The 56033-nt window shown below is 59.9% G+C and carries 54 protein-coding genes (2 of these 54 cut by a window edge); 29 read left to right on the top strand and 25 right to left on the bottom strand.

Annotated elements, in window-relative coordinates; genetic code table 11:
• Both glyS and glyQ read right to left on the bottom strand, forming a co-directional pair.
• Nucleotides 1–243, bottom strand: the start of a protein-coding gene (gene glyS / locus ACIOWA_RS06535; RefSeq protein ID WP_401158854.1) for a glycine--tRNA ligase subunit beta. The gene continues 1812 nt to the left of window position 1, outside the view; 243 of the gene's 2055 nt are visible here — the first part of the coding sequence; its start codon is at nucleotides 241–243; its stop codon lies beyond the left edge, outside the window.
• Nucleotides 240–1193 (bottom strand): glycine--tRNA ligase subunit alpha, encoded by a 954-nt coding sequence (gene glyQ / locus ACIOWA_RS06530; RefSeq protein WP_034152298.1) that lies wholly within the window; start codon nucleotides 1191–1193, stop codon nucleotides 240–242. The genes glyS and glyQ overlap by 4 nt, the downstream gene beginning before the upstream one ends.
• A gap of 81 nt (nucleotides 1194–1274) precedes the next feature.
• Between glyQ and tag the strand changes: the two genes are divergently transcribed.
• From tag to ACIOWA_RS06515, 3 genes are all read left to right on the top strand, one after another.
• Entirely contained in the window at nucleotides 1275–1832 is a 558-nt protein-coding gene (gene tag, locus ACIOWA_RS06525) for a DNA-3-methyladenine glycosylase I (protein WP_339432321.1), read from the top strand.
• 40 nt (nucleotides 1833–1872) lie between these two features.
• On the top strand, nucleotides 1873–2760 hold the full coding sequence (locus tag ACIOWA_RS06520) for a lysophospholipid acyltransferase (protein WP_339432322.1): 888 nt from the start codon (nucleotides 1873–1875) through the stop codon (nucleotides 2758–2760).
• Nucleotides 2761–2844: 84 nt separating this feature from the next.
• Entirely contained in the window at nucleotides 2845–3084 is a 240-nt protein-coding gene (locus ACIOWA_RS06515; protein WP_339432323.1) for a PilZ domain-containing protein, read from the top strand.
• A 1-nt stretch (nucleotide 3085) separates the two neighbouring features.
• On the opposite strand, the gene ACIOWA_RS06510 is transcribed toward ACIOWA_RS06515, so the two are convergent.
• The 5 genes from ACIOWA_RS06510 to def all read right to left on the bottom strand — a co-directional run bounded on the left by ACIOWA_RS06510 (nucleotide 3086) and on the right by def (nucleotide 7770).
• The gene (locus ACIOWA_RS06510) at nucleotides 3086–3400 is read right to left on the bottom strand and encodes a tetratricopeptide repeat protein (protein ID WP_339432325.1); all 315 of its coding nucleotides are present in this window, start codon (nucleotides 3398–3400) and stop codon (nucleotides 3086–3088) included.
• A gap of 140 nt (nucleotides 3401–3540) precedes the next feature.
• Nucleotides 3541–4917, bottom strand: coding sequence for a Trk system potassium transporter TrkA (gene trkA / locus ACIOWA_RS06505; protein ID WP_221732233.1), 1377 nt, complete (start codon nucleotides 4915–4917; stop codon nucleotides 3541–3543).
• A 22-nt stretch (nucleotides 4918–4939) separates the two neighbouring features.
• Nucleotides 4940–6250, bottom strand: a complete 1311-nt coding sequence (gene rsmB / locus ACIOWA_RS06500) for a 16S rRNA (cytosine(967)-C(5))-methyltransferase RsmB (protein WP_401158851.1) — start codon at nucleotides 6248–6250, stop codon at nucleotides 4940–4942.
• Nucleotides 6247–7206: a methionyl-tRNA formyltransferase gene (gene fmt, locus ACIOWA_RS06495; protein ID WP_339432327.1), complete on the bottom strand. Its 960-nt coding sequence runs from the start codon at nucleotides 7204–7206 to the stop codon at nucleotides 6247–6249. Before fmt ends, rsmB begins: the two co-directional genes overlap by 4 nt.
• A 57-nt stretch (nucleotides 7207–7263) precedes the next feature.
• On the bottom strand, nucleotides 7264–7770 hold the full coding sequence (def, locus tag ACIOWA_RS06490; RefSeq protein WP_339432328.1) for a peptide deformylase: 507 nt from the start codon (nucleotides 7768–7770) through the stop codon (nucleotides 7264–7266).
• 159 nt (nucleotides 7771–7929) lie between these two features.
• On the opposite strand from def, the gene ACIOWA_RS06485 reads away from it, so the two are divergent.
• The 8 genes from ACIOWA_RS06485 to ACIOWA_RS06450 all read left to right on the top strand — a co-directional run bounded on the left by ACIOWA_RS06485 (nucleotide 7930) and on the right by ACIOWA_RS06450 (nucleotide 16082).
• Nucleotides 7930–8955, top strand: coding sequence for a LysM domain-containing protein (locus ACIOWA_RS06485; RefSeq protein ID WP_339432329.1), 1026 nt, complete (start codon nucleotides 7930–7932; stop codon nucleotides 8953–8955).
• Nucleotides 8956–9035: 80 nt separating this feature from the next.
• Entirely contained in the window at nucleotides 9036–10136 is a 1101-nt protein-coding gene (gene dprA / locus ACIOWA_RS06480; RefSeq protein WP_401158849.1) for a DNA-processing protein DprA, read from the top strand.
• A 54-nt stretch (nucleotides 10137–10190) separates the two neighbouring features.
• Nucleotides 10191–10748: an L-threonylcarbamoyladenylate synthase gene (locus ACIOWA_RS06475; protein WP_339432331.1), complete on the top strand. Its 558-nt coding sequence runs from the start codon at nucleotides 10191–10193 to the stop codon at nucleotides 10746–10748.
• A 272-nt stretch (nucleotides 10749–11020) separates the two neighbouring features.
• Entirely contained in the window at nucleotides 11021–11689 is a 669-nt protein-coding gene (locus ACIOWA_RS06470; RefSeq protein WP_401158846.1) for a hypothetical protein, read from the top strand.
• Entirely contained in the window at nucleotides 11667–12401 is a 735-nt protein-coding gene (locus ACIOWA_RS06465; protein ID WP_401158844.1) for an iron-containing redox enzyme family protein, read from the top strand. Before ACIOWA_RS06470 ends, ACIOWA_RS06465 begins: the two co-directional genes overlap by 23 nt.
• A gap of 42 nt (nucleotides 12402–12443) precedes the next feature.
• Nucleotides 12444–13535 carry a DUF3419 family protein gene (locus ACIOWA_RS06460; protein WP_339432334.1) on the top strand — a complete coding sequence of 364 codons (1092 nt, stop codon included), beginning with the start codon at nucleotides 12444–12446 and terminating at the stop codon, nucleotides 13533–13535.
• Nucleotides 13532–14800, top strand: coding sequence for an aminotransferase class I/II-fold pyridoxal phosphate-dependent enzyme (locus ACIOWA_RS06455; protein WP_339432335.1), 1269 nt, complete (start codon nucleotides 13532–13534; stop codon nucleotides 14798–14800). The genes ACIOWA_RS06460 and ACIOWA_RS06455 overlap by 4 nt, the downstream gene beginning before the upstream one ends.
• The gene (locus ACIOWA_RS06450; RefSeq protein WP_401158861.1) at nucleotides 14790–16082 is read left to right on the top strand and encodes a phenylacetate--CoA ligase family protein; all 1293 of its coding nucleotides are present in this window, start codon (nucleotides 14790–14792) and stop codon (nucleotides 16080–16082) included. The genes ACIOWA_RS06455 and ACIOWA_RS06450 overlap by 11 nt, the downstream gene beginning before the upstream one ends.
• 23 nt (nucleotides 16083–16105) lie before the next feature.
• Here ACIOWA_RS06450 and ACIOWA_RS06445 read toward each other — a convergent pair whose 3' ends face one another.
• On the bottom strand, nucleotides 16106–17083 hold the full coding sequence (locus ACIOWA_RS06445) for an NADPH:quinone reductase (protein ID WP_401158841.1): 978 nt from the start codon (nucleotides 17081–17083) through the stop codon (nucleotides 16106–16108).
• Nucleotides 17084–17245: 162 nt separating this feature from the next.
• Between ACIOWA_RS06445 and hemF the strand changes: the two genes are divergently transcribed.
• Together hemF and aroE are read left to right on the top strand one after the other, a co-directional pair.
• On the top strand, nucleotides 17246–18160 hold the full coding sequence (gene hemF, locus ACIOWA_RS06440; RefSeq protein ID WP_401158839.1) for an oxygen-dependent coproporphyrinogen oxidase: 915 nt from the start codon (nucleotides 17246–17248) through the stop codon (nucleotides 18158–18160).
• A 9-nt stretch (nucleotides 18161–18169) separates the two neighbouring features.
• Nucleotides 18170–18991: a shikimate dehydrogenase gene (gene aroE / locus ACIOWA_RS06435; protein ID WP_339432339.1), complete on the top strand. Its 822-nt coding sequence runs from the start codon at nucleotides 18170–18172 to the stop codon at nucleotides 18989–18991.
• Nucleotides 18992–19082: 91 nt separating this feature from the next.
• On the opposite strand, the gene ACIOWA_RS06430 is transcribed toward aroE, so the two are convergent.
• The 3 genes from ACIOWA_RS06430 to betC all read right to left on the bottom strand — a co-directional run bounded on the left by ACIOWA_RS06430 (nucleotide 19083) and on the right by betC (nucleotide 23252).
• On the bottom strand, nucleotides 19083–20651 hold the full coding sequence (locus ACIOWA_RS06430) for a SulP family inorganic anion transporter (RefSeq protein ID WP_401158837.1): 1569 nt from the start codon (nucleotides 20649–20651) through the stop codon (nucleotides 19083–19085).
• A gap of 149 nt (nucleotides 20652–20800) precedes the next feature.
• Nucleotides 20801–21721 carry a choline ABC transporter substrate-binding protein gene (gene choX / locus ACIOWA_RS06425; protein ID WP_401158835.1) on the bottom strand — a complete coding sequence of 307 codons (921 nt, stop codon included), beginning with the start codon at nucleotides 21719–21721 and terminating at the stop codon, nucleotides 20801–20803.
• A gap of 16 nt (nucleotides 21722–21737) precedes the next feature.
• Complete coding sequence (betC, locus tag ACIOWA_RS06420) at nucleotides 21738–23252, bottom strand: choline-sulfatase (protein WP_401158833.1); 1515 nt, start codon at nucleotides 23250–23252, stop codon at nucleotides 21738–21740.
• Between the two features lie 114 nt (nucleotides 23253–23366).
• Here betC and ACIOWA_RS06415 point away from each other — a divergent pair, with 114 nt between their 5' ends.
• Nucleotides 23367–24317, top strand: coding sequence for a choline sulfate utilization transcriptional regulator (locus tag ACIOWA_RS06415; protein WP_339432343.1), 951 nt, complete (start codon nucleotides 23367–23369; stop codon nucleotides 24315–24317).
• 3 nt (nucleotides 24318–24320) lie between these two features.
• Here the strand turns inward: ACIOWA_RS06415 and ACIOWA_RS06410 are convergent, their stop codons facing one another.
• Entirely contained in the window at nucleotides 24321–24983 is a 663-nt protein-coding gene (locus ACIOWA_RS06410) for an NAD(P)H-binding protein (RefSeq protein ID WP_339465402.1), read from the bottom strand.
• A gap of 83 nt (nucleotides 24984–25066) precedes the next feature.
• Between ACIOWA_RS06410 and ACIOWA_RS06405 the strand changes: the two genes are divergently transcribed.
• From ACIOWA_RS06405 to ACIOWA_RS06360, 10 genes are all read left to right on the top strand, one after another.
• Nucleotides 25067–25393 carry a DOPA 4,5-dioxygenase family protein gene (locus ACIOWA_RS06405; RefSeq protein ID WP_339432345.1) on the top strand — a complete coding sequence of 109 codons (327 nt, stop codon included), beginning with the start codon at nucleotides 25067–25069 and terminating at the stop codon, nucleotides 25391–25393.
• A 295-nt stretch (nucleotides 25394–25688) separates the two neighbouring features.
• The gene (locus ACIOWA_RS06400) at nucleotides 25689–26996 is read left to right on the top strand and encodes a CitMHS family transporter (RefSeq protein WP_339465404.1); all 1308 of its coding nucleotides are present in this window, start codon (nucleotides 25689–25691) and stop codon (nucleotides 26994–26996) included.
• 85 nt (nucleotides 26997–27081) lie between these two features.
• Nucleotides 27082–27846, top strand: coding sequence for a TerC family protein (locus ACIOWA_RS06395; protein ID WP_221732250.1), 765 nt, complete (start codon nucleotides 27082–27084; stop codon nucleotides 27844–27846).
• Between the two features lie 327 nt (nucleotides 27847–28173).
• A complete protein-coding gene (locus ACIOWA_RS06390) occupies nucleotides 28174–29832 on the top strand; it encodes a Na/Pi cotransporter family protein (RefSeq protein ID WP_401158830.1) in 1659 nt (552 codons plus the stop codon).
• A 124-nt stretch (nucleotides 29833–29956) separates the two neighbouring features.
• Nucleotides 29957–31345 carry an insulinase family protein gene (locus tag ACIOWA_RS06385; RefSeq protein ID WP_339432349.1) on the top strand — a complete coding sequence of 463 codons (1389 nt, stop codon included), beginning with the start codon at nucleotides 29957–29959 and terminating at the stop codon, nucleotides 31343–31345.
• Nucleotides 31346–31537: 192 nt separating this feature from the next.
• Nucleotides 31538–32566, top strand: a complete 1029-nt coding sequence (locus tag ACIOWA_RS06380) for a DUF5924 family protein (RefSeq protein ID WP_401158827.1) — start codon at nucleotides 31538–31540, stop codon at nucleotides 32564–32566.
• Nucleotides 32567–32620: 54 nt separating this feature from the next.
• Complete coding sequence (locus tag ACIOWA_RS06375; RefSeq protein ID WP_339465405.1) at nucleotides 32621–33769, top strand: ABC transporter permease; 1149 nt, start codon at nucleotides 32621–32623, stop codon at nucleotides 33767–33769.
• Nucleotides 33766–34569, top strand: coding sequence for an ABC transporter ATP-binding protein (locus ACIOWA_RS06370; RefSeq protein ID WP_401158824.1), 804 nt, complete (start codon nucleotides 33766–33768; stop codon nucleotides 34567–34569). The genes ACIOWA_RS06375 and ACIOWA_RS06370 overlap by 4 nt, the downstream gene beginning before the upstream one ends.
• Nucleotide 34570: 1 nt before the next feature.
• Nucleotides 34571–35509 carry an MlaD family protein gene (locus tag ACIOWA_RS06365; RefSeq protein WP_339432353.1) on the top strand — a complete coding sequence of 313 codons (939 nt, stop codon included), beginning with the start codon at nucleotides 34571–34573 and terminating at the stop codon, nucleotides 35507–35509.
• Entirely contained in the window at nucleotides 35506–36147 is a 642-nt protein-coding gene (locus ACIOWA_RS06360) for an ABC-type transport auxiliary lipoprotein family protein (protein ID WP_401158822.1), read from the top strand. The genes ACIOWA_RS06365 and ACIOWA_RS06360 overlap by 4 nt, the downstream gene beginning before the upstream one ends.
• 109 nt (nucleotides 36148–36256) lie before the next feature.
• Here the strand turns inward: ACIOWA_RS06360 and ACIOWA_RS06355 are convergent, their stop codons facing one another.
• The 5 genes from ACIOWA_RS06355 to ACIOWA_RS06335 form a co-directional block, all read right to left on the bottom strand.
• Nucleotides 36257–37486 (bottom strand): nucleoside recognition domain-containing protein, encoded by a 1230-nt coding sequence (locus tag ACIOWA_RS06355; RefSeq protein ID WP_221732258.1) that lies wholly within the window; start codon nucleotides 37484–37486, stop codon nucleotides 36257–36259.
• Nucleotides 37487–37670: 184 nt separating this feature from the next.
• Nucleotides 37671–39002 (bottom strand): glutamate/aspartate:proton symporter GltP, encoded by a 1332-nt coding sequence (gene gltP / locus ACIOWA_RS06350; RefSeq protein WP_339432356.1) that lies wholly within the window; start codon nucleotides 39000–39002, stop codon nucleotides 37671–37673.
• A 708-nt stretch (nucleotides 39003–39710) separates the two neighbouring features.
• Nucleotides 39711–40181: an inhibitor of vertebrate lysozyme family protein gene (locus ACIOWA_RS06345; RefSeq protein ID WP_339465411.1), complete on the bottom strand. Its 471-nt coding sequence runs from the start codon at nucleotides 40179–40181 to the stop codon at nucleotides 39711–39713.
• Nucleotides 40182–40183: 2 nt separating this feature from the next.
• Nucleotides 40184–40348, bottom strand: coding sequence for a DUF1328 domain-containing protein (locus ACIOWA_RS06340; RefSeq protein ID WP_003177151.1), 165 nt, complete (start codon nucleotides 40346–40348; stop codon nucleotides 40184–40186).
• A 73-nt stretch (nucleotides 40349–40421) separates the two neighbouring features.
• A complete protein-coding gene (locus ACIOWA_RS06335) occupies nucleotides 40422–40706 on the bottom strand; it encodes a hypothetical protein (RefSeq protein ID WP_339432358.1) in 285 nt (94 codons plus the stop codon).
• Nucleotides 40707–41133: 427 nt separating this feature from the next.
• Between ACIOWA_RS06335 and algB the strand changes: the two genes are divergently transcribed.
• Together algB and ACIOWA_RS06325 are read left to right on the top strand one after the other, a co-directional pair.
• A complete protein-coding gene (algB, locus tag ACIOWA_RS06330) occupies nucleotides 41134–42480 on the top strand; it encodes a sigma-54-dependent response regulator transcription factor AlgB (RefSeq protein ID WP_401158819.1) in 1347 nt (448 codons plus the stop codon).
• Nucleotides 42481–42490: 10 nt separating this feature from the next.
• The gene (locus ACIOWA_RS06325; RefSeq protein ID WP_339432360.1) at nucleotides 42491–44281 is read left to right on the top strand and encodes a KinB sensor domain-containing domain; all 1791 of its coding nucleotides are present in this window, start codon (nucleotides 42491–42493) and stop codon (nucleotides 44279–44281) included.
• Here ACIOWA_RS06325 and ACIOWA_RS06320 read toward each other — a convergent pair.
• From ACIOWA_RS06320 to ACIOWA_RS06290, 7 genes are all read right to left on the bottom strand, one after another.
• On the bottom strand, nucleotides 44278–45891 hold the full coding sequence (locus ACIOWA_RS06320; RefSeq protein ID WP_339432424.1) for an EAL domain-containing protein: 1614 nt from the start codon (nucleotides 45889–45891) through the stop codon (nucleotides 44278–44280). The genes ACIOWA_RS06325 and ACIOWA_RS06320 overlap by 4 nt on opposite strands.
• A gap of 76 nt (nucleotides 45892–45967) precedes the next feature.
• Complete coding sequence (locus tag ACIOWA_RS06315; protein ID WP_339494978.1) at nucleotides 45968–46750, bottom strand: N-acetylmuramoyl-L-alanine amidase; 783 nt, start codon at nucleotides 46748–46750, stop codon at nucleotides 45968–45970.
• A 101-nt stretch (nucleotides 46751–46851) separates the two neighbouring features.
• Nucleotides 46852–48921: a diguanylate cyclase gene (locus ACIOWA_RS06310; protein WP_401158815.1), complete on the bottom strand. Its 2070-nt coding sequence runs from the start codon at nucleotides 48919–48921 to the stop codon at nucleotides 46852–46854.
• Nucleotides 48918–49796 (bottom strand): endonuclease/exonuclease/phosphatase family protein, encoded by an 879-nt coding sequence (locus ACIOWA_RS06305; protein WP_339432363.1) that lies wholly within the window; start codon nucleotides 49794–49796, stop codon nucleotides 48918–48920. The genes ACIOWA_RS06310 and ACIOWA_RS06305 overlap by 4 nt, the downstream gene beginning before the upstream one ends.
• Before the next feature lie 14 nt (nucleotides 49797–49810).
• A complete protein-coding gene (locus ACIOWA_RS06300; protein WP_401158811.1) occupies nucleotides 49811–50452 on the bottom strand; it encodes a thiol:disulfide interchange protein DsbA/DsbL in 642 nt (213 codons plus the stop codon).
• Nucleotides 50453–50652: 200 nt separating this feature from the next.
• On the bottom strand, nucleotides 50653–51258 hold the full coding sequence (locus ACIOWA_RS06295; protein ID WP_339432365.1) for a c-type cytochrome: 606 nt from the start codon (nucleotides 51256–51258) through the stop codon (nucleotides 50653–50655).
• A 32-nt stretch (nucleotides 51259–51290) separates the two neighbouring features.
• Entirely contained in the window at nucleotides 51291–51596 is a 306-nt protein-coding gene (locus ACIOWA_RS06290; RefSeq protein WP_221732268.1) for a cytochrome c5 family protein, read from the bottom strand.
• 179 nt (nucleotides 51597–51775) lie between these two features.
• Between ACIOWA_RS06290 and yihA the strand changes: the two genes are divergently transcribed.
• Nucleotides 51776–52420, top strand: a complete 645-nt coding sequence (gene yihA, locus ACIOWA_RS06285) for a ribosome biogenesis GTP-binding protein YihA/YsxC (RefSeq protein ID WP_123455004.1) — start codon at nucleotides 51776–51778, stop codon at nucleotides 52418–52420.
• A gap of 333 nt (nucleotides 52421–52753) precedes the next feature.
• Here yihA and polA read toward each other — a convergent pair whose 3' ends face one another.
• Nucleotides 52754–55558: a DNA polymerase I gene (gene polA / locus ACIOWA_RS06280; RefSeq protein ID WP_401158809.1), complete on the bottom strand. Its 2805-nt coding sequence runs from the start codon at nucleotides 55556–55558 to the stop codon at nucleotides 52754–52756.
• Nucleotides 55559–55632: 74 nt separating this feature from the next.
• Between polA and ACIOWA_RS06275 the strand changes: the two genes are divergently transcribed.
• Nucleotides 55633–55929 (top strand): DUF2782 domain-containing protein, encoded by a 297-nt coding sequence (locus ACIOWA_RS06275; RefSeq protein ID WP_093429504.1) that lies wholly within the window; start codon nucleotides 55633–55635, stop codon nucleotides 55927–55929.
• A 61-nt stretch (nucleotides 55930–55990) separates the two neighbouring features.
• Nucleotides 55991–56033 carry the start of a homoserine kinase gene (locus ACIOWA_RS06270; protein ID WP_401158806.1) on the top strand. The gene runs 911 nt beyond the window's last position, so the window shows 43 of its 954 coding nt (coding positions 1–43); its start codon is at nucleotides 55991–55993; the stop codon falls past the right edge of the window.

Below are 56033 nucleotides of genomic sequence, written 5' to 3'. Positions count from 1 at the left end.
GAACGCCGCCTGACGTGGCGGGCCGTCCAGGTTGATACTGCGATCCGGCTGCTGGGTGGCCAGCGCGGTGATCAATACAGCCAGACGACGCGGCGCGGCGTAGACGGTTTTCGTCTCGTAGCTCAGGCCGGCGGCTTGCAGGCCCTTGTCGATACCGGCGAGGAACGCGTCGGCCAAAGTGTTCAGGGCTTTGGGTGGCAGTTCTTCGGTGCCCAGTTCAACCAGAAAATCTTGCGCACTCATTGTGCAGCCTCCAGCTTGGCCAGTACTTCGTCACGCAGGTCCGGGGTCGCCATCGGGAAGCCTAGCTTGGCGCGAGCCAGCAGGTAGGCTTGCGCAACGGAACGCGCCAGGGTGCGCACGCGCAGAATGTATTGCTGACGCGCGGTCACCGAGATCGCCCGGCGCGCGTCCAGCAGGTTGAAGGTGTGCGAGGCCTTCAACACCATTTCGTAGCTCGGCAACGGCAGCGGCTGGTCGAGTTCGATCAGGCGCTTGGCTTCGCCTTCATAGAAGTCGAACAATTCGAACAGTTTGTCGACGTTGGCGTGTTCGAAGTTGTAAGTGGATTGCTCCACTTCGTTCTGGTGGAACACGTCGCCGTAGGTCACTTTGCCCATCGGGCCGTCAGCCCAGACCAGGTCGTAGACCGAGTCCACGCCTTGCAGGTACATGGCCAGACGTTCCAGACCGTAGGTGATCTCGCCGGTCACCGGGTAGCACTCGATGCCGCCCGCTTGCTGGAAGTAGGTGAACTGAGTGACTTCCATCCCGTTGAGCCAGACTTCCCAGCCCAGACCCCAGGCGCCGAGGGTCGGCGATTCCCAGTTGTCTTCGACGAAGCGAATGTCGTGGACCAGTGGGTCCAGGCCGACATGCTTGAGGGAGCCCAGGTACAGCTCCTGGAAGTTGTCCGGGTTCGGTTTCAGGACTACCTGAAACTGATAGTAGTGCTGCAGACGGTTCGGGTTTTCGCCGTAGCGGCCGTCAGTTGGACGGCGACTTGGCTGCACGTAGGCGGCGTTCCAGGTTTCCGGGCCGATGGCGCGCAGGAAGGTCGCGGTGTGGAAAGTGCCGGCGCCTACTTCCATATCGTAGGGCTGAAGTACCACACAACCTTGCTCGGCCCAGTATTGCTGGAGCGCGAGGATCAAGTCTTGGAAGGTACGCACGGCTGGCGTAGGCTGGCTCACGAAATTCACCTGTTTCTTGGGCTGCGATTTAAAGAGCGGGAGTATACCCGATTCGTTGCTGCGCACGCCCCCTGGAGCCTTATGCCACGCTGCTTTTGGTGTACCGAAGATCCGCTGTACATGGCTTATCACGATCAGGAGTGGGGCACGCCGCTACGCGATGCGCAGGGTTTGTTCGAGTTGCTTTTGCTCGAAGGGTTCCAGGCCGGGCTTTCCTGGATCACCGTACTGCGCAAACGCGAGCGTTATCGCCAGGTGTTGTTCGGCTTCGACGTCCAGCGCGTCGCGCAGATGACTGACGCCGAAATCGACGAATTGATGCGCGATCCGGGGATCATCCGCAACCGCCTCAAACTCAATGCTGCCCGGCGCAATGCCCAGGCGTGGCTGGCGCTGGAGAACCCGGTGGAGTTTCTCTGGTCGTTCGTTGGCGACCAATCAATCGTCAATCACTTCAAGGATCGCAGCGAAGTCCCGGCCATCACCCCCGAAGCGCTGGAGATGAGCAAAGCCCTGAAAAAGGCCGGGTTCACGTTCGTCGGCCCGACCATTTGCTACGCGCTGATGCAGGCCTCGGGCATGGTCATGGATCACACGCAGGACTGCGACCGCTACGCGCAACTCGTCAACGGCGGTTAGAATGGCCGCCTCGCGCACAGCACAAGATCAGGAGTGACCTGTGGAAAAGTTTAAAGGCGCCTTGCTGGTAGGCGCTCTGCGGCTGTTTGCCCTGCTGCCATGGCGGGCGGTGCAGGCCGTGGGTTCGGCGATCGGCTGGATCATGTGGAAAACCCCCAACCGTTCACGCGACGTGGTGCGGATCAACCTCGCCAAGTGTTTTCCTCAGATGGACCCGGCTGAGCGTGAACGTCTGGTCGGCCAGAGCCTGAAAGACATTGGCAAGTCCCTGACCGAAAGCGCCTGCGCCTGGATCTGGCCAGCCCAGCGTTCCATTGATCTGGTGCGCGAAGTCGAAGGCCTCGACATCCTCAAGGATGCACTGGCCTCGGGTAAAGGCGTGGTCGGTATCACCAGCCACCTGGGAAACTGGGAAGTGCTCAACCACTTCTATTGCAGCCAGTGCAAACCGATCATTTTCTACCGTCCGCCCAAGCTCAAGGCTGTGGATCAATTGCTGCGCAAACAGCGCGTGCAGTTGGGCAACAAAGTCGCCGCTTCCACCAAAGAAGGCATCCTCAGCGTCATCAAGGAAGTGCGCAAAGGTGGTGCGGTGGGCATTCCGGCCGACCCGGAACCGGCCGAATCCGCCGGGATCTTCGTGCCGTTCTTCGCCACTCAGGCGCTGACCAGCAAATTCGTACCGAACATGCTTGCTGGCGGCAAAGCGGTTGGCGTGTTCCTGCATGCACTGCGTCTGCCCGATGGTTCCGGCTACAAAGTGATCCTCGAAGCCGCGCCCGACGCCATGTACAGCACCGATACCGAGACGTCCTGCGCGGCCATGAGCCAAGTGGTCGAGCGTTATGTGGCGGCGTATCCGAGCCAGTACATGTGGAGCATGAAGCGTTTCAAGAAACGTCCACCGGGCGAGGAGCGCTGGTACTGAGGCGTTGGAGATCATGATTGGCATGATCTGTGGATAACTTCACCTCCAGGGTTATCCACAACCGTTCATTCAAGGGCGCAGCAGATGTCCGAACACCGCAAATCATTGCGTATCAAGATCAGTCACGACAGCTTTGGCGAATGCCTTGGGCAAACGCGCAACCTGTCGCCTACCGGGGTGTATGTCCAGCATTCGCGTTTGGCGTCATTGCCCAAGGGCGCGGTGGTTTACGGGCAGGTGCAGGATTTACCCACAGGCGCGCCACGAGTGCGGATGGAAGTGGTGACGGTGGATGCCGACGGGATCGGCTTGCGCTATCTGTAGATCATTGCGCCTGACGATCGAGCTTCTTCAGAAACACCGTCATTTCCTTCTCGGCCTGCTTGTCGCCATGGGCGCGGGCCGCTTCCAGACCTTGCTCCCAGGCGTGGCGTGCGGCGGCGCTATCGCCGAGCGCCAGTTGCGCCTTGCCCAACAGTTTCCACGCCGCCGAATATTTCGGATCGAAACCGACACAGCGCTCAAAGTGCTCGGCAGCCTTGGCGTTCTCTCCCAGGTCCAAGTATCCCTTACCCAGGCCAAAGCGCAGCAGGGCGTTATCCACACCCTTGGCGAGCATTTTTTCCAGGGATTGGAGCATTTGTGGATTCCTTTCTGTGGAGTGTCAGGTGTTGCTGGGGGTTAGTGAGGCCGCCTTCGCCAGCAAGCCCCACCACTGGAATGCATTCCCCTGTGGGAGCGAGCTTGCCCGCGAAGAGGCCTGTGCTGTTACCGCCACACTCAGAAGAAGCTCAATCCGACGTGGAACAACTTCTCCACATCCCGGATATGCTTTTTATCCACAAGGAACAGAATTACATGGTCACCCGCTTCGATCACGGTGTCGTCGTGGGCGATGATCACTTGTTCATTGCGGATGACGGCGCCGATGGTGGTACCCGGTGGCAGGCCGATTTTATCGATGGGCTTGCCGATCACCTTGCTTGATTTGGCGTCACCGTGGGCAATCGCCTCGATGGCCTCCGCCGCACCGCGACGCAATGAGTGAACGCTGACGATATCGCCACGGCGCACGTGGGCCAGCAAGGTACCGATGGTCGCCAGTTGCGGGCTGATGGCGATGTCGATGTCGCCGCCCTGGATCAGATCGACATAAGCCGGGTTGTTGATGATCGTCATCACTTTCTTAGCCCCCAGCCGTTTGGCCAGCAGCGACGACATGATGTTGGCTTCGTCATCGTTGGTCAGGGCGAGGAAGATATCGGCGTCGGCGATGTTCTCTTCCAGCAGCAAGTCGCGGTCCGACGCGCTGCCCTGCAGCACCACGGTGCTGTCGAGGGTGTCGGAGAGATAGCGGCAACGTGCCGGGCTCATCTCGATGATCTTCACCTGATAACGGCTTTCGATGGCCTCGGCCAAGCGTTCGCCGATCTGCCCGCCACCGGCGATGACGATGCGTTTGTAGGTTTCGTCGAGACGGCGCATTTCACTCATCACCGCGCGAATATCCTCACGCGCAGCGATGAAGAAGACTTCGTCATCGGCTTCGATCACCGTGTCGCCCTGAGGCAGGATCGGCCGGTCGCGGCGGAAAATCGCTGCCACACGGGTCTCGACATTCGGCATGTGTTCACGCAACTGGCGCAGTTGCTGACCCACCAGCGGCCCGCCGTAATACGCACGCACGGCCACCAGTTGCGCCTTGCCCTCGGCGAAGTCGATCACCTGCAAGGCGCCGGGATGCTGGATCAGGCGCTTGATGTAATTGGTGACCACTTGCTCGGGGCTGATCAGCACGTCGACCGGAATCGCTTCGTTCTGGAACAGTTGTTCCTCGCGGGCCAGGTAAGACGCTTCGCGCACCCGGGCGATTTTGGTCGGGGTGTGGAACAGCGTGTGGGCGACCTGGCAGGCAACCATGTTGGTTTCGTCGCTGTTGGTCACCGCAACCAGCATGTCGGCGTCGTCCGCGCCGGCCTGACGCAGCACCGACGGCAGCGAGCCACGGCCCTGAATGGTGCGGATGTCGAGGCGGTCGCCGAGGTCGCGCAGGCGCTCGCCGTCCGTGTCGACCACCGTGATGTCGTTGGCCTCGCTGGCCAAATGTTCGGCCAGCGAACCGCCGACCTGTCCTGCACCGAGGATGATGATTTTCATCCAGTCACTCCGTTGAATCCGTTTAGCCGCGAGAGGCAGCGATCTTGATCAGCTTGGCGTAGTAGAAACCGTCATGGCCACCCTGCTGGGCCAGCAATTGGCGACCATGGGGCTGCTTGATCCCGGCCGTCGTTGCCAGATCGAGTTCCCGTGCGCCCGCCGTGCGTTCGAGGAACGCGGCAATCACTTCGGTGTTCTCGGTCGGCAAAGTCGAGCAAGTGGCGTAGAGCACAATGCCGCCGACTTCGAGGGTTTTCCACATTGCGTCGAGCAACTCGCCTTGCAGTTGCGCCAGAGCCGCGATGTCGTCGGCCTGGCGGGTCAGTTTGATGTCCGGATGGCGGCGGATGACGCCTGTGGCCGAGCACGGTGCGTCGAGCAGGATGCGCTGGAACGGTTTGCCGTCCCACCATACTGCCGTTTCGCGACCGTCGGCGGCGATCAGTTCGGCGCTCAGCCCCAACCGTTCAAGGTTCTCTCTGACTCGCACCAGACGCTTGGCTTCCAGATCCACCGCCACCACGCCAGCCAGCGCAGGTTCGGCCTCAAGGATGTGGCAGGTCTTGCCTCCCGGGGCGCAGCAGGCATCGAGCACCCGCTGGCCCGGAGCGAGGTCAAGCAAGTCGGCGGCCAGTTGCGCCGCTTCGTCCTGCACGCTGATCCAGCCATCGGCAAAACCCGGCAGGCTGCGCACGTCGGCGGCGGCTTCGAGGACGATGCCGTCGCGGCTGTAAACGCACGGTGTCGCCGCGATACCGGCGTCAGTCAGCAACCCCAGGTAGGCGTCGCGACTGTGATGACGGCGATTGACCCGCAGAATCATCGGCGGATGCGCGTTGTTGGCTTCGCAGATCGCTTCCCACTGCTCGGGCCAGAAAGCTTTCAGGGATTTTTGCAGCCAGCGGGGGTGGGCGGTACGCACCACCGGATCACGCTCCAGTTCGGCGAAAATCGTTTCGCTCTCGCGTTGCGCGTTACGCAGCACGGCGTTGAGCAAACCCTTGGCCCAAGGCTTTTTCAGCTTGTCGGCGCACCCTACCGTTTCACCGATGGCGGCGTGGGCCGGCACACGGGTGTAGAGCAGTTGGTAGAGCCCGACCAGCAGCAGCGCCTCGACATCGGCGTCGGCGGCCTTGAAGGGTTTCTGCAGCAGTTTTTCCGCCAGCGCCGACAAGCGTGGCTGCCAGCGCGCTGTGCCGAACGCCAGATCCTGAGTGAAGCCGCGATCGCGATCCTCGACCTTGTCCAGTTGTGTCGGCAGGGAACTGTTCAGCGAGGCTTTGCCACTCAGTACCGCGGCGAGTGCCTTGGCGGCGGCCAGACGCGGGTTCATTGCGCGGCCACCGCAGCGCCCAGCACGGTGCCGACGGCGAATTTCTCGCGACGGCTGTTGAACAGGTCGCTGAAGTTCAGCGCCTTGCCGCCGGGCAATTGCAGACGGGTCAGGCACAGTGCCTGTGCGCCGCACGCGACGATCAAGCCGTCCTTGCTGGCGCTGAGGATGGTGCCCGGTGCGCCGTTGCCTTCGGCGAGCGTCGCCGCCAGCACTTTCAACGCTTCACCGTTGAGGGTGCTGTGGGTGATCGGCCATGGATTGAAGGCGCGGACCAGACGCTCCAGCTCAACGGCCGGGCGGCTCCAGTCGATGCGCGCTTCGTCCTTGTTGAGTTTGTGCGCGTAGGTGGCGAGGTCATCGTTCTGCACTTCGCCTTCCAGCGTTCCGGCAGCGAGACCGGCAATCGCCTGCACCACGGCCGGTGGGCCCAGCTCGGCGAGACGGTCGTGGAGACTGCCGCCGGTGTCTTCGGCGCTGATCGGTGTGACGACCTTGAGCAGCATCGGCCCGGTGTCGAGGCCCGCCTCCATGCGCATCACGGTCACGCCACTTTCGGCATCGCCCGCTTCCACGGCTCGCTGAATCGGCGCTGCACCGCGCCAGCGTGGCAATAAGGAGGCGTGGCTGTTGATGCAGCCCAGGCGCGGAATATCCAGCACCACTTGCGGCAGGATCAGGCCGTAGGCGACCACCACCATCAAGTCCGGCTTCAGCGCGGCGAGTTCAGCCTGAGCGTCAGCGTTGCGCAAAGTCGGCGGCTGCAACACCTGGATATTATTTTCCAGCGCTAGCTGTTTAACCGGGCTCGGCATCAGTTTTTGCCCGCGACCGGCCGGACGATCCGGTTGGGTGTAGACCGCAACGATCTCGTAAGGGCTGCTCAGCAAGGCCTTGAGGTGTTCAGCGGCGAATTCAGGTGTACCGGCAAAAACGATGCGCAGTGGCTCAGTCATGGAAGGCGTCTCATAAAAAGAAAAAGGCTTGCCGCAGCAAGCCTTTGAAGAGGGGCATCAAGCGTTCTGGCGATGCAGCTTTTCCAGTTTCTTCTTGATCCGGTCGCGTTTGAGCGTGGACAGGTAATCGACGAACAATTTGCCGTTGAGGTGGTCGCATTCGTGCTGGATGCACACGGCGAGCAGGCCTTCGGCGATCAGCTCATAGGGCTTGCCGTCGCGGTCCAGCGCCTTGATCCTGACCTTCTGCGGGCGGTCGACGTTTTCGTAGAAACCCGGCACCGAGAGGCAGCCTTCCTGATACTGATCCATTTCTTCGGTCAGCGATTCGAACTCGGGGTTGATGAATACCCGTGGTTCGGTGCGGTCTTCGGAAAGGTCCATCACAACGATACGTTGGTGCACGTTGACCTGGGTCGCGGCGAGGCCGATGCCCGGCGCTTCATACATTGTTTCAAACATGTCATCGACCAACTGACGCACTTCGTCGTCCACTACGGCCACAGGCTTGGCGATAGTACGCAGACGCGGGTCCGGAAATTCGAGGATGTTTAAAATGGCCATAGGCTGATTGCTGCACGTATTGAGTAAAGTCGGGTCGATGGCCTGGCAGGTCCGAAGATGCAGGCTACCGTTGTGAAGCGTAGCTAATGCAGTTTGCAGTAGCGAGCCACGGGGGCTCTGACGGTTCACGCGAACGCACATGATAAAGGGATTCGCTGCATGAGGAAAACACTACTCGCCCTGCTGCTTCTGGCTTCGGCCGGCGTGGCGCAAGGGCAAGTGCAACTCAGGGATGGTTTTCCACAGCAATACACGGTGGTTTCGGGGGATACCCTCTGGGATATCTCCGGCAAATACCTGCGTGAGCCCTGGCAATGGCCACTGTTGTGGCGGGCCAATCCGCAAATTGAAAACCCCAACCTGATCTACCCCGGCGACACGCTGACGCTCAATTACGTCAACGGCCAGCCGCAACTGACCCTCAACCGTGGCGAGTCACGGGGCACGATCAAGCTGTCGCCACGAATTCGCACCAGCCCGGTGGCCGAGGCGATTCCGAGCATCCCACTGAAATCGATCAACAGTTTTCTGCTGAGCAACCGCATCGTCGACAAGGTCGAGGACTTCGACAAGGCGCCGTACATCGTTGCCGGTGATGCCGAACGGGTGCTCAGCGGCACCGGAGACCGCATCTTCGCTCGCGGCCATTTCGACCCGAACCAGCCGGTTTACGGGATTTTCCGCCAGGGCAAGGTCTACACCGATCCGCAGACCAAGGAGTTTCTGGGGATCAACGCCGACGACATCGGTGGTGGTGAAATCGTTGCCACCGAAGGCGACGTCGCCACCCTCGCCCTGCAACGCACCACTCAGGAAGTGCGCCTCGGCGACCGTTTGTTCAGCGGCGAAGAGCGTTCGATCAATTCGACCTTCATGCCCAGCGCCCCGGCCAGCAACATCAACGGGGTGATCATCGACGTGCCCCGCGGCGTCACCCAGATCGGTGTGATGGACGTGGTCACCCTGAACAAGGGCAAACGCGATGGTTTGGCCGAAGGCAATGTGCTGGTGGTGATGAAAACCGGGGAAACCGTGCGTGACCGCATCACCGGCCAACCCTTGAAAATTCCCGACGAACGCGCCGGATTGCTGATGGTGTTCCGCACCTACGAAAAGCTCAGCTACGGCCTCGTGCTCAACGCATCGCGCTCGCTGGCGGTGCTCGACAAGGTGCGCAATCCGTAAGCGTGCCCAACAAGTTACCAACAGAGTTATCCACAGCTTGTTCCGAATGGTTCGGGGCTTATAACGATCAAGGATGATCCATGATGATGTCTGTCTGTACGCCCGTTTCCCCGGCGGAACTGGAAGCGCGCCTGCGCCTGCACCGCTTGCCGGAAATCGGCCCGAAGCGGTTTGCCAAATTGCTCGAAGCCTTCGGCTCGGCTTCCAAAGCCATCAGCGCCCCGGCCAGCGCCTGGCGCTCGCTGGGTTTGCCAGCGGCATGCGCTGAAGCGCGGCGCTGTCCTGAAGTGCGCGAGGGCGCCAGTCATGCAATGCGCTGGCTAGAGCGCCCAGGTCAGCATTTGCTGATGTGGGATCAACCGGATTACCCGGCCTTGTTGGCACAGATTCCCGATCCGCCACCGCTGCTGTTCGTGGCTGGCGATCCGCTTATTCTGGAGAAACCGCAACTGGCGATGGTGGGCAGTCGACGCGCTTCGCGTCCGGGAATGGACACAGCGGCGGCGTTTTCCCGCAGCCTCGCCGGGGCCGGTTTTGTCATCAACAGTGGCTTGGCGTTGGGTATTGATGCCGCCGCGCATCAAGCGGCACTGGACGTGGGAGGGCAGACGGTCGGCGTGCTTGGCACGGGTCTGGAAAATTTTTATCCACAGCGCAATCGGCGACTGGCTGACGCAATGATTGCCTCGGGCAGCGCGGTGCTTTCGGAGTTCCCGCTGGACGCCGGACCGAGCGCGAGCAACTTCCCGCGACGTAACCGGATCATAAGTGGCTTGTCCCTTGGTGTATTGGTGGTGGAGGCAAGTGTCGCCAGTGGTTCGTTGATCACCGCGCGGCTGGCGGCGGAGCAGGGGCGCGAGGTTTACGCCATTCCTGGCTCCATTCATCACCCCGGTGCGCGGGGTTGTCACCAGTTGATCCGCGATGGCGCGGTGCTGGTGGAAACCATCGAACATATTCTTGAAGCGCTGCGTGGCTGGCAGCGTCTACCGATATCCACCGACACCCCGAAAACCGATCACCCACTGCTGCGCCTGCTCCACGCGGCGCCACACACCAGTGAAGCCTTGGTCGCCAGCAGCGGCTGGGCTTTGCCCAAAGTGCTGGCGGCACTGACCGAACTGGAAATGGACGGCCGTGCAGTGTGTGAAAACGGTCGCTGGTTGGCGAGGACACGCTAGGTTTTACAGGGAAGATCGGTAAACTGCGCGAAACCTGTTTGCGGAGAGTTTTTCATGGTCAACAGTTGGCGTGTGCAACAAGCCGCACGAGAGATTCGTGCCGGGGCGGTGATTGCCTATCCAACCGAAGCCGTCTGGGGACTGGGTTGCGACCCGTGGAACGAAGAGGCGGTGGATCGGTTGCTGGCGATCAAGAATCGTTCGGTCGACAAGGGCCTGATTCTGGTCGCCGACAACATCCGCCAGTTCGACTTTCTGTTCGAAGACTTCCCGCAGGAGTGGATCGACCGCATGGCCAGCACCTGGCCAGGGCCGAACACCTGGCTGGTGCCGCACCAGAACCTGCTGCCTGAGTGGGTTACGGGTGTACACGACACCGTGGCGTTGCGGGTCAGCGATCATCCGCAGGTGCGCGACTTGTGCTCGATGGTCGGGCCGCTGATTTCGACCTCGGCCAACCCACAAGGGCGTCCGGCGGCGCGCACGAGGTTGCGGGTCGAACAGTATTTCCGTGGGCAGATCGATCTGGTGCTGGGCGGGGAACTGGGTGGACGCAAGAACCCCAGCGTCATCCGTGATCTGGCCACCGGCAACGTCATTCGTCCCGACTGACGCCCCCCTCAATCGATAGCATGAGTCCTCCTCGCCTTTATAGGGCGAGGAGGGCTGCATATGCCTACGACTTATCTTTCGAGTCACTAACAAATTACAACAGTTTGTTGTTTATATTTTTCCCGCTTACGTCAGACTTGTCGCCAAGTATTAAAAATAGGTAACTTTTCCCACGTCATTATCAGAAATCGCGCGGTGGCGATATTTCCAAAAGCATCCATTATTTCAATGCGCTCAGAAAACTTCGATAAGTTAACGTCTGCGGAGAAGGAATGGATACTACGGATTTACAATTAACGGATTATCTTCAGTCACTTCAGGCGGAATTGAATAATCGCCATGAAAATTGTCGTGTCGTTATTCTTGAAGCGGGATCAGGCACGCGAGAGTTCGAACGATTTATTGGTCGTCAATTTCGGCTTCGATTACAGCATTACATGCTGACATCAAGGGCTGTTTTGCTTGAAAAGAAGCTGGCGATAGTGTCGCGCAGTACTCATTTTTTACTGTATCAACATGAGCAACTGGTGGCGGTATTAAGAGTGACTCCATCGCCGTTCGAATGGGCGTCACTGACGCAGCAACATGTTGCTCCCACCATGGTGCTATCGCGCTATGTCGAGTTCAGCCGGTTGATCACTCTCTCGCAAAACCATCTGCCGGTTCCGATCAACTGTCTGCTGGCGGCCGCCACAGAGTGGGCCATCACGCGCGGTCATGAGGGTGTCGTCGCACTTTGCCGATCGCCACAACGGCGATTGTTCCAACGGTTCGGTCTGACACCGATTACCTCTGAGGCCCTTCATATCGAACAACGCGCCCGCGGCGATTACTGGCTGCTGTCAGCGCAATGGAAGCAAGTTTTCGCCGCCGTGCAACAACCTGCCCATACAACCACCCTGCACCTGGAGAGCCACGATGAGCACGCCCGTCAATTTTGAACAACAGTTGAGCCTGCTTGATGAACGAATCGAAAGTTCGTGGGCGGCAATCCTGAATAATTCACGGCTGGTAAAAGCTATACGCGAGGGCAGTGTTTCCAAAGCGTTATATGCAATCTACATGATCGAAACTTTTCACTACACCGCACATAACGCACGAAACCAAGGTCTGGTGGGGGTGCGACATGCCGATAATCCGGTTTATGCAAAGTTCTGTTTTGAACATGCGGCGCAAGAAGTCGGCCATGAAAAAATGGCGTTGCATGATGTCATGAGCCTTGGTCTAAAGAGTGAAGATTTTAAGATTCCGCCGGCAGCTCCGGAAACTGAAGTGCTGATTGCTTATTTATACTGGATTTCCTTTACCGGCAATTCGCTACAACGGCTGGGATACAGTTATTGGGCAGAAAATGCCTATCATTTCATAAATCCGCTGATTAATAGCCTGCGCGAGACACTCTCGCTAAAGCCGGCTCAGTTGACGTTCTTCATGGCGCACTCCGATATTGATGTCGAACACTTCCATGAAATAAAACTCATCCTGCAGCGCACGTGTAAATCTCAGTCCGACTGGGATGCCATTGCGACTGTCATGGAGACCAGTTTGCGCTTGACCGGCAACATGCTTGAAGCCGTCTATGACCAGTATGAAGCCTGGCAAAACGGCCGCGCGCCGCGTTATGACTTCCTTCACGCGTTGGATAAATCATGAAGTCCGCACTTCGATTTTCAGGGCTGGCGGAGGGAAACCCGCATGGCTGACTATTTCGATCGTCTGAACTATGCACTGGGGGATGAAGACACCGCGCTTGAATACGCGATCCTGCCCCAACGTGCCAGGCATGTGGTGGGTGTCGCCGGGAGTGGCGGACGTCTTCTACCGCTGCTGGCCCGCAGGCCGGTGCGGATGACCTGTACCGATATCAGTGCGCCCCAACTGGCGTTCACGCGGTTGCGGTTTGCCCTGCTGCAACAGACCGATCATGAGTCGTTCATGGCATTCATGGGTTACCGGACAGACGTTTTGGCCAAACAACGCCAGTCCCTGTTTCAGCATCTGGATTTGCCCCGGACCGATCGCCGCTGGCTGTCAGAGTTGTTCCAGTCCCGTCAATGGCAAGCGCCGATCTACATGGGCGCCTTCGAGCAGGCCCTGCAGCGGTTGGCGATGGTCAATCGACTTTTTACCGGCAAAGCGGGTCGAGGCATCTTTGAACACAACGATCTTGGCGAGCAAACGCAATATTACCTAACCCGCTTTCCACTCAAGCGCTGGAAGGCTGTGATCGCCCTGCTGGGCAATGCAGCCGTGCTCAATTCCCTTCTCTACAAAGGCTCGTTTCCACCCAACAACCTGGGCATCAGTTCCCGTGCGGCGTATCTGAAGATTTTCCACGCGATGTTCACCACTCAGGTCGTGCGCGAGAGCTTTTTCCTGCAAATGCTGTTTTTCGGTGAACTGCGCTATCGGCAAGGTTTTCCGCTTGAGTGCGATCCGAAGATTTTCAAGCGTGCCCGTGAGGCACTTCAGCAGTGCGAGTTGCACGTAGTACAGGCCGACATGCTCGACTGTGTTGCCATGCACGCGGATGTTGATTTCGTCTCGCTCTCCGACGTGCCCTCGTTCTTGCCCGAAGCCGCTGGCACCCGTGTTTTGCAGCGATTGCGCCCGTCTCTGGCCGATGAGGCTTTGACGGTCATGCGTGGCCATTTGCATGTGGTTCAACCCGATTGTTCAGGTTTCAGCGATGTCACTGCCGAGTTCCAGAAAGCGATCGCACAAGAAAAAACCCAGCTCTGGCGTGTACAGGTCTATCGCCGGACCCTTTCGCAGGTATCCCGATGAATACTCAACAACCGACCGTCAATTGGGTCAAAAACCGTGTCCGCCAGGCGCGTGACGACCAGCAGCAGTTGTTCCAGGCAGGGCTCAACGGCCTGAAACTGATGAGGCGCGAGGGCAAGGACATCGAATTGAGCAGCGGCGAACGACTCACCGAGTTCCTTTCATGCTCCTACCTGGGGCTTGAGTGCGACCCCCGCCTTATTCAAGGCGCGGTGGACGCCGTCGAATCTTTCGGTGTGCAGTTTGCGGCCGCAAGAACCCGGGCGCTGCTGCCGCCGATGCGTCAATTGGATAAGCAGTTGGACCAGATATTTCAGGGCCATACGGTCACCTTCAACTCGGTGGGCAGCGCGCATTTGGGCTGCCTGCCATTGCTCGGGTCCGGCGAGTTGCCGTCTTATCCGTTGCGTCGTGGTCCCTGCTGGATAGTCGACCGGGCGGCCCATGCCTCGATGCAAGTGCTACAAGGGATTCTGTGGCAGTTCGGCCCTGTACGGCGTTGTGATTGCAGCGATGTGGAGCAGGTCGAGCAGGCATGTTCAACGGCGGTGGCGGCTGGCAATACACCGATCATCCTGACCGACAGTATTGGCTCGATGCGCGGCCTGTATCCGATCAAACGACTGTTGCAGTTGGCCGAGCGTTTTGAAGGCTACCTTTATGCCGATGATGCCCATGGCACCTCGATCCATGGGGTGGCAGGTGGTGGTTATGCATTGGTCGCTGCCGATAAGCGACTGCGCGATCGTTTGATCCTTCTGTCATCGCTGTCCAAGGCATTTGGTGCGACCGGTGGGGCGATTACCCTGCTCACGGCCGGCGATGCCGAGATGATTCGGCGCCATGCGTCGACCTATACCTTCGGTGGGCCACTGTCGATGGGCGGTGTCGGCGCGGCGGTTGCCTCCGGGAAAATTCACCTTTCGCCGGAACTCGGTCAGTTACAGGCTGCCCTGTGGAGAAATGTTGCCCGGATCGACACTCTGCTCGGTTCGGTGCTGGGCAACCATGAAATCGCATCACCCATTCGTTTCGTCCGTGTGGGGGCCGAGCGCGATGCAATCAGTCTGGCATTGCACCTGCGTCGGCAGGGCATCGCTGTCACAACCGCGTTATTTCCGGTGGTGGCCAAGGGCGAGGCTATTTTACGTCTGGCCATCAGCGCGAATCACAGTGAGGGGCAGTTGGAATGTCTGGCCAATGCGGTCAGGAGCGGGTTCGATGAGTTAGGCATTCGTCAGGGAGGGCGTGACGATGAGCGATGATCGGATAGTTACTGACCAAGCCTTTGCACGCAAACTGGCTTACGCGCGCTCTCTGCCGTGGTTCTGTGCGTTGTGTCCGCAGATCCTGCAAGTGCAGACCCTGGAGGACCTTCATCTTCTGCCGATTCAAGCGGTGGAGGATGAATCTGGCGGTGTGCTGTTCTCCGTACTTGGCGAGGCTTCTCACCGTACGCCGGGCGGCGGGCTGACCCTGACGTCAGGAGGCAGCACCGGCAACCGTAAACACATCACGCATTCCTGGGCGTTCAACGCCGGTATCGTGCCGCTTGGAGCGCGGATGTTTGGGGGGGAAGATGAACGTCCAGGCGTGGTCATCAACGGTCTGACCGCCGGCGAAATGCAGGGTGCCTTTCAATATGCGGCGGCCCTTGTCCAGCATATCGGTGCGCGCCTGTTGCCAGCCGGATCACTGATGGGCGTCCAGCGGATTGCCGAGCTGATCGAGTCACAAGCGGCCGACGCGCTGATTTGTACCCCTTCCCTGGCAGCGGCGCTGTTCAACCACAACGATATTGATGCGGCACAGTTGGCCAGTCTGAGATGGCTCTACTATATCGGGGAACCCTGCAGTCAACCGCTGCGCGAGCAACTGGCCCGGGACTGGCCGGCGCTGAAAATCCGGTCGCTGGGCTACAGCTCGACGGAAACCGGCCCCATCGGCTTTCAGTGCGCTCATCTTGAGCACGGCTTTTATCATTTGCACGCCGACGCGATGCTGATCGAAGTGGTTGATCCCCTGACTTTACAAGCGGTGGCTGATGGTAACAGCGGTGAGTTTCTGCTGACGCCGCTGCTGCCCGATCATGTGCCGCTGTTGCGTTATCGAATGGGTGATCGCGGGCGAATCCTGCGCAACGTATCGAGTTGCACCTGCGGCAGCAGCTTTCCCGTGCAGGAACTCCAGGGACGGGTGGAGACAACGATCAAGCTAGGCGGCGCGATCATCACTCAACGACAGGTATTGGACCTACTCGGGCAAGCGCTGGCCAAACTGGGCCCCACCGATGTCCAGGTACAGATCCATCGGCGAGCTAGCGGTGCGAGCCTGTGCGTGGTCATCGCTGAGGACAAACTATACGACGGCGCACAAGCGGCTATCGAACAGGCGCTGCACAATGAAGTGCAGGTGAGTGCATTGCTCAGGCTGCCCGGCGTACAGGGCTTGCAGGTGCTGGCTCTTGCCCGCAGCGGCTTCCAAACAAACGCCGCCGGCAAGACGCCATTTTTTGTTGAGTTGGACGACGCCACGAGGAAGCGATGACGATTCATCGGGAGCGCGTGCTGTCAGGGCAGCAGGATCGTGGAGCCGGTGGTGCGCCGTGCCGACAACTCGGTCTGCGCCTTCGCTGCATCAGCCAGTGGATAGCGTTGACTGATAGCCACGTTGAGCTTGCCGCTGATGATCATCTCGAACAGCTCATCGGCCATGCGTTGCAGGTTCTCGGCATTGTTGGCGTAGGTCGCCAGGGTCGGCCGGGTCACGTACAACGAACCTTTCGCTGCAAGAATCCCCAGATTGACACCGTCGACAGCACCGGACGCGTTGCCGAAGCTGACCACCAGCCCTCGCGGCGACACGCTGTCGAGCGAGGTCAGCCAGGTGTCCTTGCCGACGCCGTCATACACCACCGGGACTTTCTTGCCGTCGGTCAGCTCCAGCACGCGCTGCGCGACGTTTTCGTGGCTGTAGTCGATGGTCGCCCAAGCGCCGTTGGCTTTGGCCAGCTCAGCTTTTTCTTTGGAGCTGACGGTGCCGATCAGCTTGACGTCCAACGCCTTCGCCCATTGGCATGCCAACGAACCGACACCGCCAGCAGCGGCGTGGAACAGAATGGTTTCTCCACCCTTGAGCTCATAAGTCTGGCGCAGGAGGTACTGCACGGTCAGGCCCTTGAGCATGACCCCGGCAGCGGTTTCGAAACTGATGGCGTCTGGCAGGTGCACCAGATTGGCTTCGGGCAGAACGTGCAGTTCGCTGTAGGCACCCAACGGGCCGCTGCCATACGCCACGCGGTCACCGACCTTGAACCGGGTGACCTCGCTGCCCACCGCATCGACGATGCCCGCACCTTCGGCACCCAGACCGGACGGCAAGGCCGGCGGTGCGTAAAGACCGCTGCGGAAGTAGGTGTCGATGAAGTTCAGGCCGATGGCCTTGTTGCTTACGCGAACCTGCTGCGGGCCAGGCTCCGCAGGCTGGTAGTCAATATAGTCGAGGACTTCGGGACCGCCGTGGGCGCGGAACTGGATACGCTTTGCCATCTGCCTGCTCTCCTTGGGGCTTTTGTGAGGTCCCTATCCAACTCCCATGCTTGATCTTCGTCAACTGCGGTGCGCCGGTTTGCGGTGGTATGCTACGCGCCCATTTGCGTCGCCCCCCGCCTGCGGGGCGCCGCGTAGTGATGCCCGATTCAAGGTGAAGCCATGACGACCCGCACCGACGCCGTAAAGGCCTATCTGCTCGACCTGCAAGACCGTATCTGCGCCGCGCTGGAAATCGAGGACGGCGGCACGCGCTTCGTCGAAGACGCCTGGGCCCGACCTGCTGGCGGTGGCGGTCGCACCCGCGTGATCGAAAACGGCACGCTGATCGAAAAGGGCGGCGTCAACTTTTCCCATGTCTTTGGCAGCGGTCTGCCGCCGTCGGCCAGCGCCCATCGGCCGGAACTGGCGGGACGCGGCTTTGAAGCCCTCGGCGTATCGCTGGTGATTCATCCGCACAACCCGCATGTGCCGACGTCGCACGCCAACGTGCGCTTTTTCATCGCCGAGAAGGAAGGTGAGGAGCCGGTCTGGTGGTTCGGCGGCGGCTTTGACCTGACCCCGTATTACGGCAACGAAGAAGACTGCATCCATTGGCACCGCGTCGCCGAGCAGGCCTGCGCGCCGTTCGGGGCGGACGTCTATCCGCGTTACAAGGCTTGGTGCGACACCTACTTTCACATCAAGCATCGCCACGAACCGCGCGGCATCGGCGGCCTGTTCTTCGATGACCTGAACGAGTGGGACTTCGAGACCAGTTTCGCCTTCATGCGCGCTATCGGTGATGCCTACATCGATGCGTACCTGCCCATCGTGCAGCGACGCAAGAACGATGAGTTCACTGCAAAACAGCGTGAGTTCCAGGAATTCCGCCGTGGCCGCTACGTTGAATTCAACCTGGTTTACGACCGTGGCACGCTGTTCGGCCTGCAATCGGGCGGACGTACCGAGTCGATCCTCATGTCGCTGCCGCCACAAGTGCGCTGGGGCTACGACTGGAAAGCCGAGCCCGGCAGCGAAGAAGCGCGCCTGACCGAGTACTTCCTGCAAGATCGCGACTGGCTGGCTCAAGCCTGAGGACATCTGATGGATCGTTACGTCGTTTTCGGTAACCCGATCGGCCACAGCAAATCGCCGATGATTCACAAGCTGTTCGCCGAGCAGACCGGGCAAAGCCTCGATTACAGCACCCTGCTGGCGCCACTCGACGACTTTTCAGGCTGTGCCACGGCGTTCTTCCAGGAAGGTCGTGGCGCCAACGTCACCGTGCCGTTCAAGGAAGACGCCTATCGCCTGGCCAACAGCCTGACCGCTCGTGCACAGCGTGCTGGCGCGGTGAACACCTTGAGCAAACTGGCTGACGGCTCGCTGTTGGGCGACAACACCGACGGTGCCGGGCTGGTGCGGGATCTGACGGTGAACGCCGGATTCAGCCTGACCGGTAAACGCATCCTGCTGCTAGGCGCCGGTGGCGCTGTGCGTGGGGCGCTGGAGCCGTTGCTGGCGGAAAAACCGGCGTCGGTGATCATCGCCAACCGCACGGTGGAGAAGGCCGAATGGCTGGCCGAATTGTTCTGTGATCTGGGGCCGGTATCGGCCAGCGGTTTCGACTGGTTGCAGGAGCCGGTGGACGTGATCATCAACGCCACCTCCGCCAGCCTCACCGGTGACGTGCCGCCTATTGCGCCCAGCCTGATCGAGTCGGGCAAGACCCTGTGCTACGACATGATGTACGGCAAGGAGCCGACCGCGTTCTGCCGCTGGGCCAGTGAACACGGCGCGGCGGTGTCGATGGATGGTTTGGGCATGCTGGCCGAGCAAGCTGGCGAGGCGTTCTTTTTGTGGCGCGCAGTGCGGCCCGACACGGCGCCAGTACTCCAAGAGTTGCGTCGTCAACTCGGCCTTTAAAAGCTTCGCGAGCAAGCCCGCTCCCACGTTGGAATGCATTTCAAATGTGGGAGCGGGCTTGCTCGCGAATGGCCGCACCGCCGATCCTGGATCAATCCTCAAACCGGATCGGACACTGCTGCGGCCCTTCGAGCTTGCGTAACTCCTCCACCACCTGCGGCCGAGCGCCGCGCAACGTCAGGCTGCGATTGTGCCGCAATAAACGCCGCGCCTCCTGATGCAGCATCTCCACCCCTGAATAATCGATGAAGTTGATCTGCTGCGCCTCAATCACCACCCGCGTGCCGTGCAGGCGTTGCAAACGCACTTGCAGGTAATGGCTGGCGCCGAAAAAAATCGAGCCGCCGACCCGCAGCACATCGTCCTCACCATCGCGCCAATGCTGCACCCGTGGTTGTGAAGTGCGCTTGAGATAGAAGAACAGCGATGCGAGCACCCCGGCGTAAATCGCCGTCTGCAATTCCAGCAACAACGTGGCGAGACAGGTCAGGGCCATGACCACGAACTCGGCGCGGCTGACCCGCAGCAATGACCGAATGCCGCGATGATCCACCAGTCCCCAGGCGATCAACAAAATGCTGCCGGCCATGGCTGGAATGGGAATCTGCGCGATCAGCCCTGCCCCGAAAATCGCAAACAGCGCCACCCAGATCGCCGAAAACACTCCGGCCAGCGGCGAGCAGGCGCCCGCCTCGTAACTGAGGCCCGAGCGGGTAAACGACCCGGCCGACAGCGAGCCGGAAAAGAACGCCCCGACGATATTGGATAAACCCTGCGCCCGAACCTCTTGATTGGCGTCGAGCAGTTGTTGCGAGCGCGCGGCAATCGAGCGGGCAATCGACAGGCTGGTGACCAGCCCGAGCATGCCCACCGCGACAGCGCTCGGCAGCAGGCGCAGGATCAGGTCCAGATCCAGCGGCAAGCCACTGAACGGCGGCAGACGCCCGATAAAAGCGCTGACCCGGTGCACATGCCCGAACATTGCCGGCCACAGCCAAACCAGCAAGCTGGCCAGTACCAGCGTGATCAACAGCGTCGGCCAGCGTGGCAGCAATTGTTTCAACACCACGCCGACCGCGACCGTGGCCACGCCAAGCACCAGCGAAGGATTATCCACAGCCCTGAGGTGTTGCAGCAGATCCATCAAACTGGCCAGCGCCGTGGCTTTGGCTGGCAGGTCCAACCCTAGAAAATTGGGCAACTGACCGATGGCAATCACCACTGCCGCCCCCAGGGTGAAACCGAGTACTACCGAATGCGAGACGAAGTTCACCAGTGCGCCAAAGCGCAGCAAACCGATCAGCCATTGGAAAACCCCGGCCAGAAAGGTCAGCAGCAGAATCAGGGTGATGTAGTCCTGTGACGCTGGCACGGCCAATGGACTGACGCTGGCAAACAGCACAATCGAAATCGCCGCCGTTGGCCCGCAGATCAGATGCCACGACGAACCCCACAGACAGGCGATCAACACCGGGATGATCGCCGCGTAGAGACCGTATTCGGGTGGGAGTCCGGCGATCAGCGCGTAGGCAATCGACTGGGGTAACGCGAGAATTGCACCGCTGAGGCCGACGATCAGGTCCCGTCCGACGCTGGCGCGGGTTTGCCGGGGCAGCCAGGTGAGGAAGGGCAAAAGTGAGCGGCGAGTGGGGAAGGCCATGGGTCCTCGCGGTTTGGGGTTTGCGCAAGAGTAACAGGGTAAAACGTGCGGGAGCGTGCCCTCAGGTGAATGCGGTGGGTCATTCGACAAAGACACCGCAATCGCGAGCAAGCCCGCTCCCACGGGGTGAGACGACTGCCTCTAGTGAATCAGAGCCTGGCTTTTACCGCCGGCAAGGCAGCCTTCCCATCCAGCGTCTTCACGCCGTCCAGCCACTTGTCCAGCACCGCCGGATTCGCCTTGATCCAGGCCTTCACCGCCTCAGCATTGCTGACCTTCTTGTTGGTCACCTCAGCCATGATGCTGTTCTCCATCTCCTGAGTGAACGAAAGATTGGTCAGCAATTTACCCACATTCGGACACGCCTCGGCGTAGCCCTTGCGCGTCAACGTAAACACGCTGCCGGTGTCGCCAAAGTACTTTTCGCCACCCTTGAGGTAATGCATTTTCAACTGCACGTTCATCGGGTGCGGGGTCCAGCCGAGGAAGGTGACGAATTTCTGCTTCTTCACTGCCCGCGACACTTCGGCGAGCATTGCCTGTTCGCTGGACTCGATAAGCTTCCACTGGCCCAGGTCGAAGTCATTTTTCTTGATGATTTCCTGCAACGAGATGTTCGCGGGTGCGCCCGAACCGATGCCGTAGATTTTCTTGCCGAACTTGTCGGCGAATGTATTCAGATCCGCGAAGTTATGCACACCCGCGTCCCAGACGTAATCCGGCACGGCGAGGGTGAATTCGGTGCCGTCGAGGTTCTTCGCCAGTTGTGTCACGTCACCGGTGGCGATGAACTTGTCGTAGAAGCCCTGCTGCGCCGGCATCCAGTTGCCCATGAACACATCCACCTGGCCATCCTTCAGGCCGCCGAAAGTAATCGGTACCGCGAGGGTGTCGACCTTGGCCTTGTAGCCCATGCCGTCCAGCAGAAAACCGGTGATGGCGTTGGTCGCGGCGATGTCGCTCCAGCCAGGATCGGCCATTTTCACCGTCTCGCAACTTTGCTCGGCAAATGCCGAGGCGCTGCCCAGAGCCAGCAGGCTGACCGTCAGTACTGTGGATAACTTGCGCATGGACTTCCCCTTAACGTTATTGGTTTTGGCAGGGTTGTGGATAACGTGCTTTGCGTTCCAGATCATCGAGGTCGATATGGTTGCGCATGTACTGCTGACTAGCGTCGACCAGAGGCTGGTGATCCCAGCTCTTCAGCTTGCCGACGGTCAATGCATCGGCGACAAAACGGCGGCGACGCTGGCTCGCGAGGACGGCCCGGTGAATGGCGGGGATGTCCCACTTGGCCCGTGCCTCGGCGAGAAAATCGTCGAATAGCTGACGATGCTGTGGCGATTGGCTGAGTTCTTCCAACTCGCGCGGATCGTTGCCTACGTCGAAGAGTAGGCAAGGGTCGCTTTCACTGTAGATAAATTTCCAGGCGCCACGGCGGATCATCATCAGCGGACTGATGGTGCCTTCGGCCATGTATTCGCCAAATACCTCGTCATGGCCGCCCTGCCCTTGCAGGTGTGGCACCAGCGAGCGGCCATCCAGCGGCAGGCCCGGCTCCAGGTTGCCGCCGGCCAGTTCGACGAAGGTTGGCAACAGGTCTGCGGTCGATACGGCAGCGCTGATGCGCCCGGCCTCGAACTGGCCAGGCGCACTGATCAACAGGGGCACGCGGGCGGCCATTTCGTACCAGTGCATTTTGTACCAGAGGCCTTTCTCGCCCAGCATGTCGCCGTGGTCGCCGGAGAAGACGATGATCGTTTCGTCCATCAGCCCTGTGTCTTCAAGGGTTTGCAGGAGTTTGCCGACGTTGGCGTCGATATAACTGCAAGCGCCGAAGTAGGCACGCCGAGCATCGCGAATCTTATCCACAGGCAGCGGCTTGTCCCACAGGTCGTAAACCTTGAGCAGGCGCTGCGAGTGCGGGTCGAGTGAATGTTGATCCGGCGTTGTCGGAAGCGGGATATCGCCATCGTCGTACAAATCCCAGAAGGCCTTGGGAATCGTGTACGGATCGTGTGGGTGAGTCATCGACACCGTCAGGCAGAACGGCTGATCGCCGTCCTCGCGAATGTGATCGAACAGATATTGCTGGGCCTTGAACACCACTTCTTCGTCAAAATCGAGTTGGTTGGTGCGCACGCAGGGCCCGGCTTGCAGCACCGAAGACATGTTGTGATACCAGGTCGGCCGCACGTCAGGCTCATCCCAGTTCACCGACCAACCGTAATCGGCCGGATAAATATCACTGGTCAGGCGTTCTTCGTAGCCGTGCAACTGATCGGGGCCACAGAAATGCATCTTGCCCGACAGCGCGGTGCGGTAGCCGAGACGGCGAAGGTAGTGGGCGTAGGTCGGAATGTCGGCGGGGAAATCGGCGGCGTTATCGTAAGCACCGATTTTGCTCGGCAATTGACCGCTGACCAGAGTGAAACGCGACGGCGCGCACAATGGGCTGTTGCAGTAAGCGGCGTCGAACACCACGCCTTGGGCGGCGAGGCGCGAAAGATTCGGCAGTTTGATTGGCGAAGGGCCGTAGAACGGCAACATTGGCGCGGCCATCTGATCGGCCATGATGAAAAGAATATTCTTGCGCTTCATGTGATCGCGGCATTCCATAGTGAATATTTATGCGACATTGCTGCGATCAAGCTTGGGGTCCATGCTCTATCGGGTAAAGCCCATGCCGGGCAATGACTGGGATAAGCTGTGCTTATGTATGAAGCGTTAGGTGATCTGTCTCTCGACCTGTTGCGTGCCTTCGATGCCGCCGCGCGCCATCGCAGCTTTACTGCGGCAGCGGTTGAGTTGGGCACCACGCAACCGGCCATCAGCCAACAGATCAAACGACTGGAGGAGCAGCTCGGTACGCGCCTGTTTGATCGCATCTACCGGGGCATCGAACTGACTGAGGTCGGCATGATCCTGTTCGAGCAAGTTAGCCTTGGTTTGCAGAATATCGACGCAGGATTGAGCGCGATCAGCACACAGCAGCAACACGAGGTGCTGCAGGTCGCCACCGATTTCGCCTTCGCCGCCTATTGGCTGATGCCGCGTCTGCACCGCTTCCACGAAGCCAATCCCCACGTCGATGTCAGCCTGGTCACCAGCGAACGTAACCACAACATGCTGCGCACCGACATCGACGTGGCGATCCTGTTTGGCGACGGCCGCTTTAAACAGGGCGAGAGCCATTGGCTGTTCAGCGAAGAAGTGTTCCCGGTGTGCAGTCCACTATTGCTCAAGGATCGCCCGGCGCCCTTGCCTGCTCAGGCGTTGCTGGAATTGCCCCTGCTGCACTTGCGCGGTGAAAACAGCAGCAACTGGTTTGACTGGAGTGGTTTGTTTCGCCAATTGGGCATCACCACGCCGCCGGCACCGGGGCAGCTGCGTTTCGACAATTACACGCTGTTGATTCAAGCGGCGATTGGCGGGCAAGGCGTGGCGATTGGCTGGCGGCATCTTGTGGATAACTTGCTGACTCAGGGTTTGCTCTGTCGCCCGATTGCCGAAACGACGCTGTCACGGCTGGGCTATTACGTCGTTCTGCCGCAACGCAAACGGCGGGGGGCGCTGATTCAACTGTTTGTTGACTGGTTGATGGAGGAACAGGCCAGCAGTGCAGAATCGCTCAATGGACTCGCACTGCCGTCCATTGCCATCTAGAACCTATTGGCTGGTCGCCACAAAATTCACATGCTGCCCGACATGCAGATTCAAGCGCAGCTCATCGGCAATCCCCACCGCGACCCGGTTCAAACGCTCCAGCGGTTCGGTTAGCCCCGGCTCCAGATGGCCGCCAACCTGGCTGAAATGCTCAACGGTCAGCCCCGCGACGCCATGGGGCGCATTGACCAATGTCCATTGCAACGGACTGCTTTGCAGGGCCTCACGGATTTCTTCGGCGGCGTGGCGTTGCAGGCGATCGTCGAGGTCCGGTTCGTCGAGCACGGCGAAATCGCCCACCAGAAACAGCCGCGAAACATTGGCCAATTGCAGGCCATCGACCAGCGCGTCGACCGCGAGCACCTGTTCCACCGGCCCAAGCACGATGGACCTTTCGACGTGATCGCTGCTCAACGGCAGGCCCGGCGCATCCAGCAGGCAAATCACCGCCGAGCTTCCCGCAACGCTTTGATTGACCCGCTCGGCATCGAACAGATCGCCACTTTTTGTACGCAACCCCGGACGCGGCGCGAGCGCCGTCAAATCGTCGAGAATGGCGATGACTTCATGCTGACGACGCAGCAACTCAGCCATCAACGCACCGCCCAGGCTGGCCATGGCACCATAGAGCACCACTTTAACCGCTGGGGTTTCGGCATTTTTCATGGCTGATCCCTTTTCTTGTCCCTTCTATGGCGTGTGACATACGGGCAACGCCGAGGGTTCGAACCGATTTGCGAGGGCTTCAGATGCAACCGATCAAGGGCTACCACGCCCACGTCTATTTCGACGCCGCCTCCATCGACCAGGCACGCGCGTTATGCGAGCAAGCCGCTACGTTGTTTCCATTGAAAATGGGCCGCGTCCACGAACGCCCGGTCGGCCCGCACCCCGACTGGAGTTGCCAGTTGGCCTTCGGCCCGGAGTTGATCGGTGAAGTACTGCCCTGGCTGGCGCTCAATCGCAAAGGCTTGGTGGTGTTTTTGCACCCGGACACGGGCGATGATTTGCTTGATCACACCGAGCATGCGATCTGGATGGGCGCCATGAGGCCGCTGAATCTGGCTGTTTTTTGATGACGTCCGCCGCATTCGGCGGGCCGGTTGACCGTTCACTCAAAGCTTTCACCCACGAAAGCTGGCTGAAAGCTTCCCCCATTAGGATCGCCCCCACTGCCGGCAACAGACCGGTTGGCCAATCCGTGTGATACCCGCACGAACGGCCCAATTAACAACAACAATGGTGATTCTGATGTCCTCTGTAGCCCGCCTCCGCGCTGTCACTCCGTCCGTACCTCTCGTGCTGCCCGCTCTGCGCTGATCCCGCCCGATCCGCTCATTCCATTAGCCGCGCTACGCCCGGAGTATTCCCATGCTGACTTTCCTTGGCTTTGCCATGGTCATCACGTTCATGTTCCTGATCATGACCAAGCGCCTGTCCGCGCTGATTGCGCTGATCATCATCCCGATCCTGTTTGCCCTGTTCGGTGGTTTTGCGCCGAAGATCGGTCCGATGATGCTCGAAGGCATCACCAAGCTTGCGCCGACCGGCGTGATGCTGATGTTCGCCATTCTCTATTTCGCCCTGATGATCGACTCCGGTCTGTTCGACCCGGCCGTGCGCAAGATCCTCAAACTGGTCAAGGGTGACCCGCTGAAAGTTTCGGTCGGCACCGCCGTACTGGCGCTCGTCGTTTCCCTCGACGGTGACGGCGCGACCACTTACATGATCTGCGTGGCCGCCATGCTGCCGCTGTACAGCCGCATCGGCATGAGCCCGCGAATCATGGCCGGCCTGATCATCCTGGCCGGTGGCGTGATGAACATGACGCCATGGGGCGGCCCGACCGCCCGTGCTGCCAGTGCGTTGCACGTCGACCCTTCGGACATCTTCGTGCCGATGATTCCGGCCATGGCGGCCGGTGTGGTGGCGATTCTGCTCATTGCCTATTTCTACGGCAAACGTGAGCGAGCGCGTCTGGGTGAGTTGCACCTGATCGACGATGAGATCGATCACAGCGAAATCAGCGTTTCGCAGTTCCCGGACGCCCGTCGTCCGAAGCTGATCTGGTTCAACGGCGCCCTGACCTTCGGCCTGATGTGCACCCTGATCGCTGGCCTGTTGCCGCTGCCGGTGTTGTTCATGGTGGCGTTCAGTATTGCCATGATCGTCAACTATCCTTGCCTGCAAATGCAGAAGGACCGCGTCGCGGCTCACGCCGGCAGTGTGCTGGCAGTGGTCGGGCTGATCTTTGCGGCGGGTATCTTCACCGGTATCCTGTCGGGCACCGGCATGGTCGATGCGATGTCCAAGAGCCTGCTGGCGGTGATCCCGGATTTCCTCGGTCCTTACCTGGCCGTGATCACGGCACTGGTGAGCATGCCGTTCACGTTCTTCATGTCCAACGACGCGTTCTACTATGGCGTGTTGCCGGTGATGGCCGAAGCCGCCAGTCACTACGGCATCACCGCCGTGGAAATGGCCCGGGCCTCGATCGTCGGTCAGCCCGTTCACTTGCTCAGCCCGCTGGTGCCATCGACCTATCTGTTGGTGGCCCTGGCCGGGATTGATTTTGGCGACCACCAGCGGTTCACCCTCAAATGGGCGATCCTGGTTTGTATCTGCATTCTGATTGCTGCACTGCTGCTCGGGACTTTCCCGGTGTTCAGCACTCTATAAGCCCAAGACTCACCGTTTGCGGTCCTGGCTTCGTGGTTTGAAGCCAGGACCTTTTTCGGTTTAACACACGCTCAAAGGAATACACATGGATTGGCTGACCAACCCCGAAATCTGGGTTGCCTTCTTTACCCTGACCGCCCTGGAAATTGTCCTGGGTATCGATAATATCATCATGATTTCGATCCTGGTCAGCCGCATGCCCAAACACATGCAGCCGCGCACCCGGATCTTCGGTCTTGGCCTGGCCATGATCACGCGAATCCTGTTGCTGCTGTCGATCACTTGGGTCATGCGCCTCACCGCCGACCTGTTCGAAGTGTTCGGCCAGGGCATCTCCGGGCGTGACCTGATCCTGTTCTTCGGGGGGCTGTTCCTGCTGTGGAAAAGCTCGCAGGAGATGTACCACGCGCTGGAAGGTGAAGACGAAAGCGGCGACGAGCCTTCGGGCAAGGGCGGTAACTTCCTCTACACCATTATTCAGATCGCGATCATCGACATCGTCTTCTCGCTGGACTCGGTGATCACCGCGGTCGGCATGGTGTCCCATGTGCCGGTGATGGTGGCGGCGATCATCGTCGCGGTGCTGGTAATGATGGCGGCGTCGGGCAAGATCAGCGAATTCATCGACAAACATCCGTCGCTGAAGATGCTCGCGCTGTCGTTCCTGCTGGTGGTCGGTACGGTACTGATCGCTGAATCGTTCGACGTGCACGTACCCAAAGGTTACGTCTACTTCGCCATGGCGTTCTCGCTGGCGGTGGAAGCGATCAACATCAAACTGCGCGGCGCGATGGCCAAAAAGAAGCAGCAAGATCCGGTGAAACTGCGCAAGGACATTCCGGGGCAGTAACCCGCTAGTCCAGCAACACGCAACACCCCTTGTGGGAGCGGGCTTGCTCGCGAATGCAGTCGATCAGCCAACATTATTGTCGACTGATACGCCGCCTTCGCGAGCAAACCCGCTCCCACAGTTGTTTTGTACGTTGGCTAACACTCACTCCAGCAGGGAGGTGCCGGTGAAGTGCTGTTCATGACACTTGTGTTTCAATCATGGTTTTAGCTGTGCAATGCTGGCGCCCAGACCGTTAGCCAACTACAGCTTAAGTATCAAAAACGTAGAAACCGCGCGGTACCGTCAATTTGCCTCTCTGGGGCGCTGCCATTACAGGGGGTCTGCATGCTCACCCTGCTCAATCTGCTTTCCGCCGTCGCCCTGCTGATCTGGGGCACGCACATCGTCCGAACCGGCATCCTGCGGGTGTATGGCACCCAGTTGCGCCATGTGATCGGTCAGAACATGGCCAAGCGCTGGCTGGCCTTTGTTGCGGGCATTGTCGTCACGGCGATGGTGCAAAGCAGCAACGCCACGGCGATGCTCGTCACCTCTTTCGTCGGCCAAGGGCTGATGGCGCTGACGCCGGCGCTGGCGACCATGCTCGGCGCCGATGTCGGTACCGCGCTGATGGCGCGGGTGCTGACGTTCGACTTGTCTTGGCTGTCGCCATTGCTGATTTTTCTTGGGGTGATTTTCTTTCTGTCGCGCAAACAGACGCGGCTCGGGCAAATGGGCCGGGTCAGCATCGGTTTGGGGCTGATCATTCTCGCGCTGCAACTGATCGTCGAGGCTGCTGCACCGATCACCCACGCCCAAGGGGTGAAGGTGATTTTCGCTTCGCTGACCGGCGACATCCTCCTCGACGCCCTGGTCGGCGCGCTGTTTGCGATGATTTCCTACTCCAGCCTCGCCGCTGTGCTGCTGACCGCTACCTTGGCCGGCGCCGCCGTGATCAGTCTGCCGGTGGCGATTGGCCTGGTGATCGGTGCCAACATCGGCAGCGGCGTGCTGGCGTTCATGAGCACCAGCATGCAGAACGCCGCTGGCCGGCAAGTGGCGCTGGGCAGCCTGTTGTACAAACTGATCGGCCTGCTGCTGATCATCCCGGTGCTCGACCCGCTTGTGCATTGGATCGACAGTCTGGATTTCAGCCCGCAGGAAATGGTCATCGGCTTCCACCTGCTCTACAACACCGCACGCTGTCTGATCCTGCTGCCGAGTGTCGGGCCGATGGCGCGTTTGTGCGCCTGGCTGCTGCCGGAACGGCCTGAGGTCAACGGCACCGCCAAACCACGTCACCTTGACCCGACCGCGCTGGTCACGCCAAGCCTGGCCTTGGCCAACGCCGTGCGCGAAACCCTGCGCATGGGCGATCTGCTCGACAACATGCTCGACGCGACCCTCGATGTGTTGCGCGGCAAGCAAACGGCGATCACCCAGGACATGCGTCGGATGACCGATGACGTTGAGTCGCTGTACAGCGCGATCAAGCTGTACCTGGCGCAAATGCCCCGCGAGGATCTTGGCGAGCAGGACAGTCGGCGCTGGGCGGAGATCATTGAACTGGCGATCAACCTCAAACTGGCCTGTGACTTGATCGAGCGCATGCTGCGCAAGGTCCAGCAGCAGAAGACCTCGCAACGCCGTTCGTTTTCCGAGGAAGGGCTGGAGGACCTGGCCGGGCTTCAACAGCAACTGATCGCCAACTTACGGTTGGGGTTGTCGGTGTTTCTCAGCGGCGACAAGGAAAGCGCTCGCCAGTTGCTGCGCGAGAAACGGCGCTTCCGCGCACAGGAACGCCGTTTGGCCCATGCCCACGTCAGCCGTTTGCAACGCAAGATCGTGCAGAGTATTGAAACCAGTTCGTTGCACCTGGAGCTGATTGCCGACATGAAACGGCTCAATTCACTGTTTTGCAGCAGCGCCTATGTGGTGCTGGAAACGGCGGACACCGGGGCGCTGGCGGCGGATGAAATGGCCGACATTACGCATTCGCCTTGAACGTCTGCGGCTAAGGTCAGTCAGTAACTCAGCGTTCAGCCTCAGGGACGCCTTCGCGAGCTTGCTCGCAAAGGCCATCTGCCTGACGACACGGATCTCCAAATCAGCCGTACGGAAGCCTGTTATGCGTTGCCTGTTGTTCGCCTGTCTGTTGCTCGGTTCACTCCCTTCCTTGGCCCTGGATCGTTTTCAGGTCGAAGGTTATGCGCTGCCCAACGGTTTGCAGTTGTTGCTCAAACCCGGCACCGAGCGCGGGCATGTCGCGATCCGGCTGGTGGTCGGCGTCGGTCTTGATGATTTTGACTGCGATGAAAAAGAGCTGCCGCACCTGCTTGAACACTTGCTGTTCAGTGGCATTGACGCCACCGGCGAAGGTGGCCTCGAAGAGCGCATGCAGGCCCTTGGCGGTGACTGGAACGCCTTCACCAGCAATGCCGATACCACCTTCGTCATCGAAGCTCCGGCGAAAAACCAGCGCAAGGTACTCGACCTGCTGCTGGCGCTGCTGACACAGACCCGCATCGACGACAACGCGATCAACGCCGCCAAACGTGTGGTCGAGCGTGAGGACGGCGGCCACTACACGCGCCTGCGCCGCTTTCTCGACCGCCAGGATCTGGGGCACAGCGCGAGCAATCAATTGGCGGTGGAGCTGGGCCTTAAATGCCCGCAGCGCGCCGAAGTCGCACATCTGACCCAGGCGCAACTGGAGAAGGTGCGCAAAGCCTGGTACGCGCCGAACAACATGACCCTGATTGTCGTCGGCGAGCTCGACAAACTGCTGCCGGCCTATCTGGAGCGGACGTGGGGCGCGCTTGATGCGGTCGAGCCCAGTGAGCACCGGCCGTTGCCGGATATCCGCACCAGCGCCGCCCATGAGCGCACCCTCACGCGCGGTTTTATCGGCGACAGCGCCAAGTTGCACTGGTTGGTGCCGGAGCCGGTGCTGGACGGTCAGTACGACGAGACGTTCAACATCCTCAAGGACTACCTCGACTGGGCGCTGTACCGACAGATTCGTCTCAACCATGGTTTGTCTTATGGGCCGTGGGCCGAGCGCGAAGTGTTTGGGGGCGTCGGGTTCATGAGCCTCAATGCTGACCTTGATCGCGATAACGTCGATGAAGCCATTGAGGTGCTGGAAGACATCAAGGCCGACCTGCTGAAAAACGGTCTCGATCCGGCCACCTTCGCCCGCATCAAACAGGCGGCCATCGCCCATCAGGCCTGGGCGGTGCAAGGCAACAGCGCGATGGCCGATTACTACTGGAGTGCGCTGGGCGACTACGAGGACGGCCGCTTCGCCAATCCCGCCCGCGAACTGCAAGGCGTGACGCTGGAAACGGCGAACAAGGCCATGCGCGAGTTGTTGCTGCAACCGGGGTATCTGCGTATCGAGAAGCCTTTGATCAGTGATGATCAGGTGTTGTGGCTGGCGGCGGGTGGACTGGGTGTGTTGCTGCTGATCCTGATCGTATGGCGCCTGCACCGCCGCAAATCCGCCGAACACTGAACCGGTGGGAGCGGGCTTGCTCGCGAACGCGGTGGGTCATGCAACAAATGCAGTGACGGATACGACGCCTTCGCGAGCAATCCCGCTCCCACAGGGGACTGTGGTGATTTTGCTGACCGGCAGCCTCGCCACACCGCTGTGCGAGCGGTACTCTGTCGAGGTTTTTTCCCACGACTGTTGCGAACCGCCCTCATGCCAAAACTGACCCTTCTGATCCAGCGCATTCTCGAACTGATGAAGCGCTATCCCGGGGTCATTGCGTTGGGTGGTTTCATCTCCGGGGTCGGCAGTTTCATTCTGGTCGACCGCCAGCAAGGGCTGGCGAGCTGGATCACCATCATCATGCTGCTGAGCTGGATCTGGCTGATGCTGGAAAACACCCTCACCGGCCTTTTTACGCGGATTTTCAAACGGGAAATCCCCCAGCCGCTGCTGCGTTACGCCACGCAGATGATTCACCAGGAAAGCCTGTTTTTCGTTCTGCCATTCTTCTTCATCACCACGACGTGGAACAGCAGCCAATTGATCTTCACCGGGCTGCTGAGCATCGCCGCGCTGATCTCCGTCATCGATCCGCTCTACTACAAATGGCTGGCGCCCCGGCGCTGGGCGTTTCTGGCGCTACACACCCTGACCCTGTTCGCGGCCCTCCTGACCGCACTGCCGGTGATCATGCACCTGACCACCTCGCGGAGCTTCAAATGGGCGCTGGGCATTGCCGTGCTGCTGTCGTTCCCGAGCCTGGCGTCGATCTTCCCGATCCGCACCGTGCGCAATGCGCTGGCGATCCTGTGCATCACCGTGGGTATCGGCGGTGTGGGTTGGGCGCTGCGCTCGTGGGTGCCGCCGGCAACGCTGTGGATGACTGACGTGGCGATCAGCACGCAGTTGCAGGATCGCACCCCCGGCGCGAGCCTCAAGCAAGTCAGCGCCGAGCAGATCCGTGGCGGTGGCCTCTACGCCTATACCGCGATCAACGCGCCACGCGGGCTCGATGAGCGGATTTATCACGTCTGGCAGTTCAACGGCAAAGAGGTCGACCGCATTGCTCTCGACATCCATGGCGGGCGTAAAGAAGGCTACCGGGCGTGGACGCACAAGCAGAATTTCCCCGGCAACCCGGCGGGCAAGTGGCAGGTACGGGTGCTGACCGAGGACGGCCAGGTGATCGGCGTGCTGCGCTTTGAAGTCACCGACAGCACAGCGATCAAAGAAAAGTAGTCGGGTTCGTGCTATTACGTATGCCAGCCTCATCAGCCGAAAAGCACGGAGTTTATGACCAGCAGCTCGACGACGGGCAGTGCCCAACTCGACACATCGACCACCCCTGCTCGCCTGCGAGTCAGCGGGGACTGGACGCTTGCCCATTACGCTGACCTCAAGCAACTGAGCGAAAAGCTCCACGGCCAATACGACGCCCATACGTCCATCGACCTGAATGACCTGGGCGCCCTCGATACCGCTGGCGCATCCTTGCTGGTCGAACTGCTCGGTTCCGAACGCCTGGGCAAATCCGCTGAACATCCCGACTGTACGATTTCCCCGGCTGACCGCGCGCTGCTGCAGACGGTGTATCGCTCGCTGACCGATTTCTGCGTGCCGATCAAGGAGCCGGAAGTCAGCGTCAGCGTGCAACTGCTGACGCGCATCGGTCGCGCGGTGGAAACGGTCTGGCAGGACACCCTGCAAGTGCTGGGCTTCATCGGTCTGATTCTGGAAACCATCGCTCGCAGCGTGTTCCGCCCCAAGCGTTGGCGCATTACGCCAATCGTCGCGCACATCGAACAGACCGGCCTCGACGCTGCGCCGATCGTGGCGTTGCTGACCTTTCTGGTGGGCGCCGTGGTGGCTTTTCTTGGCGCGACGGTGCTGGCCAGTTTTGGGGCCAGTGTGTTCACCGTCGATCTGGTGGCGTTTTCATTTCTGCGTGAATTCGGCGTCTTGCTCACCGCGATTCTGATGGCCGGGCGCACCGCCAGCGCCTTCACCGCGCAAATCGGTTCGATGAAGGCCAACGAAGAGATCGATGCAATCCGCACACTTGGCCTTGACCCGATGGAACTGCTGGTGGTCCCACGGGTACTGGCGCTGCTGATCGCGCTGCCGATGCTGACGTTTCTGGCGATGCTCTGCGGGATCGTCGGCGGTGGCGTGGTCTGCGCGTTGTCGCTGGGAATTTCACCGGCGATGTTCCTCTCGCTGCTGCAATCGGACATCGGTGTTCAGCACTTTCTGGTGGGGTTGGTGAAAGCACCGGTCTTCGCCTTCCTGATCGCCGCGATTGGCTGTCTCGAAGGCTTCAAGGTCAGCGGCAGCGCCGAATCGGTCGGCGCCCACACCACGTCCGCCGTTGTGCAATCGATTTTTGTGGTGATCGTCCTCGATGCGGTGGCCGCGCTGTTCTTCATGGAGATGGGCTGGTGAGTCGTCCACCCCGCGCGCCCTCGGAGGCGGTGATCGAAGTCCGTGGCCTGTGCAACCGCTTTGGCAAGCAGAGCGTGCACGAAGGCCTCGACATGGATTTGTACAAAGGCGAAATCCTCGCCATGGTCGGCGGCTCTGGCAGCGGCAAATCGGTACTGCTGCGCAGTATCATCGGCCTGCGCCGCCCCAGCGAAGGCCGGGTGAACGTATTCGGCCAGAACCTGCCGAGCCTGTCCGGACATGAGCGCTCGCTGATCGAACGACGCTTCGGCGTGCTGTTTCAAAAAGGCGCACTGTTCTCCTCGTTGACGGTGACCGAGAACGTCGCTTTGCCCCTGATCGAGCATGCAGGGTTAAGCCGCAACGACGCCGAGCATCTGGCGGCGGTGAAACTGGCGCTGGCCGGGCTGCCGTTGTCGGCGGCGGACAAATACCCCGCGTCGCTGTCCGGCGGCATGATCAAGCGCGCGGCATTGGCCCGTGCATTGGCGCTGGATCCGGACATCCTGTTTCTCGACGAGCCCACCGCCGGTCTCGATCCGATCGGTGCGGCGGCGTTCGATCAACTGATCCTGACCCTGCGCGATGCGTTGGGCCTGAGTGTGTTTCTGGTCACCCACGACCTCGACACGCTCTACACCATCACCGACCGCGTGGCAGTGCTGGCGCAGAAGAAGGTGCTGGTCGCCGGTCCGATTGACGTCGTATCGGAAACCGATGACGCGTGGATTCACGAATATTTCCACGGCCCGCGCGGCCGCTCGGCGCTGGACGCCGCCAAACTGCTCAACGAGGTCTGATATGGAAACCCGAGCCCATCATGTGTTGATCGGCCTGTTCGCAGTGATTGTCGTGGCGGGCGCCCTGCTGTTCGGCCTGTGGCTGGCCAAGTCCAGTATCGATAGCGAGTTCAAGGATTACGAAGTCGTGTTCAATGAGGCGGTCAGCGGCCTGTCCAAGGGCAGCGCGGTGCAATACAGCGGGATCAAGGTCGGTGACGTGGTCAGCCTGCGTCTTGACCCCAAGGATCCCCGCCGGGTGTTGGCGCGGATTCGTCTGGGCGGTGACACTCCGATCAAGGAAGACACCCTGGCCAAACTGGCCCTGACCGGGATTACCGGGACCTCGATCATCCAGCTCAGCGGCGGCACGCCAAACAGTCCGAGCCTACGGGGCCATGACGGCAAATTACCGATCATTGTCGCGTCGCCCTCGCCCATCTCGCGGTTGCTCAATGACAGCAACGACTTGATGAGCGGCGTCACCGCACTGCTGCAAAACGCCAACCAGATGTTCTCCGCCGAAAACGTCGAGCGCGTGAGCAAAACCCTCGCCCACCTGGAACAGACCACCGGCTCGATCAACGATCAGCGTGGCGACCTGCGCCAAGCCATGCAGCAACTGGCGACGGTCGGCAAACAGGCCGGCAGCATGCTCGAACAGACTTCGCTGCTGATGCGCAACGCCAACGGTTTGCTCAACGACCAGGGCAAGCAGGCGCTGGGCAGTGCCGAGCAGGCGATGAAGTCGCTGGAGCAAAGCAGCGCCACGATCAACGGCCTGCTGAGCAAGAACCAGAATGCCCTCGACAACGGCCTGCAGGGTCTCAATGGTCTGGCGCCGGCCATCCGTGAATTGCGAGAGACGCTGACCTCGCTGCGCGCCATCTCGCAACGTCTTGAGGCCAACCCCAGCGGTTACCTGCTGGGCAGTGACAAGAACAAGGAGTTCACGCCATGAAGCTGACTCGACTCGCCCTCTTCGCCGCTGGTTTTGCCTTGATCGGCACGCTGATCGCGTCGTGCTCGATCCTGCCCCAGTCGCAGCCATCGAACGTTTATCGTCTGCCAGCCGCGCAGGTGCCTGCGCCGGCCGGTTCAGCGGCCACTCAGCACTGGTCGCTGCGGCTCAACAAATGGCAGGCCAGTGAAGCGCTGAACCGGCCGAACATCGCCGTGATTCCACAGGGCAACATGATCAGCAGCTACAAGGCGTCACGCTGGAGCGACCCCGCACCGGTGCTGTTGCGCAATCGGCTGCTCGAAGGCTTTACGCGTGATGGCCGGGTGACGTTGCTGAGCACCGATGACAGCTACTTCCAGGCGGATCTGGAACTGGGGGGGAATTTGCAGGCGTTTCAGACTGAATATCAGGGCGATAAGGCCAGCGTTGTCGTGCGGGTCGATGCGTTGCTGGTGCGTGGCTATGACCAGCGCATTCTGGCCAGCCGCCGGTTTGAAGAGCGCCAGCCCCTGAGTGATGTGCAGGTGCCGGCGGTGGTCGCCGGGTTTGGTCTGGCCAGTGATCGCCTGACCGCGAAGGTTGTGGCGTGGGCGGTCGAGCAAGGCCAGCAGTTCGCGCCCTCACCCAGACTTTAACCTTATCCATAACCCCTGTAGGCGCGGGCTCGCTCGCGAAGGCGGTTTGTCAGGCAATGCATACGTCGCCTGACACGCCCTCTTCGCGCACCCACAGGGGGATTTGTGGCTAACCGAAGAACCAGTAGCAGACGCCAATGGCGCCGAGTACGCCGGCCAGTTCGGCCAACAGCGCGCAACCTACCGCATGCCGCGCCCGCTGAATCCCCACCGCGCCGAAATACACCGCCAGCACATAGAACGTCGTCTCGGTACTGCCCTGAAGCGTCGCCGCCACCAGCGCCGGGAAGCTGTCGACACCGGAAGTCTGCATGGTTTCGATCAGCATCGCCCGCGCCGCGCTGCCGGAGAATGGCTTGACCATCGCCGTGGGCAGCGCATCGACAAAGCGTGTGTCCCCTCCGGCCCATTCGACCAGATGACGGATCCCGTCGAGGCCAAAATCCAGCGCTCCGGACGCACGGAGCACGCCGACGGCGCAGAGCATGGCCACCAGATACGGCAGCAGGTTCTTCGCTACATCGAAGCCTTCCTTCGCGCCTTCAACGAATGCTTCGTAGACCTTCACCTTACGTAGAGCACCCATCACCAGAAACAGCATGATCAGACCAAACAGCGTGAGATTGCCGAGGATCGACGACAATCCCGCCAAAGCGGTGGCCGACATTGTCCCCAGCAATGCCATGAAGGCGCCGAGCATCAACGCGCCGGGAATCAGATAGGCCAGCACCACCGGATCCCAGATCCGCAAACGCTGCATGAACGCCACCGACAGAAAGCCGACAATCGTCGAGCAACTGGTCGCCAGCAAAATCGGCAGGAACACCAGCGTCGGGTCAGGCGCGCCTTGCTGGGCGCGGTACATGAAGATCGTCACCGGCAGCAGGGTCAGAGAGGAGGCGTTGAGCACCAGGAACAGGATCTGCGCGTTGCTGGCGACGGTGGCGCTGGGGTTGAGTTCCTGCAGCGCCTTCATGGCTTTCAGGCCGATGGGCGTGGCGGCGTTGTCCAGGCCCAAGCCATTGGCGGCGAAGTTCAGGGTGATCAGGCCAAGGGCGGGGTGACCGGGCGGGACTTCCGGCATCAGTCGCAGGAACAGCGGGCCCAATACCTTGGCCAGCCATTCAACAATGCCGGCCTTCTCGGCGATGCGCAGAAAACCCAGCCACAGGGTGAGGGTGCCGAACAGCAGCACCATGACTTCGACCGACAGCTTGGCCATGGCAAAAATGCTTTCCACCATCGCCGCGAAAATCCCGGCATTACCGCCAATCAGCCACTGCGCCAGCGCCGACACGGCTGCCACGACGAAGAAGCCAAGCCACAGGCCATTAAGCATCAGTCAAATCCCTCGGAAGATGCGGCGAATAATAGCGGGGTGGCCAGAAACGACAAACCCCGGATTTTGTCCGGGGTTTGTCTGTGCATCACTGGCGGGGGCAATGAATGCTTGGCTCTGACTAAAATCCCCTGTGTGAGCAAGCCCACTGCCACAAGCAGCCAATCCCCACAGGGTTCAGCAATCAGTTCTTGGAGATCTCGCCCGCCGGCAGTTTTTCCTTGCTGCGCCAGTGCGGCAGGGAGTTCCAGTAGCGCTCGCCCTTGGCATCGTCGTACATGCCTTCCCAGCGCGAGATGACCAACACCGCCAGGGCGTTGCCGATCACGTTCAGTGCGGTACGGGCCATGTCCATGATGCGGTCGACACCGGCGATAAACGCCAAGCCTTCCAGCGGAATACCCACGCTGCCCAGCGTCGCCAGCAGCACCACGAAGGACACGCCCGGTACGCCGGCGATGCCTTTGGAGGTGACCATCAGGGTCAGGACCAGCAGCAGTTGCTGGCTGATCGACAGATCGATGCCGTACAACTGGGCAATGAAGATCGCCGCGATGGACTGGTACAGGGTCGAACCGTCGAGGTTGAACGAGTAACCGGTCGGCACCACGAAGCTGCAGATGGCTTTCGGCGCGCCGTAGGCTTCCATTTTCTCGATCACGCGTGGCAGCACGGTTTCCGAGGAGGCGGTGGAGTAGGCCAGCACCAGCTCATCCTTGAAGATGCGCATCAGCTTGAGCACCGAGAAGCCGAACAGCCTGGCGATCAGGCCCAGTACCACGAAGGCAAAGAAGGCGATGGCGACGTAAACCAGGATCACCAGTTTGGCCAGCGGCAGCAGGGAGGCGAAGCCGAAGTTGGCGACGGTCACCGCGATCAGTGCGAATACGCCGATCGGCGCGTAGTTCATGATCATGTGGGTGACTTTGAACATGCTTTCCGACACGCCCTGGAACATCTTCACCAGTGGTTCACGCAGGTCCGACTGCAGGCTCGACAGACCGAGACCGAACAACACGGAGAAGAAGATGATCGGCAGCATTTCGCCGCGGGCCATGGCCGCGAAGATATTCGACGGGATCAGGTTGAGGATGGTCTCGATGAACGCATGTTCATGTTGTACTTCGGCGGCGGTCGCCTGGTACTTCGAGATGTCGACCGTGCCCAGGGTACTCATGTCGATGCCGGTGCCCGGATGGAACACGTTGGCCAGCAGCAGGCCGACGACGATGGCGATGGTGGTGACGATTTCGAAGTAGACGATTGTCTTCAGGCCGATACGCCCAAGCTTCTTGGCGTCGCCCACGCCGGCGATGCCGACGATCAGGGAGGAGATGACGATCGGGATCACGATCATCTTGATCAGACGGATAAAGATATCGCCTGCCGGTTGCAGGACGTTACTGATCCACCAGGCCTTTTCGGCACTGAAGTGGTTGAGCAACGCACCAATTGCAATACCCAGAACCAGACCGATGAGGATCTGCCAGGCGAGGCTGATTTTTGCCTTCTTCATTATCTTTACCCTTACTTGCGTTTGACTCAGGCACATGCAGGAACTGGAACGCTCTTTAGCGGAAAAGTCTATGCATCTGCCTCCGTATAAGGTGCCCCGAAGCGCGTATTTACGGCTCTTCGGCAGGCGAAAAAAGGCGCAACTATTCCGATGCAAGGTTGCGCCGTCTAATGCCGTAAACGCCTACCCTATGCTGAATCGGCATGAGATTTTTTAATTGAAACTCGCGTCCCAATCGGTTCGATTACGCCATTTAAGCCAGCAAAAGTGCCGTGAACCGGCCATTTCGGCGTAAGGTGGGTTGTTTTTTGAGCGAGTAATTTCGACGTAAAATTTCGGAAAAGGCCTACGTTACAAGACCAATAGTCCTACTGTTTAAACGGTATCTTTCTCGATATACGGTCGCCCGGAAACACCGCGTAATGTTTTCGCGCGCAGTGTGAGCGATGGACAAGATGAGCTGGGCGCTCTGGATCAACGTTTTGATGGTTTGAAAGCTCAGCGCAAGTCCGTCAAGCCCAAGAGGGGTGGCGAACTTGCGGCGCAGCTTTTTTCCCCTGACCCGGCCCTCTCGCAGGCACTCCTTGTACCCGTAGGTCACTGCGACCCTGTAACAGTCAGAGCGTCCCGGCCCCTTGGTCATGCGCCGGCCCTCCTCGGGCAGGTGCAATAAAGAGCAGCGGGGGGTGCTGCCCTTATGTTCGAAACCTAATACCAGTTCGGATCTTTCTTCAGGGTTTCCATCAGCAGATCCTGCATGCCCTCGTCGGGATTGCCGAGGAAGCGGTAGGTGGCATGTCGCGTTGGCGACTTGTCGGCCGGCAGTCCTTCGGGCACATCGACGAGCATGGCGTAAGCGTCTTTCTTGTCGAAACTGAACGCGACGATCAAGCGGTGGTTCAGGCATTTGTCTGCGGATTCGCAGAGAGGCCCGACCAGATACTTGTCGCCATCTTCCGTCACGGCAGTCATCTGTTGGTCAGGCGTGCCAGAGAGGTTCATCACCCACTCCGGCAGGCGCTCTTCCTTCTTCACCACGCCTTCCCAGGTTTCCCTGTATTGCGCATCGGAGCTCAACAACTCGTTGGCCCTTGTCTGGCCATCATTGGCCGCCATCGCCATGGCACTACCGCCCAGAAGCAGGGCGGCTGCCAGTGTCTTAAACGCAAGCGCACTCATCGTTAACCTCGGCCGCGACGGCCAAAGAAGAAGGAAGCAATGAACATCACCAGGAACACGACAAAGAGGATCTTGGCGATACCCGTGGCGGTGCCCGCGATACCACCGAAGCCCAATACGGCGGCGATGATGGCAATGATCAAGAACGTAATTGCCCAACTCAACATGGTGATTCTCCTTACTTCTCTATTTAGGGATGTTGCGTGTTCCGGCGCGTTGCGCCCGAATCTGTTTAATCCGTCAGAAAACCCAACGTTCTTCGCGTGGCAACTCATTGAGTGGCTGCGCTTGATCGACGTCCATCATGCGCATCGAGGCGCTCTCGGCCTGGCTGCTGCTGACGGCGCTGAAGTGCTTCTGCGTGCTGTGCTGGATCGAGATCAGCGGCTCAGGCTTCTGGCTGTTTTCCCAGCGCAGGTATTGCTGGCACACGATCAACGTGATCAACAGCGCAAGTACGCCAAACAGGCCTTGCTGGAGATGCAGTGGCGAGATACGCACTTGGGCGGCACGTTGGCGAGTCATCCTGGGTTCCTCACTCTTGTTCGGTTGGGGCAGTTCTGATCTGCCCGGGATGAGTGAGGTATTGCAGCCTGCATGCCAGTTTTTTGAATGAAAAAAATACAATAAAATCAATAACTTAAATGTAGTCTGAAAATAATTGGAGACGCATCCTGCACGATGGGTCATCTGTGGTCGTGCGGATTGCACGATTATTTCGTAGGAGTTTTCATTCTTATTGAATTGAGAGCAGGTCGTGGATGTCAGAAAAGGACGCAGGGAACGCCCTGCAAATCGGTGATTGTTTAAAAATTCAACAAAATCAGTGGATTAGCCGTAAAGGCATGAGAGAGCTACCCTCCTATGGCTGGCATCGTTCAGAATCAACCATGCAACTTGCCCGATTTTTTCGGGACTAACTCAAGACCAATCACTATGGAGCGTAGGAAAAATGGAATCTGCCACTGAGCATCAAGGCCGCATTCTGCTGGTGGACGATGAGTCCGCCATCCTGCGCACCTTCCGTTATTGCCTCGAAGACGAAGGCTATACAGTGGCCACCGCCAACAGCGCGGCTCAGGCCGATGCATTGCTGCAGCGCCAGGTGTTCGACCTGTGTTTCCTTGATTTGCGTCTGGGCGAGGACAATGGCCTCGACGTGCTGGCGCAAATGCGCGTTCAGGCACCTTGGATGCGTGTGGTCATCGTCACCGCGCATTCCGCTGTCGATACCGCCGTTGATGCGATTCAGGCCGGTGCCGCCGATTATCTGGTGAAACCGTGCAGCCCTGACCAGTTGCGTCTGGCCACTGCCAAGCAACTGGAAGTGCGCCAACTCTCGGCACGTCTGGAAGCGCTCGAGGGCGAGATTCGCAAACCCAAGGATGGTCTCGATTCCCACAGCCCGGCGATGAAAGTCGTGCTGGAGACCGCCCGTCAGGTGGCGGGCACCGACGCCAACATTCTCATTCTGGGTGAGTCCGGCACCGGTAAGGGTGAACTGGCCCGGGCGATCCATGGCTGGAGCAAGCGCGAGAAGAAATCCTGCGTGACCATCAACTGCCCGTCGCTGACGGCGGAATTGATGGAAAGCGAGCTGTTCGGTCACAGCCGTGGAGCCTTTACCGGGGCCAGCGAAAGTACCTTGGGTCGCGTGAACCAAGCCGACGGCGGTACGTTGTTTCTCGACGAGATCGGCGATTTTCCCCTGACATTGCAACCCAAGTTGCTGCGTTTCATTCAGGACAAAGAATACGAACGGGTAGGGGATCCGGTGACCCGACGCGCCGATGTGCGGATTTTGGCGGCGACCAACCTCAATCTTGAAGACATGGTGCGCGATGGCCGCTTCCGTGAAGACCTGTTGTATCGCCTCAACGTCATTACTCTGCATCTGCCGCCACTGCGCGAGCGTGCCGAAGACATCCTGACCCTGGCCGACCGTTTCCTTGCACGCTTCGTCAAAGAGTATGCGCGCCCCGCGCGGGGGTTCAGCGAGGAGGCCCGTGAGGCGCTGCTCGGCTATCGCTGGCCGGGCAACATCCGTGAACTGCGCAACGTGGTCGAGCGGGCGAGCATCATCTGCCCGCAGGAGCGTGTTGAAATCACTCACTTGGGTATGGCCGAACAACCCGCGAACAATGCGCCAAGGGTCGGCGCGGCGCTGAGCCTGGACGAGTTGGAAAAAGCCCACATTGGCGCGGTGCTGGCCACTGCCGGCACGCTGGATCAAGCGGCGAAAACCCTGGGCATCGACGCCTCTACCCTGTATCGCAAGCGCAAGCAGTACAACCTGTGAGTGCGCGACGATGAAACCGGCGGTGAAGTTGCGCACGCGTCTGTTCCTCAGTATTTCCGCGTTGATTACTGTGGCCTTGCTCGGGCTGCTGCTCGGGCTGGTCAGCGTGATGCAAATGGCCAGGACTCAGGAAGCGACGATTAGCAGCAACTTCTTGACCCTGGATCTGGGACTCAAACTGCGCCAGACCCTCGGCGACCAGTTGGTGCTTATGCTTGCGGAGAAGCCCGACCCTGCGGCGTTCGAGGCGTCCAGGCAGCGTTACCTGCAATTACTGGATGAAGGTATTGCGCAGGAAGTAGGAGGGGAGGCCAGAGAGTACGGCTTCAAACAGGCCAAGTCGGACTATCTGAGTTTTCTCAAGGCATTCGATCTGTCCCGCGACCCGACCAACGTGCTCAGTAACAATCGTGATCTGAGAGAGCGCTTCAACACGTTGCGCAACGGATTGATCACCGAGCACAAGCACGCGCTGGATAACGTCAACGCGGTGCAGCACGAGGCCCGTGACCGGGCACTTTTGATCGCTGGCCTGCTCGGGCTGGTGGGGCTGGCGGTGTTGATCATCGGTTTCGTGACTGCGCACGCAATTGCCCGGCGCATTGGTGCGCCCATCGAGGCATTGGCCAAAGCGGCTGACAACATAGGTCAGGGCAATTTTGAAGTGACCCTGCCGACATCGACAGCGATGGAAGTGAATCTGCTGTCCCGTCGTTTTGGCCTGATGGCGCAAGCGCTGCGCGAGCATCAGGCCACCAACGTCGACGAACTGTTGGCCGGCCAGCAACGGTTGCAGGCCGTACTCGACTGCATCGATGACGGATTGCTGATGATTGATCGTGACGGGCATCTAGAGCACCTCAATCCGGTCGCCCAGCGTCAATTGGGCTGGGACGATGACCGTCTGGGCCAAGGCTTGGCCAGCGCTCTTGAGCGGCCGGAACTGGATGCACAACTGCAACTGGTGTTGCGTGGTGGCACCCTGGAGCGAGCGCCGGAGGATTTGAGCATCGAGGTCGACGGCGAATCCCGCTTGCTGACGTATAGCCTGACGCCGGTCAGCCACACCCAGGGCCATATCCTCGGCGCAGTGATGGTGTTGCACGACGTCACCGAGCAACGGGCCTTCGAACGGGTGCGCAGCGAGTTTGTGCTGCGTGCCTCCCATGAGTTGCGCACCCCGGTCACCGGTATGCACATGGCGTTTGGTCTGTTCCGTGAGCGGGCGAAGTTTCCAGCAGAGTCTCGCGAAGCCGACCTGCTCGACACCGTCAACGAAGAAATGCAGCGCCTGATGCAGTTGATCAATGACTTGCTGAACTTCTCGCGTTACCAGAACGGTTTGCAGAAGCTGACGCTGGCGCCCTGTTCCATTGAGGATTTGCTGAGGCAGGCGCAGTTGCGGTTTGCCGAAACGGCAGCGGAAAAAGGCGTCTCATTGGAGGTGGAGGTGCAAGGGGTATTGCCGCATCTGCAGGCCGATCAGGCGCAACTGGATCGGGTGCTCGACAATCTGATCGACAATGCCCTGCGTCACACTGCTCGCGATGGCCAGATTCGCTTGCAGGCGCGCCGTCATGGCGAGCGTGTGATTATCAGCGTTGAAGACAATGGCGAAGGCATTGCCTACGGTCAACAGGGGCGGATCTTCGAACCGTTCGTGCAGGTCGGGCGCAAGAAGGGCGGCGCCGGGCTCGGATTGGCGCTGTGCAAGGAAATCGTTCAGTTGCATGGCGGGCGGATGGGGGTTTATTCGCGGCCGGGGCAGGGCACGCAGTTCTATATGGCGCTGGCGGTTTAGGCCTCGTCATCCATTCGGCGTCCCGCAAGGCGTCGTCCTCGGGTGATCAGTTCAATGAACTGCACCGCGCTCAGCGCATGGGCGAACAGCCAGCCCTGACCGAACTTCACGCCTTCGCTGCTGAGCAGTTCGGCTTGTGACTCAAGCTCGATCCCTTCGGCAATCACCTTCAAGTCCAGTGCCTGGGCCATGTGAATGATGTGCGGCGCAACACCACTGCTGGCAGCGTCATGGCCGAGTGCATCGATGAAGGCCTTGTCGATCTTCAGGCAGTCCACCGGCAGGGTTTGCAGGTACGCGAGGCTGCAATACCCGGTGCCGAAATCATCGATCAACACTTGATGGCCAACATTGCGCAACGCTTGCAGGTTTTCCCGTGCCACCACCACATCGATCAAACCGCGTTCGGTGACTTCGAAGGCAATCTGCCGCGCAGCGACCCGGTGCAGCGTCAACAGCCGCGCCATGACCTGACCGATGCGCGGCACCATCACGTCGCAGGCCGCGAGATTCACTGAGATGTACAACTGCGGGTTGGCGCGCAACACCGGCCCCAGTTGTTCGAGCAAGCGCTGGAGGACGAAGTCGGTCATCTGGCGGATCTGCCCGGTATTTTCCGCCATGGGGATAAACAGATCAGGGCTGGTTAACGTGCCGTCAGGGCGCCGCCAGCGCAGCAGGGCTTCGGCGCCAACGCAGTTGCGGCTGTCGAGGTCGAAGATCGGTTGATACAGCACCTGCAACTCGCCCCGGCGGATGGCCCCGTGCAGTTCGGCGTCCAGCGACTGGCGCTGGCGTACCAGTAAAAACACAAAAAAACCCAAGAACGCACCCAGTAGCGCACAGGCTGGAATCATCCACCACCAGATGGCAGGGATGTGCAAGGCGCTCCTCGGCGTGATCAGCACCAGTTGGTATTGCGGATTGTCAGTGGGCATCCGGTAGATCAACCGGTTCTGGGTGATTTGCAAAACATCGCGGCTTTTTTTCGGCCAGGTTTCTGCGGGGGGCCAGGCCTGAGCCGTCCCCAGAACCGGGATCGCTCGGGTGCCATGATCCAGCACCACGAGCAAGCTGCTGCCGGGCGACAGGTCAACCATGTCCGTCAAATGTCCGCGCGAGGTCGCCACACGAAAATTGCCACGCCCGAGCATCAGCGCGGCACGGTTTTCATCGGGTTCGGTGGTGGTGTTCAGCCAATAGCTGTAGGTCGGGCCTTTGATGTCGGGAGGGCGCGCGACCGACAGGCCTTCCTGCCGTGGACGGTTGGAGCAGGTGCGCGTGGCGTCTTTGTAAGCGGCCTCGTAGACGAAGCGGTAGTTGAAGGTGACTTGCTGCAGCGTGGCGATCATTTCGTCATCGCAACGGCGCAACGGTTGGGCTTCCAGATCGTCGAGACTTTCGCGCAACTGGCCGAACAGTTGCTCGAGGCGTGCGAGAAACCGTTCGCCCTGAGCGTTCATTTCCTGGCTTTCACTTTGCTCGACATAGCGCGTGGCGATGAACATTGTGCCAGCGATCAACAGGCAGGTGCTGAGGACAGCCGCGATCATCGCCAAAAACCAAGGGCGATAAAACCAGCTACGCAGGGTCTCTCGGGTAGCAACCATCATGGAATATCCGAAGAGTTACCAATGAGTTATAGCTGCTGATTGCGGATTTGCCCTGACCGTCGGGCGGGCGTCATTATTTTGTCTGGTTGAGTACCAGCAACAGTGCTGCCGTTTGCGCGTCCGGCGTGCCGTCGAAACGCGCGGGGCGGAAATGCATCTGGAACGCAGCGATTACATGACGCGTCGCAACGTCCAGTTCGCCGGTCTGCGGAGTGTCGTAACCCAAATGGGCCAGTTGCTCCTGGAACCAGCTGATGCTCGGCAGTTCGCGGCTGTTGAACAGTGCCTGCTGACGGGCCACGGCTTGTTCATTGGGCCACACGCCAAGGCCTTGTTCGGCGAGTCGCTTCCAGGGGAACAACGGCCCCGGATCGAGCTTGCGCAAGGGCGCAATGTCGCTGTGACCGATGATGTGGCGTGGGCTGATGCCATTACGCTTGCTGATGTCCTTGAGCAGAACGATCAAGGCTTGAATCTGCGCTTCGCTGTAGGGATACCACAGGCGTCCGGTCGGGGTGTCCTTGAAACCCGGATTGACGATTTCGATACCGATGGAGCTTGAGTTGAGCCAGGTGCGGCCCTGCCATTGGCTTTCGCCGGCGTGCCAGGCGCGCTGACGTTCATCCATCAATTTGTAGACCGTCGCGTTTTTATCATCACCAATCAGGTAATGGCTGCTGACTTCGCCGTGGGTCAGCAATTGCAGCGAGCGCTCAAGCGAAGCGGAGGTGTAATGCACGACTACGAACTGGATGCGGCTGTCGTGATTGGCTGAAGGATGGCTGGTGTCGTAACGCGGGCCGCTGGCACAACCGGCAAGAACGAGCAGTGACGCGAGGAGGGCAAGGAATTTCATGGCAGAGGGCAATACACGCAAGTCAGTAATGCAACAGTGTAACGTACTGACTTGCGTCTAGATGATCAGCGGGTGGATTTAAACAAAATGGAACAATTTGCTCAGCCCAGTTCGATCCGGTTGCGCCCGGCATTTTTCGCGCGATAAAGCGCCTGATCGGCTCTTTTGATGACGAGATCGCTGTGTTCTCCCGCCCTGAACGTGGCGAGTCCCATCGAAAGGGTGATCGTGACCCGTTCGCCTTTGAAGTGGAACGGACACGCCTCGACGGCTGCCCGCAGGGTTTCCAGCAATTTTGCGCCGACCGCTGGCGGGGTGGCCGGTAGCAGCAGAACGAACTCTTCGCCGCCGAAACGAGCGATGAAGTCAGAGCCGCGCAGACGCTTGCGCAGCACGGTGGCGATGATCTTCAGCACCTTGTCGCCGGCCAGGTGGCCATAGTTGTCGTTGATCCGTTTGAAGTGATCAAGGTCGAGCATCGCCAGGCTCAAGGTGTTGCCGTGTTGCTGCCATTGCTTGATTTCATGTTCGAGGCGTTCGCTCCACGCGGCGCGGTTGGGCAGGCCGGTGAGCGGGTCGATCAAGGCCTTTTGGCGTTGTTCTTCAAGGTGCTCGCGAAAGCCCTGAGCCTCTTGTTCCATATGGGCCACACGTTCGGACAGACCTTTGAGTCGCGCCGCCACTTCCTGCTCGCGGGCATCGCGCTGCTTCTGGTGCTGATCCATGGTGCCGAGCAAACCTTCTAGATGGTTTTCCAGCACTTGCTTGAGGTCATCCAGATCAGCCGCTTCCTGCACGCTGGTCTGCAAGCCGTCGACTTGCTCACGGATCTGCGTGTCCATGGCCCGCGCCGCCGAGCTGTTGTCGGCATGGCCATCGCTGGCGGCTTGCAGGTTGCTCTGGAATGCTTCGAGGCGTTCGTTGAGTTGCTGCAGATACACTTCGAATTCGTGCTGGCCACTGTCGGTGATGGCCAGCATCAACGTCGCGAGATCGTCGAGGATCGGGATCAATTCGTACCAGTTCAGGCCGTGCTTGAGCCGGTCGCGCATGGCTTCGGCTTGCGGGCGGTGACGTTCGGGCAGGGTCAGGTCGTCGAGCAGGCCGATCAGCGTGTCTTCGATGTGCTTGGCCACCGAGCTGTAGGACGGCTCGGGGGAGTCAGGTAGTGCGAACAGGATATCGTCCTCGGATTGCTCCGGGTCGATGGCTGCCAAGGCCTGAGCGATTGGCTCGGGCAAGGGCAGGCTGTCGAGGATCATCGGCGTTGGATCACCGGGGTGGATCAACTCGTCGGGGTTCAGGTTTGCGGGGATGACCGGGGGCGGAGCTGGCGCGGCAATGACTTCAGGCTCAGGCTCGATTATTTCTGCTTCGGTCGGGGCGCTGACCACTTCAACGGCGACCTTGGGCGGCACAAAGGCGAGTACTTGCGGTTCGGCCTGAATCGGAGTCGTTGGCGCGGGTGTTTCGATCGCTACGGCTGGCGCTGCTTGCTCAAGCACAGGAGCAGCAGGGAGTGGTTCGCTGATGTCGGTGGGAGCGACCGCTATGGGCTCGGACTCGGGCGCCGCGGCGGCGAGCGACGGCTCTTTGGGTGTTTCCTGCGCAGGCGCTTCTGGGGCTGACGCTGGCGTCTCCTCAGTGTCACGACTGCCAAACAAGCGTTGGAACAATCCCGGGCGCCCCGGTTCTGCCTGCGTCTCCAACTGGCTCAAGGCTTTGCCTTGCAAACCGCTCAGCTCACTCAGCAGCAGCGGCATTTCGCGGGCCTGACCCACCCGGCCGTCCAATTGTTTGGCGAATTTTTTCAGCGGTTGAGCGACGTCCCTTGGCAACGGCAAGGATTGCAACTGAGCGACCAGCGCGGTCAGCGCGGTGCTGACCTGTTCAATCCGGGTTTCGCGACGCTGCTCGGAATCGAGCACGGCTTTTTCCAGGCGTGGCAACAGGGCGGCGAGGCCGGCATCCATGTCGTCGGTGCGCACCACGTCGCGCATCTCTTTCATGCATTGATCAACGACGCGGTCGGTGCCTTCGGCCGCCAGCGTGCTGCGCACCAGCCCACGACGCAGCAAGTCGAGCCGGGCGGCCCAGCGGCGCTCCAGTTTGTCCTGTTGTTCGATGCTTTTGAGGTACTTCTCTTTCCAGCGCTGGGCGTCGTCGCTCATTCAGGGGTTCCGCGAGGGGCAGGACTCAGCGCGGGGAATGCATCGGCCGTGAGCGAACCCGGCAAACGAATCTCCACCGCGACCGGCAGGTGATCGGAAATCGGTTGGGCCAGCACTTCGACCTTTTCCAGGGTCAGGGTCGGGCTGAGCAAAATATGATCAAGGCAGCGCTGAGGTCGCCAACTGGGGAATGTCGCTTCCACCTGCGGGGCCAGCAAGCCGAGATCGCGTAACGGCGAGTGTTGCAGCAAATCGCTGGCATGGGTGTTCATGTCGCCCATCAACACCTGGTGCTTGTAACCACCGATCAGCTCGCGAATGTAGGCCAGTTGCAGGCTGCGCACGCGCGCGCCGAGGGCCAGGTGCATCATCACCACCACCAGCGCTTCCGGCCCTTCGCCGAAGCGCAGCAGGATCGCGCCGCGACCTTTCGGGCCGGGCAGCGGGTGATCTTCAATCGCCCATGGGCGCAGACGACTGAGCACGCCATTGCTGTGCTGAGCCAGTCGGCCGAGGTTGCGATTGAGTTGTTGATACCAGTAAGGGAAGGCGCCGAGGTGGGCCAGATGTTCGACCTGATTGACGTAGCCTGAGCGCAGGCTGCCGCCATCGGCTTCCTGCAGGGCGACCAGATCGAAATCGCCGAGCAGGTCGCCGATCTTTTGCAGATTGCCTGAGCGCCCGGTGTGCGGCAGAAAATGCTGCCAGCTTCGGGTCAGGTAATGGCGATAACGCTCGGTGCTGATGCCAACCTGAATGTTGAAACTGAGCAAGCGCAGACGCTGGTCTGCTGGCAGACCCGTAGACGCCAGGTGATGCTCGTTGACCTGCGGATCATGCAGGCCAACGATGCGTTCGGTTTTCCAGCGGCGCATGACGGTTGCCGCGCTTAGTTGGCAGCAGCCTTGTTAGCCGCTCGCTCTTTGGCGACCAGTTGATCAGCCAGTTGCAGAGCCTGCTCGGCACCACCGGCGGAGCCGATGTCGAAGCGGTACTTACCGTTGACGATCATGGTTGGAACACCGGAGATTTCATACTTCTTGGCCAGTTCTTTGGCTTTGGCGATCTGACCTTTGATGGCGAACGAGTCGAAGGTTGCCAGGAACTTGTCTTTGTCCACGCCCTGGGTGGCGAGGAAGTCAGCCATGTCGTTCTTGTCGGTCAGCTTCTTGTGTTCTTTCTGGATGGCGTTGAATACCGCGGCGTGAACCTTGTGTTCGACGCCCATGGCTTCCAGGGTCAGGAACATCTGACCGTGAGCGTCCCATGGGCCGCCGAACATGGCAGGAATGCGCACGAAATTCACATCTTTAGGCAGCTTTTCAACCCATGGGTTGATCACGGGCTCAAAGGCATAGCAATGCGGGCAGCCATACCAGAACAGCTCGACCACTTCGATCTTGCCAGGCTCTGCCACTGGCACCGGATTAGCCAGTTCAACATAAGGTGCGGCAGGGGCTTCAGCGGCCTGGGCGGTCACGCCGAACAGGCTGGCAGCGACGAGGGCGGCGCTGATGATCAGATTACGCATGCTTTACTCCTGGACAATTTGGGTCGCCTCGCGCGACCTGTTTTCTGACAGGTCCTGGCGGGCATGAGTTCTGTAGTGTAACGGCAGCGGCCACAAAAAAGGGCGGCCAAAGCCACCCTTTTTATACTTGCTGGGAAGGATTAATCGAGCGTTAACGTTGCAGGCGATGTGCATCACCCGCAACGCTCGAATCAAGGCGATCAGTGCAGGCCTTGAATGTAGCTGGAGACTGCCTCGATGTCCTTGTTGCTGAGCTTGGCAGCGATGCTGCGCATGATCATGGTGTCGCCATCGTTGGTGCGATCACCCTCACGGAAATCGGTCAACTGCTTGGCGATGTACTGAGCGTGTTGGCCACCCAGATGCGGGAAGCCGGCAGCTGCGTTGCCAGCGCCATTGGGCGAGTGGCAGCCAATGCACGATGGCATGCCTTGATCGAGCTTGCCGCCACGGAACAGCGCTTCACCGCGCGCGACGAGCTTGGGATCCGCTGCACCGACGCTGCCTTTCTGGCTGGCGAAGTAGGCGGCGAGGTCGGCCAGATCCTGATCGCTCAGGTTGGTCAACAGGCCGGTCATTTCCAGAACCGTACGCTTGCCCGACTTGATGTCGTGCAGTTGCTTGGTCAGGTAGCGTTCACCTTGACCCGCCAGTTTCGGAAAGTTTGGCGCCATGCTGTTCCCGTCCGGGCCATGGCAGGCGCCGCAAACGGCGGCTTTTGCCTGGCCGGCGGCGGCATCACCGGCAGCATGGGCAAAGCCTGAGATTCCCACGGTCAACAGCAGACTCACGATCAATTTGTTCATCAGCTAATCCAACTACGGCTAAGGGTTAAGAGTTATGGGCCGGGCTTACTCTCGCTCATCCAAAGGATGATGGCCTGGTAATCCTCGGCACTGCAGTCCATGCACAAACCACGCGGCGGCATCGCCTTGAAACCCTGGGTCACGTGTTGCACCAGCGTCTCCATACCTTTCGCCAACCTCGGCGTCCAAGCCTCCTGATCGCCTCTTTTGGGCGCCATGGGGAGTTGGCCGGAATGACAGGCACCACAAACACGGTTGTACACGGCTTCCGGTTCCTGTGTAGCCTGTGCGCTGTAAAGCGGTATCAGGACTCCGGCAGCCAGCAGCCATTTCGTCATAAAACGACCTTTTCAGGGTTGAGAGCGTTCTGCGTTCTAATGCGCAATCAAGGTCTGTCGCTCTCCTGAGCTTCATCCTACGCTGGGACAAAGCACACACAAAATCTGCGGCATTATATACTGGCGTCACTGAAACGGAAGCGACACCGCGTTCCGGCGCCGCCCACATCGGAAATCTCATGCAACTCAAGAATCCCATCCTCGGCCTGTGCCAACAGTCCACGTTCATGCTCAGTGCCGCCAAAGTCGATCAATGCCCCGACGACGAAGGCTTTGAAGTGGCTTTCGCCGGTCGTTCCAACGCCGGCAAATCCAGCGCCCTGAACACCCTGACTCACGCCAGCCTGGCGCGCACCTCGAAAACCCCGGGGCGCACGCAACTGTTGAACTTCTTCAAGCTAGACGATGATCGGCGTCTGGTCGACCTTCCGGGCTACGGTTATGCAAAAGTGCCGATCCCGCTCAAGCAGCACTGGCAGCGTCACCTTGAGGCTTATCTCGGTGGCCGCGAGAGTTTGAAGGGGTTGATTCTGATGATGGACATCCGTCATCCAATGACCGACTTCGACCTGTTGATGCTCGACTGGGCCGTTGCGGCCGGCATGCCGATGCACATTCTGCTGACCAAGGCCGACAAGCTGACTTACGGCGCGGCCAAGAACACGCTGCTCAAAGTGCAGTCGGAAATTCGCAAGGGTTGGGGTGATCTGGTCACTATCCAGCTGTTCTCGGCGCCAAAACGCATGGGCCTGGAAGAGGCCTACACTGTGTTGGCAGGCTGGATGGAACTGGCTGACAAGGGCGCTGAAGCAGCGGCTGAGTAAGTGATTGCAAAATTGTCAGTGGCGCCTTCTGGCAAGGGCGTCGCAGGCAATTTTTGGGCAAAAAAAGCCCCGGATTTCATTTGGGGAGGGAGAAATTCCGGGGTTCAAGTTCCGAACCGCTAGGGCGGGGTTCAGATATCTGCCAACACTTAACACAACATAGGAGCATCGAAGGGCTTCACCAGCCATTCAGTAACTCTGAGTCGTGTTCTTCCAGATTAGTTCAGATTTTTTTCAAAAAGCTTTGGAATAACCCCAAGAGCTTTTCGGACTAAGCGCATTTTCCGGGCTCTGCCGCGACGTCATGCCGCAGCAGAGCCGGTTTCAAATGGCTCAGTGAGCCTCATCCCAGTTGTTGCCCACGCCGACTTCCACCAGCAACGGCACATCCAGTTTCGCCGCTTCGCTCATGTGCACGCGAATCTCGGCGCTGACCTGCTCGACCAGATCCTCGCGAACCTCCAGCACCAGTTCATCGTGCACCTGCAGGATGACTTTGGCGTCCAGTCCGGACGTCGCCAACCAGTTATCCACCGCCACCATGGCTTTCTTGATGATGTCCGCTGCGGTGCCCTGCATCGGCGCGTTGATCGCCGTGCGTTCGGCGGCGGCGCGTTCCTGTGGCTTGTTGGAGTTGATCTCCGGCAGGTACAGGCGCCGACCAAAGAAGGTCTCGACATAACCTTGATCCGCCGCTTGGGCGCGGGTGCGATCCATGTATTCGCGAACACCCGGATAACGGGCGAAGTAGGTATCGATGTAAGCCTTGGCGGTCTTGGTGTCGACGCCGATGTCCTTGCCGAGTTTCTGTGCGCCCATGCCGTAGATCAGACCGAAGTTGATCGCTTTGGCGCCGCGGCGCTGGTCGGAAGTGACTTCGTTGAGCTCCACTTTGAACACTTCGGCAGCGGTTGCGGTATGCACGTCCAGATTGTTGCGGAAGGCGTTCATCAAACCTTCGTCCTTGGACAGGTGCGCCATGATCCGCAGTTCGATCTGCGAATAGTCCGCCGCCAGCAGTTTGTAGCCTTTTGGCGCCACGAACGCCTGACGGATGCGCCGGCCTTCAGCGGTGCGTACCGGAATGTTCTGCAGGTTCGGATCGCTGGAGGACAAACGACCGGTCGAGGCCACCGCCTGATGGTACGACGTATGGATGCGCCCGGTACGCGGGTTGATCTGCTCCGGCAGGCGATCGGTGTAAGTGCTTTTCAGCTTGCTCATGGAACGGTGTTCCATCAGCACTTTCGGCAAGCGGTGATCGTCCTCGGCCAGTTTCGCCAGCACTTCTTCAGCGGTGGATGGCTGGCCCTTGGCGGTTTTCTTGAGTACCGGCAGGCCGAGCTTCTCGTAGAGAATCACGCCCAGTTGCTTGGGCGAGCCAAGGTTGAATTCTTCCCCCGCGATCTCGAACGCTTCGCGCTCCAGTGCGACCATTTTGTTACCCAGTTCAATACTCTGGATGCCGAGCAGTTCGGCATCGACGAACGCCCCTTGGCGCTCGATGCGCGCCAACACCGGTACCAGCGGGATTTCGATGTCGGTCAGCACGCTGGCCAGGCTTGGGATCGCGCTGAGTTTTTCGAACAACGTCTGGTGCAGACGCAGGGTGATGTCGGCGTCTTCGGCGGCATACGGCCCGGCCTGCTCCAGCGCAATCTGGTCGAACGTCAGCTGTTTGGCGCCTTTGCCAGCGATGTCCTGGAAACTCACGGTGGTGTGGTCCAGGTACTTCTGCGCCAGGCTGTCCATGTCGTGACGGGTGGCGGTGGAGTTGAGCACGTAGGACTCGAGCATCGTGTCGAAGGCGATGCCGCGCACGGTGATGCCTTCGTTCTGATCACCGCCGATGGCGCAGTTGGCCAGGATATTCATGTCGAACTTGGCGTGCTGGCCGACCTTGAGCTTGTTCGGGTCTTCCAGAATGGGCTTGAGCGCGCGCAGCACGGTGTCACGATCCAGTTGCTCAGGCACGCCGATGTAGGAGTGGGTCAACGGGATGTACGCCGCTTCGTTGGCCTGCACGGCGAACGACAGACCGACCAGTTGCGCCTGCTGCGCGTCGATGCCGGTGGTTTCGGTGTCGAAGGCGAACAGCTTGGCGCTCTTGAGTTTTTCCAGCCAGACGTCGAAACGCGCCTGATCGAGGATGGTCTCATAGGCGGCTTGGGCCGGAGCGGCCGGGGTCTCGGCCTCTGGCGTGCTGAACAGATCGCCCGCCGGCTCAGGCGCCGCAGCGCTGCTCAATTCCAGTCGTTTGGCGTCTCGATCGAGATCGTTGATCCAGCTCTTGAATTCCAGCAGCGTGTAAAGCTCGTAGAGCTTGGCCGGATCTTCGGCGCGCATCTGCAAATCGTCGAGTTCGACGTCCAGCGGCACGTCGATCTTGATGGTCGCCAGTTGATAGGAGAGGAACGCCATCTCCTTGTGCTCTTCGAGCTTGGCCGGCAGGGTTTTGGCGCCGCGAATCGGCAGGGTCGGCACGATGTCGAGATTGGCATACAACTCGGTGAGGCCGCCGTTAACGCCGACCAGCAGGCCGGAAGCCGTTTTGGGGCCGATACCCGGAACGCCCGGAATGTTGTCGGACGAATCGCCCATCAGCGCCAGATAATCGATGATCTGCTCCGGAGCGACGCCGAATTTCTCCTTCACGCCCTCCACGTCCATCGAACTACCGGACATCGTATTGACCAAGGTAATGTGGCCATCGACCAGTTGCGCCATGTCCTTGTCGCCGGTGGAGATGACCACCGGGCGATCCGCCGCCGCGCTGCTGCGCGCCAGGGTGCCGATCACGTCGTCAGCCTCGACGCCTTCCACGCACAGCAGCGGGAAGCCGAGAGCGATCACGCTCTGGTGCAGCGGCTCGATTTGCACGCGCATGTCGTCGGGCATGCTGGGGCGATTGGCCTTGTATTCGGCGTACATCTCATCGCGAAAGGTCCCGCCCTTGGCGTCGAACACCACGGCGAACGGGCTGTCCGGGTACTGCTTGCGCAGACTCTTGAGCATGTTCAACACGCCTTTGACCGCACCGGTCGGCAGGCCTTTGGAGGTGGTCAGTGGTGGCAGTGCGTGAAAGGCGCGGTACAGGTAAGACGAACCGTCCACCAGGTCGAGGGGGGCTTGGCTCATGAGCAGAATCAACCTTTTCGGCGGGCCCGGCGCTAGAATAGCGGGACCGTTGACGACAAAGGGACAAGGTTATCATGCGTACGTTAAATCGCTTGCTGCTGGTCGGTCTGATTGCTGCCTCACCGTTGGCCGCGATGGCGGCGGATGATGCGCCGTCAAAGGAGCCGGAAGTTACCATTAACACGCACACGGAAGGCGACAAGGTTATCCAGGAATACAGTCGCAGTGGTTTCGTCTATGCGATCAAGGTCACGCCGAAGGGTGGCAAACCGTATTTCCTGGTGCGCGCCGATGGTACGGACGCGAACTACATTCGCTCCGACCAGCCGGATATGCTGATTCCGTCGTGGGAAATCTTTACCTGGAAGTAAGTTTCCCGACTTTTAATCGGCGTCGCCTGACCGCGACGCCTGAACTGAGCAGTTTTTAACCATGTCTGTGTTCACTCCCCTGGCTCGGCCCGAGCTGGAAACCT

Origin of the sequence: Pseudomonas sp. NPDC087614 (assembly GCF_044743485.1) — a bacterium.
GTDB lineage: Bacteria > Pseudomonadota > Gammaproteobacteria > Pseudomonadales > Pseudomonadaceae > Aquipseudomonas > Aquipseudomonas baetica_A.
The sequence above is the reverse complement of the archived record's forward strand: the minus strand, read 5'-3'. Positions and strand labels throughout refer to the sequence as shown.

What these genes read in the sequence shown, in the direction of transcription:
- gltP (WP_339432356.1), bottom strand. Translation starts at nt 39,002, where the DNA reads ATGAAGAAGGCAAAAATCAGCCTCGCCTGGCAGATCCTCATCGGTCTG.
- ACIOWA_RS06410 (WP_339465402.1), bottom strand. Translation starts at nt 24,983, where the DNA reads ATGAAAAATGCCGAAACCCCAGCGGTTAAAGTGGTGCTCTATGGTGCC.
- ACIOWA_RS06325 (WP_339432360.1), top strand. Translation starts at nt 42,491, where the DNA reads ATGAAACCGGCGGTGAAGTTGCGCACGCGTCTGTTCCTCAGTATTTCC.
- ACIOWA_RS06460 (WP_339432334.1), top strand. Translation starts at nt 12,444, where the DNA reads ATGGCTGACTATTTCGATCGTCTGAACTATGCACTGGGGGATGAAGAC.
- ACIOWA_RS06385 (WP_339432349.1), top strand. Translation starts at nt 29,957, where the DNA reads ATGCGTTGCCTGTTGTTCGCCTGTCTGTTGCTCGGTTCACTCCCTTCC.
- ACIOWA_RS06430 (WP_401158837.1), bottom strand. Translation starts at nt 20,651, where the DNA reads ATGGCCTTCCCCACTCGCCGCTCACTTTTGCCCTTCCTCACCTGGCTG.
- polA (WP_401158809.1), bottom strand. Translation starts at nt 55,558, where the DNA reads ATGAGCCAAGCCCCCCTCGACCTGGTGGACGGTTCGTCTTACCTGTAC.
- ACIOWA_RS06315 (WP_339494978.1), bottom strand. Translation starts at nt 46,750, where the DNA reads ATGAAATTCCTTGCCCTCCTCGCGTCACTGCTCGTTCTTGCCGGTTGT.
- ACIOWA_RS06450 (WP_401158861.1), top strand. Translation starts at nt 14,790, where the DNA reads ATGAGCGATGATCGGATAGTTACTGACCAAGCCTTTGCACGCAAACTG.
- ACIOWA_RS06515 (WP_339432323.1), top strand. Translation starts at nt 2,845, where the DNA reads ATGTCCGAACACCGCAAATCATTGCGTATCAAGATCAGTCACGACAGC.
- ACIOWA_RS06400 (WP_339465404.1), top strand. Translation starts at nt 25,689, where the DNA reads ATGCTGACTTTCCTTGGCTTTGCCATGGTCATCACGTTCATGTTCCTG.
- hemF (WP_401158839.1), top strand. Translation starts at nt 17,246, where the DNA reads ATGACGACCCGCACCGACGCCGTAAAGGCCTATCTGCTCGACCTGCAA.
- choX (WP_401158835.1), bottom strand. Translation starts at nt 21,721, where the DNA reads ATGCGCAAGTTATCCACAGTACTGACGGTCAGCCTGCTGGCTCTGGGC.
- ACIOWA_RS06320 (WP_339432424.1), bottom strand. Translation starts at nt 45,891, where the DNA reads ATGGTTGCTACCCGAGAGACCCTGCGTAGCTGGTTTTATCGCCCTTGG.
- rsmB (WP_401158851.1), bottom strand. Translation starts at nt 6,250, where the DNA reads ATGAACCCGCGTCTGGCCGCCGCCAAGGCACTCGCCGCGGTACTGAGT.
- ACIOWA_RS06445 (WP_401158841.1), bottom strand. Translation starts at nt 17,083, where the DNA reads ATGGCAAAGCGTATCCAGTTCCGCGCCCACGGCGGTCCCGAAGTCCTC.
- ACIOWA_RS06465 (WP_401158844.1), top strand. Translation starts at nt 11,667, where the DNA reads ATGAGCACGCCCGTCAATTTTGAACAACAGTTGAGCCTGCTTGATGAA.
- ACIOWA_RS06510 (WP_339432325.1), bottom strand. Translation starts at nt 3,400, where the DNA reads ATGCTCCAATCCCTGGAAAAAATGCTCGCCAAGGGTGTGGATAACGCC.
- ACIOWA_RS06380 (WP_401158827.1), top strand. Translation starts at nt 31,538, where the DNA reads ATGCCAAAACTGACCCTTCTGATCCAGCGCATTCTCGAACTGATGAAG.
- ACIOWA_RS06415 (WP_339432343.1), top strand. Translation starts at nt 23,367, where the DNA reads ATGTATGAAGCGTTAGGTGATCTGTCTCTCGACCTGTTGCGTGCCTTC.
- dprA (WP_401158849.1), top strand. Translation starts at nt 9,036, where the DNA reads ATGATGATGTCTGTCTGTACGCCCGTTTCCCCGGCGGAACTGGAAGCG.
- ACIOWA_RS06340 (WP_003177151.1), bottom strand. Translation starts at nt 40,348, where the DNA reads ATGTTGAGTTGGGCAATTACGTTCTTGATCATTGCCATCATCGCCGCC.
- ACIOWA_RS06345 (WP_339465411.1), bottom strand. Translation starts at nt 40,181, where the DNA reads ATGAGTGCGCTTGCGTTTAAGACACTGGCAGCCGCCCTGCTTCTGGGC.
- ACIOWA_RS06275 (WP_093429504.1), top strand. Translation starts at nt 55,633, where the DNA reads ATGCGTACGTTAAATCGCTTGCTGCTGGTCGGTCTGATTGCTGCCTCA.
- ACIOWA_RS06290 (WP_221732268.1), bottom strand. Translation starts at nt 51,596, where the DNA reads ATGACGAAATGGCTGCTGGCTGCCGGAGTCCTGATACCGCTTTACAGC.
- fmt (WP_339432327.1), bottom strand. Translation starts at nt 7,206, where the DNA reads ATGACTGAGCCACTGCGCATCGTTTTTGCCGGTACACCTGAATTCGCC.
- ACIOWA_RS06355 (WP_221732258.1), bottom strand. Translation starts at nt 37,486, where the DNA reads ATGCTTAATGGCCTGTGGCTTGGCTTCTTCGTCGTGGCAGCCGTGTCG.
- ACIOWA_RS06295 (WP_339432365.1), bottom strand. Translation starts at nt 51,258, where the DNA reads ATGAACAAATTGATCGTGAGTCTGCTGTTGACCGTGGGAATCTCAGGC.
- aroE (WP_339432339.1), top strand. Translation starts at nt 18,170, where the DNA reads ATGGATCGTTACGTCGTTTTCGGTAACCCGATCGGCCACAGCAAATCG.
- ACIOWA_RS06390 (WP_401158830.1), top strand. Translation starts at nt 28,174, where the DNA reads ATGCTCACCCTGCTCAATCTGCTTTCCGCCGTCGCCCTGCTGATCTGG.
- def (WP_339432328.1), bottom strand. Translation starts at nt 7,770, where the DNA reads ATGGCCATTTTAAACATCCTCGAATTTCCGGACCCGCGTCTGCGTACT.
- tag (WP_339432321.1), top strand. Translation starts at nt 1,275, where the DNA reads ATGCCACGCTGCTTTTGGTGTACCGAAGATCCGCTGTACATGGCTTAT.
- ACIOWA_RS06375 (WP_339465405.1), top strand. Translation starts at nt 32,621, where the DNA reads ATGACCAGCAGCTCGACGACGGGCAGTGCCCAACTCGACACATCGACC.
- ACIOWA_RS06455 (WP_339432335.1), top strand. Translation starts at nt 13,532, where the DNA reads ATGAATACTCAACAACCGACCGTCAATTGGGTCAAAAACCGTGTCCGC.
- ACIOWA_RS06310 (WP_401158815.1), bottom strand. Translation starts at nt 48,921, where the DNA reads ATGAGCGACGACGCCCAGCGCTGGAAAGAGAAGTACCTCAAAAGCATC.
- yihA (WP_123455004.1), top strand. Translation starts at nt 51,776, where the DNA reads ATGCAACTCAAGAATCCCATCCTCGGCCTGTGCCAACAGTCCACGTTC.
- ACIOWA_RS06360 (WP_401158822.1), top strand. Translation starts at nt 35,506, where the DNA reads ATGAAGCTGACTCGACTCGCCCTCTTCGCCGCTGGTTTTGCCTTGATC.
- ACIOWA_RS06365 (WP_339432353.1), top strand. Translation starts at nt 34,571, where the DNA reads ATGGAAACCCGAGCCCATCATGTGTTGATCGGCCTGTTCGCAGTGATT.
- ACIOWA_RS06300 (WP_401158811.1), bottom strand. Translation starts at nt 50,452, where the DNA reads ATGCGTAATCTGATCATCAGCGCCGCCCTCGTCGCTGCCAGCCTGTTC.
- ACIOWA_RS06395 (WP_221732250.1), top strand. Translation starts at nt 27,082, where the DNA reads ATGGATTGGCTGACCAACCCCGAAATCTGGGTTGCCTTCTTTACCCTG.
- ACIOWA_RS06405 (WP_339432345.1), top strand. Translation starts at nt 25,067, where the DNA reads ATGCAACCGATCAAGGGCTACCACGCCCACGTCTATTTCGACGCCGCC.
- ACIOWA_RS06305 (WP_339432363.1), bottom strand. Translation starts at nt 49,796, where the DNA reads ATGCGCCGCTGGAAAACCGAACGCATCGTTGGCCTGCATGATCCGCAG.
- ACIOWA_RS06335 (WP_339432358.1), bottom strand. Translation starts at nt 40,706, where the DNA reads ATGACTCGCCAACGTGCCGCCCAAGTGCGTATCTCGCCACTGCATCTC.
- betC (WP_401158833.1), bottom strand. Translation starts at nt 23,252, where the DNA reads ATGAAGCGCAAGAATATTCTTTTCATCATGGCCGATCAGATGGCCGCG.
- ACIOWA_RS06485 (WP_339432329.1), top strand. Translation starts at nt 7,930, where the DNA reads ATGAGGAAAACACTACTCGCCCTGCTGCTTCTGGCTTCGGCCGGCGTG.
- ACIOWA_RS06470 (WP_401158846.1), top strand. Translation starts at nt 11,021, where the DNA reads ATGGATACTACGGATTTACAATTAACGGATTATCTTCAGTCACTTCAG.
- ACIOWA_RS06475 (WP_339432331.1), top strand. Translation starts at nt 10,191, where the DNA reads ATGGTCAACAGTTGGCGTGTGCAACAAGCCGCACGAGAGATTCGTGCC.
- algB (WP_401158819.1), top strand. Translation starts at nt 41,134, where the DNA reads ATGGAATCTGCCACTGAGCATCAAGGCCGCATTCTGCTGGTGGACGAT.
- trkA (WP_221732233.1), bottom strand. Translation starts at nt 4,917, where the DNA reads ATGAAAATCATCATCCTCGGTGCAGGACAGGTCGGCGGTTCGCTGGCC.